The sequence below is a fragment of the Paraburkholderia unamae genome, from assembly GCF_003096875.1.
GTDB lineage: Bacteria > Pseudomonadota > Gammaproteobacteria > Burkholderiales > Burkholderiaceae > Paraburkholderia > Paraburkholderia unamae.
In genome coordinates, this window is record NZ_QEOB01000001.1 from 801337 (window position 1) to 858732 (window position 57396).

Consider the following 57396-nt stretch of genomic DNA (forward strand, 5'->3'; position numbering starts at 1 on the left):
CATTCGCTGCGCTCGGCGTAGGGCGCGTCGGCGTCGGCGAGCGCAAGCAGCGCGTCGAGCTGCTGTCCGGCGTTGCGCGACGCGCGCCATTTTTTCCAGAGCGTCTTGAGGGAGTGGAACATGAGGCGTGGGTGAGGACGGCGCGGCGGGCGGCCCGGTGCGGCGGGCCGAGGGCGAAAGCAGCCCAGGGGGCTGCCGCGCCGCGCCACGCACCGCCGCCGGCCGCGCCTGGGCGAAACGGGCGGCTCAGCCGCCGGCGGGCTGTTGTGAGGGTTGCTGCACGGGGGCGGCAGCGGCGGGCACGGGCTGCGGGCAGGCAATGCGCGCGACCGGCTTCGCGTGCGCGGCGGACTTCGCGCCGCTCGTCGCCGTGCTCACGCGCGGCGCGGCCGCGAGCGTGCGCACGCCGCTCGCGATCGACTGCGAGAGGTCGGCGACCGCGCGGCGATGGCCGACCACGAGCGCGTCATAGCCGTCGCCCACGGGCTCATTGAGCACGGTGCGGCAGGTCAGGACGGTTTGCGTGTCGAGCGCGCGCACGCTCCACACGGCGTCGATGAGCGCATGCGAGCCCGGCCACGATTCGAAGCGCTGCACGTTCACGCTCACGCGGTACACGGGCACGCCTTCGGGATGCGGCGAGCCGTACACGTCGATGGTGCCGAGCTGCTGCGTGAGATCGCCCGAAAGCGCGCGGCGGATCTCGTCGCCGGGCAGCGAGGCCCAGCGCTCCTGCTCCAGCACGCGCACCTGGCTCGCGTCGGTTTGCACGACGAGCTGCAATTTCGCGACCTGCGGCGGGACGTCTACAGGCGCCAGCGCGATCAGCCACGGGGCGTTGCCCGCGCTCGGCGCGGCGGCGGCCGTCGTGCGCGCGCCGTCGTCGGTCGGGCTGAGCGTGTAGAAGCGGCTGGCGGGCGAGCCGCAACCCGCCAGCGCGGCGGCCATGACCACGGCGCCGAGCGTGGCAAGGGCGGGGACGCGTCGGAACGTCATGGCTTGTCTCCTGGTTTGCCGCGCAGCAGCGATTCGGGATGGCGCTCCAGATAGTCGGAGAGCGCGTTGAGCGATTGCAGCGTGCGCGTGAGCTCCTGCATCGCCTGATGCACGTCGGACTGTAGCGGCGAGTCCTGCTGGAGCGTGGCCTGCGCGGCGCTGAAGGTCTTCTGCGCTTCGTCGAGCGTGCCGCGCATCTGCGGCAGGAGCTGGTCGTTCACCTGCGCGAACAGCTGGTTGGCGCTCTTGAGCGAGTCGTTCAGGTTGTTGCCGATCTTGTCGAACGGAATCTTGTCGAGCTTCTTCGCGATGTCCGCCACCTGAAGCTGCAACTCTTCGAGCGAGTTCGGCACCGTGGGCAGCTCCATCGGATCGTGGCTGAAGTCGACCGTCGCCTGGCTCGCCTTCGGGAAGATGTCGAGTGCGATGTAGAGCTGGCCCGTGATCAGGTTGCCCGTGCGCAACTGGCCGCGCAGGCCGCGCGCGACGAGGCGCTTGAGCAGCTCCTGGCTTTGCGGCGTGTGCGGCGCCGGCGCTTCGCCGCGGATGCGGCGCGACAGGCGCAGCGGATACAGATCCATTGTCACCGGCATGCGGAAGTTGTGCTCCTTCGGGTCGTACTCGATGCCGATGTCGGTCACCTGGCCGAGCACGATGCCGCGGAAGTCGACCGGCGCGCCCACGGAGAGCCCGCGCAACGACTGGTTGAAGTACATCACCACGCGTTGCGGCGCGCCGTCCGGCTCGCGCATCGCATCGGTCTCGTCGGAGGCGAGCGCGAAGGTGGCGTTATCAGGCGCCTGCGGGCCCATCTGTTGTCCGGAAGGCGCCTGGAATGCGAGGCCGCCCACGATGACCGTGGCGAGCGACTGCGTGTTGACCTTGATGCCGCTCGAATCGAGCTGCACGTTCACGCCGCTCGCATGCCACCAGCGCGTGTTGGTGCCCACGTACTGGTCGTACGGCGCGCCCACGAACACCTGCACCGTGACGCCGGTGCCGTCCTTGTCGAGCGAGTAGCCCGTGACCTGGCCCACCTGAATGCGCCGGAAGAAGATGGGCGTGCCGATGTCGAGCGAGCCGAGCGTTGCGCTGTGCAGCGTGTAGCGGTGGCCTTTTTCGTCGATGGTCACGGCGGGCGGCGCCTCCAGCCCGACGAAATCGCTTTGCGATTCCTGCGCGCGGCCGGCGTCCGCGCCGATATACGAGCCCGAAAGCAGCGTGGTGAGGCCCGAAACGCCGCTTGCGCCCACGCGCGGGCGCACGACCCAGAAGCGGCTGTCCTTCACGGCGAATCGTTCGGCGTCCTTCGTGAGCTCGACCGTGACGATCACGTGCGAAAGGTTGGGCGAGAGCTTGATCGCGCGCACCGAGCCGATGTCGACGTCCTTGTACTTGACCTTGGTCTTGCCCGGTTCGAGCCCTTCGGCGCTCGAAAAGCTGATCGTGATGGTCGGGCCGCGCGTGGCGACCGACTTCACGACGAGCGCCACGCCGATCAGCGCGGCGATGAGCGGCACGATCCACACGAGCGAAGGCAGCCAGCGCTTCGGCTTGACGATCTCCGGTTCGGGAAGGTTGGGCGGGAGCGGTCCGCCGCCGTTGGGCGGGGTCGGTCCTTTCGGGTTATTCATGAGGGTGATCCTGAGATTGTTGCGCAGGCTTGTGTTTGTCTTCGTCCACGGGATCCCAGATCAAGCGAGGATCGAACTGCATCGACGCGATCATCGTCAGGATCACGACCGAGCCGAACGCGATGGCGCCGGGCCCCGCCGTGATCACGGCGAGCGACTGGAAGCGTACCAGCGCGACGGTGAGCGTGACAACGAACACGTCAAGCATCGACCAGCGGCCGATGAACTCCACGAGCCGGTAGAGTTTCGAGCGTTCCACGGGGCGCCAGGTCGAGCGCCGCTGGGCGGTGAACGTGAGAAGCGAGAGCACCGAGAGCTTGAGCATCGGCACGAGAATGCTCGCGATAAACACGATGATCGCGAGCGGCCACGAGCCCGAGGTCCAGAAGTAGACCACGCCGCTCATGATGGTGTCGTCCTCGTCGCCGACGAGCGACGCCGTGTGCATGACCGGCAGCAGGTTGGCGGGAATGTAGAGCAGGGCCGCGGCGATCAGCAGCGCCCACGTGCGCATGATGCTGTCGGGGTTGCGCTCGTGCAGCGGCGAGCCGCAGCGATCACAGTGCTGGTGCGTGCCCGCGCGCGGCAGCACGTGCGGTTGCACGTGGCCGCAGGCGTGGCAGGAAATATAGCCGGCGTCGTTCGCGGTCTGGTATTTCATCGGGGCGCCTTGTTGAGCGGGCCGCCGCGCGGCTTCGCCGGTCCCGGCGCGGGCGCGGCGGGGTCACGAATCTCGGGCTCGGCCAACGGGGCGGGCAGAGCGGGCGAGGAGGGTGAAAGCGACGAAGGTGCCGGAGGCGATGGAGGCGATGGCGGGCCGTCCGGCGCGCGATGTGGTGAACCGCCGGCGCCGCCCGCCTGCCCGTTCGGCCCCGCGCCGCCCTCGCGCGGCGCGCGGGCGGCGTCGCGCAGGCCGTCGGCGATGTCCCAGAGCGTGCGCGCATCGAAAGTCACGACCACGGTGAACATGAGCGTGAGCGCGCCGAAGGCGAACAGCGCGGTTTCGGGAATCACGCGCGCGAGGCTCACCATCTTCACGATCGTGATGAGCACGCCGAGCATGAACACTTCGAGCATGCCCCAGGGGCGCACGAACTGGATCGCGCGCAGCACGAGATTGAAGCCTGGCGGGATATAGCCGCGCCTCACCGGCAGCAGCACGTACAGGAGCGCGACCATCTCCGTGAGCGGAAAGAGGATGGTTGCGCAGAACACCATCACCGCGATGATCTCCATGTCCTCGTGCCACAGCACGACGAGCGCGCCGAACAGGCTCGATTCCGTGGTGATGCCGTTCGCATCGAGTTCGATGATCGGAAACGACTGGGCGATGAGGAAGGTGACGAGCGCCGCGACGGTGACGGCGCAGATGCGGTCGAGCTGCGACGCGGCGCTGCTGTAGAGCGTCGCGCCGCAGCGCGAGCAGCGCGCTGTCTGGCGGCCGAGCAGCCGCGGTTTTCGGTAGAGCGCGTCGCAATCGTGACACGCGATCAGTTTGTCCTGGGCCATGCGGGCAGGTGACGCAAAACGACGTGAACAAAGGACGTGCGGCGTCGGCGCGCATGTCACGGGGTGCGGGCGACGCCTCGCGCCATGTTACCAAACGCGCCGGACGCTGCACCGAAACGGTCCGGCAAGCTCCGGCTGGCGCGCGCCCGCGGCAACGAGCGGGCTGCGAAGTGTGCCACGTTTGCGCCGCTCACGTACGCGAGCCCGCCCAGGCGGTGCGCGGTATCTCCAGATGTTTGTTGTCACGCAAATTGGATTATCTTTCGGGCATAGGGGCCGGCTCGCTGCGCAACGTGGCTGCGGCCAGTGCGTGAAATCCAACTGCGCAATTAACGCGAGACGATCATGAATGCATTCACGGGGTGGGGTCTGACCTGGCGGTGGCGCTCGGCCGTGGGCGCCTTTGCGCTCTGGGCGGGCGGCGCCGCGGCGTTGCTTGCGGGCGCGAGCGCCTACGCGCAGCTCGACGCGGCAAAGAGCACGATTGTCGCCGTCTCGCGCCAGATGGGCGTGGCGGTGCAGGGCAGTTTCACGAAGTTCGGCGCGCAGATCGACTTCGACCCGGCGAAGCCGGCCGCCGGCACCGCTCGGATCACGATGGACATGACCAGCTACGATCTGGGCGACGCGACCTACAATGAGTCGGTGCGCGGGCCCGAATGGTTCGACGCGAAGGCGTTCCCGCAGGCCACCTTCGTCTCGACCGCGATCGCGCCGACCGCGCCGAACCAGTACCGCGTGGACGGCAACCTGACAATCAAGGGGCGCACGCAGAAGGTGGCCGTGCCCGTCGTGCTGACGCAGCAAGGCGCGACACAAACCTTCGACGGCACGCTGCCGATCCATCGCCTCGCCTTCGACATCGGCACGGGCGAGTGGAAGGACACCTCGATGGTGGCCGACGAGGTGCTGATCAAGTTTCATATCGTCGTCGCGCACAAGTAGCGGGCAACGCACGCGGCGGCGCCGTTCCTTTGCGTTGCCTCGACTGGAGCCGCCTTTGAACACGTTCGCCTTGACGAAGTTCGCGTTGATGGCCGCAGGAGCCGCCGCGGTGACGTTTGCCGCCCAGCTGGCGCACGCCGCCGACACTTACCAGCTCGATCCGAACCACACCTTTCCGAGCTTCGAGGCCGATCATTTCGGCGGCCTTTCCATCTGGCGCGGCAAGTTCACGAAGACCACGGGCACCGTCACGCTGGATCGCGCGGCGAAAACCGGCACCGTGGACGTGACGATCGATCCGGCCTCCGTGCAGACCGGCAATCCCGAGCTCGACAAGCATCTTGTGAGCGACGAGTTCTTCAACGTCGCGCAATTTCCCACCGCCACCTACAAGGGCACGCGCATCGTTTTCGACGGCGACAAGCCGAAGGAGGTGATCGGCGAGCTCACGCTGCACGGCGTGACCCGGCCGCTCAAGCTCGAAATCGAGTCGTTCAAGTGCGTGCAGCACCCGGTGCTCAAGCGCGAGGTGTGCGGCGTGGAGGCCGAGGCGGAATTCAACCGCGACGACTTCGGCATGGACATGGGCAAGAAGTACGGCTTCAAGATGAAGACCAAGCTGCATATCCAGGCCGAAGGCATCAAGCAGTAGCACGGGCCGCTCGGCGCGGACGAAAAAAAACCGGTTCGCGTGAACCGGTTTTTTCGTTCAGGAGCGCTTACACCTGCGCGCCCGCGTTCGGATCGTTCGGATCGTACTTTTCCTTCTTGTCCTTGATGAGGTCCTCGCGCTTCACGCCGAGCCACATCGCGAGCGCCGCCGCGACGAACACCGACGAGTAGATGCCGAAGAGAATACCCACCGTCAGCGCCAGCGCGAAGTAGTGCAGCGTCGGGCCGCCGAAGAAGAACATCGAGAGCACCATCATTTCCGTACAACCGTGGGTGATGATGGTTCGCGACATCGTGCTCGTGATCGCGTGGTTGATGACTTCGCTCACGCTCATCTTGCGCTCGCGCCGGAAGGTCTCGCGAATCCGGTCGAAGATAACGACCGATTCGTTTACCGAGTAGCCGAGCACCGCGAGCACCGCCGCGAGCACCGAGAGCGAGAACTCCCACTGGAAGAACGCGAAGAAGCCCAGGATGATCACGACGTCGTGCAGGTTCGCGATCACGCCGGCCACGGCGTACTTCCATTCGAAGCGGAACGACAGGTAGATGATGATGCCCGCCACCACGCAGGCGAGCGCCATCAGGCCGTCGGTGGCGAGTTCCTTGCCGACCTGCGGGCCCACGAACTCCACGCGCTGCAACTGCACCTGTGGTTCGGCCGCCTTGAGCGTGGCCATCACCTGGTCGCTCTGCTGGGCCGAGGAGAGGCCTTGCTTGAGCGGCAGGCGGATCAGCACGTCGCGCGAGGTGCCGAAGTTCTGCACCTGGGCGTCGCCGTAGCCGATCTTCGTGAGCGAGTCGCGCAGCGGCTCTAGCGGCACCGCCTGCGGGTACTGCACTTCGATGACCGTGCCGCCCGTGAACTCGATCGACAGATGCAGGCCACGGTGGAAGAGGAAGAACACCGCCGCAATGAAGGTAATGAACGAGATCGCGTTGAAGATCAACGCGTGCTTCATGAACGGGATGTCTTTGCGGATGCGGAAAAATTCCATGGTCTTGACTCCGTATCAGCGGGACGAGCCGGTGTTGTTGCCCGAGCCGCCGGTGCCACCCTGGGCGTCGCGGCGGCGCACGACCGGCTTGGCGCGCGCGGCGCCCTTGGCTTCCTTGGCCGCCTCGCGCTTCTTGCCGCCGGTGGTGGCGGCGGTTACGGCGCGGCCGGTGTCCGTGCCGGCGTCGGCGCCGGCGCCGGCGAGCGCCGGTGCGGCTTCCTCGGGTTCCGGACGCCACACCTGGCCCACTGCGAGCGACTTGAGCTTCTTCTTGCCGCCGTACCAGAGATTCACGAGACCGCGCGAGAAGAACACGGCCGAGAACATCGACGTGAGAATGCCGATACAGTGCACGATCGCGAAGCCGCGCACCGGGCCCGAACCGAACGCGAGCAGCGCGAGACCGGCGATGAGCGTGGTCACGTTCGAGTCGAGAATCGTCGCCCAGGCGTGCGCGTAGCCGTTCTGGATGGCCAGTTGCGGCGGCGCGCCGTGGCGCAGTTCTTCGCGCACGCGCTCGTTGATGAGCACGTTCGCGTCGATTGCCATACCGAGCGCGAGCGCGATAGCCGCGATGCCGGGCAGCGTGAGCGTGGCCTGCATGAGCGAGAGCACGGCCACGAGCAGCAGCAGGTTCACCGAGAGGCCGATCATCGAGATCGCGCCGAATAGCATGTAGTACGCGATCATGAACACGGCGATGGCGGCGAAGCCGTAGATCACCGAGTCGAAACCCTTGCGAATGTTGTCCGCGCCCAGGCTCGGCCCGACTGTGCGTTCTTCGATGATGTCCATCGGCGCGGCGAGCGAACCGGCGCGCAGCAGCAGCGCGAGGTCGGCGGCGGCCTGCGGCGTGGGCTGGCCCGTGATCTGGAAGCGGTCGCCCAGTTCCGACTGGATGGTCGCCACCGTCAGCACTTCGCCCTTGCCCTTTTCGAACAGCACCATCGCCATCGGCTTGCCGATGTTGTCGCGCGAGACGGCGCGCACCGCGCGTCCGCCCGCCGAGTCGAGGCGGATGTTGACCGACGGACGCTGATGCTCGTCAAAGCCGGCCGAGGCGTCGATGATGCGGTCGCCCGTGAAGATCACCTGCTTGCGCAGGAGCACCGGCGCGGCGTTGCCTTGGGTGAACAGCTCGTCGCCCGGCGGCACCGGCGCATTCACGTCCGGATGCAGGCCCATCGGGTCGGCGAGGCGCGCTTCGAGCGTTGCCGTGCGGCCGATGATGTCCTTCGCCTTCGCGGTGTCCTGCACGCCCGGCAGCTCGACCACGATGCGGTCGTCGCCTTGCTGCTGGATCACGGGCTCGGCCACGCCAAGCTCGTTCACGCGGTTATGCAGCGTCTGGATGTTCTGCTTGAGCGCGGCTTGCTGAACCGAGGTTTTCACGGCCGGCGTGAACGTGCCGATGAGCTGTACGCCGCCTTCGGGGTTGTTCTGCGAGGCCCACTGCAATTCGGTGATGCCGCCCGAGCTTGCGAGCACCTTGCGCGCCTGCTCGGCCACGTCGGCGTCGGCGAAATTCACGACCACCGACTGGTTCACGCGGTTCACGCCGCCGTCGCGGATGTTCTTGTCACGCAGGAGCGTGCGCACGTCCGAAGCGTCGGAATCGAGCTTCTTGTTGAGCGCGCCGTTCATATCGACCTGGAGCAGGAAGTGCACGCCGCCGCGCAGGTCGAGGCCGAGATACATCGGCAGCGCGTGCAGGCCCGTGAGCCAGCGCGGCGAGGCGCTTTGCAGGTTCAGCGCGACGATGTACTGCGGGTCGCTCAGGTCGGCGTTGAGCGCTTTGTTGAGCGCGTCTTTCAGGCGCAGCTGCGTGTCCGTGTCGGCGACGCGCACGCGGATGTTCGCGTTCATCGACGAGTTGTCGAACGTGAGGTCGGTCGCCTTGATGTTGTTCGCGGCCAGCGCGGCTTCGACCTGGGCGAGCGTGCCCGAGTCGAGCTTGACGGTCGCCTTGCCGCTCGACACCTGGACGGCGGGCGCTTCGCCGAAGAAATTGGGCAATGTGTACACGAAGCCGATGACGAGCGCCACCAGCATCACGACATATTTCCAGAGGGGATAACGGTTCATTGGTTGACCCAACGGGGGAGGGGGATGGCCTGTGCGTTGCGCGCGCGTCCGGCTGAGCCTTCGGGGCGTTCCTGCATTGACGTTTTCTGGTCAGTGGCTGCGAGGGCGGGCCGGATGCGCGAGGCCGTTCGTGCGAAGGCAACGGCCCTGATGATTCTACGAGGCCTTACAGCGACTTGATCGTGCCCTTCGGCAGGATGGTCGAGACCGACGACTTCTGCACGGTGATTTCCGTGCCGTCGGCGATTTCGACGCCCACGTAGGCTTCGCTGACCTTGGTCACCTTGCCGACGATGCCGCCGCTCGTGATCACTTCGTCGCCCTTGGCCATGGCCGAGAGCATGTTGCGATGTTCTTTCTGACGCTTCATCTGCGGACGGATCATGATGAAGTACAGCACGGCGAACATCAGGATGAGCGGCAGGAAGCTCATGAGGCTCGATTCGGCACCACCTGCTGCACTGCCTTGCGCGAAGGCATTGGAAATGAACGACACGTTGGTCTCTCCGTTTTTACGATCACAAAAAGCGAGCCGGGTATTCTACCACCGGCATTCTCCACGACGATGACGCAAAATAGGCTTTCCGATCAAGCGTTTATCTCGAATCCCACCCCCGCGTTGCATGCGCGTGCGTGAAAAGCGAGGTGGCCGGAGCGCAGCGAATGCCTGGTCTGCGTCATTGTCGAGAAAGGTTATTGTAATATCTGGCGTCGGGCACGCGGCACGCCGTCGTGAGACGCCCTCTCAGTCCACGCCGCGTGCGCGCTGCTCGGCAAAGCGCTGGCGGAACGCCGCGAACGTCTTCGTTTCGATCGCCGAGCGCATCTCGCTCATCAGCTCAAGGTAGTAGTGCAGATTGTGGATCGTGTTGAGCTGCGCGCCGAGAATTTCGCCCACGCGGTGCAGGTGATGCAGGTAGCCGCGCGTGAAGTTGCGGCAGGTGTAGCAGCCGCACTGCTCGTCGAGCGGGCGCAGCGAGTTCTTGTGCGTGGCGTTGCGGATCTTGACGTCGCCAAAGCGCGTGAAGATCCAGCCGTTGCGCGCGTTGCGCGTGGGCATCACGCAGTCGAACATGTCCACGCCCGAGGCCACGCCCGCCACCAGGTCTTCCGGCGTGCCCACGCCCATCAGGTAGTGCGGCTTGTCGGCGGGCAGCTTCGGCGCGATGTGTTCGAGCACGCGCATCATGTCTTCCTTCGGCTCGCCCACCGAAAGGCCGCCGATTGCGTAGCCGTGGAACGGCATCTGCGAAAGGCCGGCGAGCGATTCGTCGCGCAGGTCCTCGAACATGCCGCCCTGCACGATGCCGAACAACGCGTTCGGGTTGCCGAGACGGTTGAACTCGTCGATCGAGCGCTGCGCCCAGCGCATCGACATGCGCATGGAATCGGCGGCTTCCTTGTGCGTGGTGGGCACGCCGTTGGTCGCGTAGGGCGTGCATTCGTCGAACTGCATGACGATGTCCGAATTCAGCACCTTCTGGATCTGCATCGACACTTCGGGTGAGAGGAACAGCTTGTCGCCGTTCACGGGCGAGGCGAAGCGCACGCCGTCTTCGGAGATCTTGCGCAGGTCGCCGAGCGAGAACACCTGGAAGCCGCCCGAATCCGTGAGGATGGGCCGGTTCCAGCCCATGAAGCGGTGCAGGCCGCCGTGCGCCTCGATCGTTTCCAGACCCGGGCGCAGCCACAGGTGGAAGGTGTTGCCGAGGACGATCTGCGCCTTCATCTCTTCCAGCTCGCGCGGCTGCGTGGCCTTCACGGTGCCGTAGGTGCCCACGGGCATGAAGATGGGCGTTTCGACCACGCCGTGATTGAGCGTGACGCGCCCGCGCCGCGCGAGGCCGTCGGTGCCGAGCAGTTCGAATTTGAGGCCGTTTTGCGGGCGTTCGCCCAGATAAGTGCCGTGTTCGGCGCGTGCGTTGTTTTGATGACCGTCGGTCATGCATGGACTCCTGTGCTACCGGAAAACAGTCCGGCGCAAATGGTGATTCGCCGTCGCGCGTTTTTTCGTGTCGCGCGAGGGCCTGGGAAACGTGCGTGTTACTTGTTGAGCGCGTCGTCGGTTTTCGTGAGCAGCATGGCGTCGCCGTAGCTGAAGAATCGATACCGCTCGGCAATGGCGTGACGATACGCCGCACGGATCGTTTCGATGCCCGCGAACGCCGAAACCAGCATCAAGAGCGTCGACTTCGGCAGGTGGAAGTTCGTCACGAGCCGGTCCACCACGCGGAACCGGTAGCCCGGCGTGATGAAAATATCGGTTTCCGCCTGGGTTGCCGCGAGTTCGCGGTTTTCGTTCGCGGCGTCGCGCGCGGCGGCTTCGAGCGCGCGCATCGAGGTCGTGCCCACCGCGATCACCCGGCCGCCGCGCGCACGCGTGGCCGCGATCTTGTCGACGAGCGACTGCGGCAGTTGATACCACTCGCTGTGCATCTTGTGCTCGGCGATATTCTCCACGCGCACGGGCTGGAACGTGCCCGCGCCCACGTGCAGCGTGAGCGTGGCGCGCTCCACGCCTTGTGCGTCGAGTTGCGCGAGCAGAGCGTCGTCGAAGTGCAGGCCCGCCGTGGGCGCGGCCACCGCGCCCGGATTCTGCGCGAACACCGTCTGGTAGCGCGTTTCGTCGCTCGCGTCGGCGTCGTGCGTGATGTAGGGCGGCAGCGGCAGGCGACCGTATTGCTCGATGAGCGTGAGGCAGTCGTCGGGGAAATGCAGTGTGTAGAACTGATCGACGCGCTCGCCGACCGTCACGTCGAACGCGTCGGCCAGGCGCAGCACCGTGCCGGGGCCGGGGCTCTTGCTCGCGCGGATCTGCGCGAGCGCCGTGCGCGCGCCGGTCAGGCGCTCCACCAGCACCTCGATCTTGCCGCCGCTGGCCTTCTGGCCGAAGAAACGCGCCTTCAGCACCTTGGTATCGTTGAAGACGAGCAGGTCGCCCGGCGCGAGGCACGCGGGCAGGTCGGAAAAGCGGCGGTCGGTGAGACGCGCGGGTTCGCCGGGCAACGGCGCGGCGTTGTCGACCTCCAGCAGTCGGCTCGCGCTGCGCTCGGGCAGGGCGGTTTGCGCGATCAGTGCCTCGGGGAGGTCGAAATCGAAATCGGAAAGCTTGAACATACGGCCTGAAATAACGGAAATGCGCCGGAGGCCCGGCGCGCGGCGGCTTTGCGGGGCCGAACCGCCAAGCGGTTGCGCCCCAAAAAGCGGCTGCGATGGCCGCCCACGCGTGATGAGCGGCTATGATTGCGGGACATGCGCGTGTGCGACATGCGTGACATGCGCGATGTGCCCGATGGCCAGGGCCGTCGCGCTGCACGCGCCGCGCCATGCCGGAAAGCCGATATTGTACTTGCGAAGCAGCCCATGCCCCCGTCCGTTAGCCGATTGATGTCCGAAGCCGATTCCGAGAGCGAAGCGCACGACGACGCGCGCACGCCCGAAGACGGCGCCCCGGCGCGGCAACCGGAGGCGGCGCAAGGCGCCGCGCTGCCCGCGCGCAAACGCGCCGCAAAAAAGTCACCGGCGAAATCCGCTGCGAAATCCGCTGCGAAATCCGCTGCGAAATCCGCTGAAAAGGCCGCGGAAAAAGCCGCCGCCAAAGACAAGCCCAAGCTCGCCAAAACCGCCGACCGCCTCGCCAAACTCGGCCTGCACAGCGACATCGACCTCGTGCTGCATCTGCCGATGCGCTACGAGGACGAAACCACGCTCACGCCCATCGGCGAGTTGCTGCCGGGCGGCATCGCGCAAACCGAAGGCGTGGTGTTCGACAACGAGATCGCCTACCGCCCGCGCCGGCAACTGGTCGTGAAGCTCCAGGACCACAACGGCGACGAACTGCACCTGCGCTTCCTGAACTTCTACGGCTCGCAGGTCGCGCAGATGGCGATCGGCAAGCGGCTGCGCGTGCGCGGCGACGTGCGCGGCGGCTTCTTCGGCATGGAGATGGTGCACCCGGCCGTGAAGGTCGTGGAGGGCGACACGCCGCTGCCGCAGGCGCTCACGCCCGTGTATCCGTCCACGGCGGGCGTGAGCCAGGCGTATCTGCGCAAGGCGATCGAGAACGCGCTCTCCCGCGCGCATTTGCCCGAGCTGCTGCCCGAAGCGGTGGCGCGCGAGTTCACGCAAGCGCTGAACCTGCCGCCGCTGATCGACGCGGTGAAGACGCTGCACCACCCGCCCATCGATGCCGACGAGCATGAGTTCATCGACGGCACGCACCCGGCCTGGACGCGCATCAAGTTCGACGAACTGCTCGCGCAGCAACTGTCGCTCAAGCGCGCGCACGAGGAGCGCCGCACGCGCGCCGCGCCCGCGATGGCGCGCCATGTCGCGGGCCGCGCGCAAGCCTCCACGCTGCTCGCGCGTCTGCGCGGCGCACTGCCGTTCACGTTGACGAGCGCGCAGGAGCGCGTGGTGGCGGAGATCGCCCACGACCTCGAACAGCCGCACCCGATGCAGCGCCTGCTGCAAGGCGACGTGGGCAGCGGCAAGACCGTGGTGGCGGCGCTCGCGGCCGCGCAGGCGATCGACGCGGGCTACCAGGCCGCGCTCATGGCGCCCACCGAAATTCTCGCGGAGCAGCACGCGCGCAAGCTGCGCGGCTGGCTCGAACCGCTCGGCGTGCAGGTGGCGTGGCTCGCGGGCAGCCTCAAGGCGAAGGAAAAGCGCGCGGCGCTCGAAGCCGCGGCGCTCGGCACGGCGCAGCTCGTGATCGGCACGCACGCGATCATTCAGGAGGCCGTGGAATTCGCGCGCCTTGGCCTCGTGATCGTCGACGAACAGCATCGCTTCGGCGTAGAGCAGCGGCTTGCCTTGCGCGCGAAGGCGCAGAACGCGAAGTCGGCCGACGAGGCGCACCGCGAGTTCCAGCCGCATCAACTGATGATGTCGGCCACGCCCATTCCGCGCACGCTCGCCATGACCTACTACGCGGACCTCGACGTTTCCACCATCGACGAGTTGCCGCCCGGCCGCACGCCGATCCTCACGAAGCTCGTGTCCGACGCGCGCCGCGAGGAAGTGATCGCGCGCGTGCGCGCGGCGGCGCTCACGGGCCGTCAGGTGTACTGGGTCTGTCCGCTGATCGAAGAAAGCGAGACGCTGCAACTGCAAACGGCGGTAGAGACTTACGAAACCCTCGTGGCCGCGCTGCCCGAACTGACCGTGGGCCTCGTGCACGGGCGTCTCGCGTCCACGGACAAGGCCGCCGTGATGGATGCGTTCTCCCGCAACGACGTGCAGTTGCTCGTGGCGACGACGGTGATCGAAGTGGGCGTGGACGTGCCCAACGCCTCGCTCATGGTGATCGAGCATGCCGAGCGCTTCGGCCTCGCGCAGTTGCACCAGCTGCGCGGTCGCGTGGGGCGGGGCAGCGCAGCTTCGGTGTGTGTGCTGCTCTACACGGGGCCGTTGTCGCTCACGGGCCGCGCGCGGCTGCAAACCATGCGCGAGACCACGGACGGCTTCGAGATCGCCCGCAAGGACCTCGAAATTCGCGGCCCCGGCGAATTCCTCGGCGCGCGCCAGTCGGGCGCGGCCATGCTGCGTTTTGCGAGCCTCGAAAACGACGCCTGGCTCATCGAGCCCGCGCGCGGCGCGGCCGAGCGCCTGTTGCAGGCATTCCCGCACGTCGTCACGCAGCACCTGAACCGCTGGCTGGGCGCGCGCGAACAATATCTGAAAGCGTAATGGACAAAAGCGTAATGGATCATTGCGCGGAACCTGCGCATGCCCACGCCGTCTGACCCTTTACGATGATCGCGCCCCGCATGGGGGTGTTGATTATTGGCGAATCGCCGCCATAGGTGTATAACTACAAACTATTGATTCACCTTTCCTGATTGGTCCCCCAATGACGCTCACTGAACTGAAATACATTGTCGCGGTAGCCCGCGAGCGCCACTTCGGACGGGCCGCGGAAGCCTGCTTCGTGAGCCAGCCGACGCTTTCGGTCGCCATCAAGAAGCTCGAAGACGAACTGAACGTACAGATTTTCGAACGCGGCACGAGCGAAGTGAGCGTGACGCCCATCGGTGAGCAGATCGTGACGCAGGCGCAGCGCGTGCTCGAGCAGACGCTCGCGATCAAGGAAATCGCCAAGCAAGGCAAGGATCCGCTGGTGGGGCCGCTGCGCCTCGGCGTGATCTATACGATCGGACCGTACCTGCTGCCCACGCTCGTCAAGCAGATGATCAAGCGCGTGCCGCAAATGCCGCTCATGCTGCAAGAGAACTACACGCTCAAGCTCATCGAGCTGCTCAAGCAGGGCGAGATCGACGTGGCCATCATGGCGCTGCCGTTCCCGGAAACCGGCCTCACGCTGCGGCCGCTCTACGACGAGCCGTTCGTCGTGGCGCTGCCCTCGGGCCATGCCTGGGAGCAGCGCGAGAAGATCGACCCGGACGATCTCAAGCAGGAAACCATGCTGCTGCTCGGCAGCGGCCACTGCTTCCGCGACCATGTGCTGGGCGTGTGCCCGGAGCTGATGCGCTTCTCGCAGAACGCGGACGGCATCCAGAAGACCTTCGAAGGCTCGTCGCTGGAAACGATCCGCCATATGGTCGCGAGCGGCGTGGGCATTACCGTGCTGCCGCGCATGTCGGTCACGGAAGTGAAGCCACACGCGGGCGGTGTCGATTCCGGCCTGCTCTCGTATGTGCCGTTCGACGAGCCGGTGCCGGACCGCCGCGTGGTGCTCGCGTGGCGCAAGAGCTTCACGCGCCTGCCGGCGATCGAGGCAATCGTCGATGCCATTCACGCCTGCGAGCTCCCAGGCGTCAAGAAGATCGAAGCCGCCGCCGAGGTGGTCTGATGTTCACGGCGCCGCGCGCCTACAGGGTGCGCGGCGCGAGCCTTGCTTCACGCGCGGCATCCGGCTGCGCGCCATTCCCTCCGATTTAGCTTGCGTCCCTAATAACTTGCGCCTATTCGATAGATTGAGTAAATCAAATTATCGAAATAGATAGCGTGAGTTAAAGTCTCTCCAACGGATCACAACCGATACCCGATGGAGGAAGCGATGCAAACCAACGTCCCGACCACGGCAGCACCCGCCGCACTCACTGCACCCAAGGCAAACGCAAGCGCCGCTTCAGGCCTTCGCACCGTAGCGTTCTCGCTGCTGGTCGATCGCGCGCTGTCCGCCTGACGGCCATCGCCGCTTCGCCTCGTTTCACCGCATGCCAGAACTCACAAGCAGACAAGGAATCCAGCACATGACCGACCGCACCCTCACCTCGGCCGCAGGCGCGCCCGTCGTCGACAACCAGAACTCGCTCACCGCCGGTCCGCGCGGTCCCGTCATGCTGCAAGACGTGTGGCTGCTCGAAAAGCTCGCTCACTTCGACCGCGAAGTGATTCCCGAGCGCCGCGTGCACGCCAAGGGCTCGGGCGCGTTCGGCACGCTCAAGGTCACGCACGACATCTCGCGCTTCACCAAGGCCAAAGTGTTCGGCGAAGCCGGCAAGGAAACGCCGCTCTTCATCCGCTTCTCGACCGTGGCGGGCGAGCGCGGCGCGGCCGACGCCGAACGCGACGTGCGCGGCTTCTCGATCAAGTTCTACACGGAAGAGGGCAACTGGGACATCGTCGGCAACAACACGCCGGTGTTCTTCATTCGCGACCCGCTCAAGTTCCCGGACTTCATCCACACGCAAAAGCGCGATCCGCGCACGAACATGCGCAGCAACGTGGCGGCGTGGGACTTCTGGGCGCGGCACCCCGAGTCGCTGCATCAGGTGACGATTCTGATGAGCGATCGCGGCATTCCGAAGAACTATCGCCAGCAGCACGGCTTCGGCTCGCACACGTTCTCGTTCATCAACGCGAACAACGAGCGCTTTTACGTGAAGTTTCACTTCAAGTCGGCGCAGGGCGTGGAGAACTACAGCGACGCCGAAGCGGCGCAGGTGATTGCTCAGGACCGCGAATCGGCACAGCGCGACCTCTTCAGCGAGATCGAGAAGGGTAATTTCCCGAAGTGGCATTTCCGCATTCAGGTGATGCCCGAGGCCGACGCCGCGAAGGTGCCGTACAACCCGTTCGACATCACGAAGGTGTGGCCGCACAAGGATTACCCGTTGATCGACGTGGGCACGATCGAGCTGAACCGCAATCCGCAGAACTATTTCGCCGATGTCGAGCAGGCCGCCTTCTCGCCCGCGAACGTGGTGCCGGGCATTGGCTTCTCGCCGGACCGCCTGTTGCAGGGCCGCTTGTTCTCGTATGGCGACACGCAGCGTTATCGCCTCGGCATCAACCATCACCAGATTCCGGTGAACGCGCCGCGCTGCCCGTTCCACTCGTATCACCGTGACGGCGCGATGCGCACCGACGGCAACCTGGGCGGCACCGTGAACTACGAGCCGAGCCGCTTCGGCGACTTCGCACAGCGTCCGCAGGCGGGCGAGCCTCCGCTCGCGGCGGGTGCGGTCGATCACTACGATCACCGCGAGGACGACGATTACTACAGCCAGCCGGGCGCGCTGTTCCGGTTGTTCGACGCGGGCCAGCGCGAGCGGCTCTTCGCGAACATCGCGCGGCATATCGACGGCGTGCCGCAGGAGATCGTCGAGCGTCAGATCGAGCACTTCCGCCGCGCCGATCCGGCGTATGCGCAAGGCGTGATCGACGCGATCGCGAAGCTTGCGGAGCAGGCGAAGTAAGGAAACGGGGCGTGGCTCGTTGTCGCATCGTTGTACCTGCGAGCCGCCCCGCAATGAGCAGGAACCGTGACGTCAAAGGAGCACGATCATGACCCGAACGATGACGATGACCCGCAAGACCCTGGGCTCCGGCGCAGCCGCCGCGATGGCACAAACACGCGCCGAAGGCACGCAGATCGTGCGCCGCGTGGTGAGCTTCGCGATTCTCGCGAGCGGTTTCGTCGCGATCGCCTCGCAAGTCCTCGCGCATCTGGCGGGTCACTGAGTCTCGCGCACTTTGCGCCAGGCGCCCGGACATCGACGCGGCTCGACCCGGACAGTAGGGCCGGATGAGCCGGTTTTTCGATATTTCCAGGCTACACTGGCAGCCGATCGAGCTCTCGCGCGGCGCCTGTGAGGCGAGTGCGCGACGGCAGCGCATCGACACGCACGCGTAGTCTCATTGCTACACAAGGAGTCGTCATGGCCAAAAAAGCAACCATACAGCATGTGAATATCGGCATCAGCGACAAGGATCGCAAGAAGATCGCGGACGGCCTCTCGCGCCTGCTCGCGGACACCTACACGCTGTATCTGAAGACGCACAACTTCCACTGGAACGTCACGGGGCCGATGTTCAACACGCTCCACCTGATGTTCGAGGGGCAGTACAACGAACTCGCGCTTGCCGTCGACGCGATCGCCGAGCGCATTCGCGCGCTGGGCGTGCACGCACCGGGCAGCTACAAGGAGTTCGCGAAGCTCTCGTCGATTCCGGAAGCCGACGGCGTGCCCGCGGCGGAAGACATGATCCGCCAGCTCGTGGAAGGTCAGGAAGCCGTGGTGCGCACGGCGCGCGCGATCTTCCCGGCAACCGAAGCCGCCAACGACGAGCCGACCGCCGACCTGCTCACGCAACGCATGCAGACGCACGAAAAGACCGCGTGGATGCTGCGCTCGCTACTCGCTTGATCCGCACGCGGCGCGCAGGCGCCGCTCACTGATTGCGACGAGTTGCGACGAGTTTGCGACGCAGGCCCGCCGGATGCCCGGCGGGCCTGCGTTTTTGCGCGGACGCGGGCGCGGCTCGCGGCGAAGCGCCCGCGCCCTGGCCTACAATAGCGGCATTGCTTTTCCCGCCCCGATCATGTTCGCCCGACTCCCGCTCTATTTGCGGCTCGTCCGCATGGACAAGCCGATCGGCAGCCTGCTGCTGCTGTGGCCGACGCTCAACGCGCTGTGGATCGCCTCCGACGGCCATCCCCCGGTCTCGCTGCTGGTCATTTTCACCATCGGCACGGTGCTGATGCGCTCGGCGGGCTGCGCGATCAACGATTACGCCGACCGCGACTTCGACCGCCATGTGAAGCGCACGGCCGAGCGTCCGATCACGTCGGGCCGTATCCGGGCGTGGGAGGCCGTGGCGATTGCGGCGGGGCTCGCGCTCGTGTCGTTCCTGCTCATCTTGCCGCTGAACGGGCTCACCAAGCAGCTTTCGGTCGTGGCGCTGTTCGTGGCGGCCTCGTATCCGTTCACGAAGCGCTTTTTCGCGATTCCGCAGGCGTATCTGGGCATCGCGTTCGGCTTCGGCATTCCCATGGCGTTCGCCGCCGTGCAGGACCACGTGCCGACGCTCGCATGGATTATGCTGGCCGCGAACGTGTTCTGGTCCGTAGCCTACGACACCGAATACGCGATGGTCGATCGCGACGACGACATCAAGATCGGCATTCGCACCTCGGCGCTCACCTTCGGCCGCTTCGACGTGTTCGCGATCATGCTCTGCTATGCGGTCACGCTCGGCATTTACGTGTGGGTGGGCCTGGCGCTGGGCTTCGGCTGGCTCTACTGGCTCGGTTGGGCGGCGGCCGTGGGCTGCGCGATTTACCACTACACGCTGATCAAAGACCGCGAGCGCATGCCGTGCTTCGCGGCGTTCCGCCACAACAACTGGCTGGGCGGCGTGCTGTTCGTGGGGATCGCGGCGCATTACGCCGTCGCGGGGCTCTAAAGCCGCATCGACTTCATATGAAAAAGCGCCGGGTGTGCATGACACACCCGGCGCTTTTTTTATTCGGGACCTGTTGGCTTACTGCTTGCCGAACTCTTCGCCCATTTCCTTCGCGCGCGCATCGGCCGCGAGCACGCCCTTGACGATGGCGGCTTTCACGCCCGAGGCGTCGAACGACGCCAGCGCGGCGGCGGTGGTGCCGCCCTTCGACGTCACGCGCTCGCGCAGCACGGCGGGCGGCTCGTCCGATTGCAGCGCGAGCTGCGCGGCACCCGTGAACGTGGCGATGGCGAGCGCGCGGCCTTGCTGCTCGTCCATGCCGAGCTGGCGCGCCGCTTCTTCCAGCGCTTCGATGAAATAGAACACGTAGGCCGGGCCGCTGCCCGAAATGCCCGTGACCGCGTCGATCTTCGCTTCGTCGTCGAACCAGACGGTTTGACCGACGGCGCCGAGCACGTCCGAGGCGAGCTGGCGGCCCGCCGCGTCCACGCCGCTGCTTGCGACGAGGCCAGTTGCGCCCATGCCGATCAGCGCGGGGGTATTCGGCATCGTGCGCACGACGCGCGCATGGCCGTTCAGCCAGCGCGACAAGTCGTCGATGCGAATGCCGGCCATGATGCTGATGACGACCTGATGCGCGCCCAGGTGCGGCGCGATGCCTTCGGCCACGGCCTTGGCGATTTGCGGCTTCACGGCGATCAGCACCGCGTCGTACGCGGCGAGTGCGGCGTCCGCGGCGGCGCCGGTGCGCACGCCGAACTGCTCGGCGCTGCGCTTGCGGGCGTCCTCGTTCGGATCGATCGCGTAGAGGTTGTCGGCGGGAACGCCCTTGCGGATCAGGCCGCCGATGAGTGCGGCGGCCATGTTGCCGCCGCCGATGAAGGCAATTTTCATGGTGATGGAATCGGTCAGTGAATCAGTGAGAGTAGTCGCGCGCGCCGAAGATCGCGGTGCCGACGCGCACGATCGTCGCGCCTTCCAGCACCGCGGCTTCTAGGTCGGCCGACATGCCCATGGAGAGCGTGTCGAGCGCGAGGCCTTCTGCGCAGAGCGCGTCGAACAGCTCGCGCAACTGGCGGTGCGGCGCGCGTTGCGCCTCGAGCGAGGTTTCCGGCTCTGGGATCGACATGAGCCCGCGCAGGCGCAGGTTGGGCAGGGCCGCGATCTGCCTCGCGACCTGCTGCGCTTCTTGCGGGGTGACGCCGCTCTTGCTGGCTTCGCCGCTCACGTTGACTTGCAGGCAGACGTTGAGCGGCGCCATGCCGGCCGGACGCTGCGCCGACAGGCGTTCGGCAATCTTCAGACGATCGACTGAATGGACCCAGTCGAAACGCTCGGCCACGGGGCGTGTCTTGTTCGATTGGAGCGGCCCGATGAAATGCCATTCGAGACCTGCACGCAGGTCGGCGAGCGCCTCGATCTTGTCCACGCTTTCCTGCACGTAGTTTTCGCCGAACGCGCGCTGGCCGGCGGCGTGGGCGGCGCGCACGTCCTGCGCGGGAAACGTTTTCGAAACCGCGAGCAACTCCACGCTTTGCGGGTCGCGGCCGGCGTTACGGGCGGCGGCGGCGATGCGCTCGCGGACGGCTTCGAGATTGTGGGAGAGATCGGTCATCGTGCTTGAGGCCGGCGCGCTCACGGGTGCACGCCGGTTTTGGATCCAAAACGATCAGAACGACGGCCATTATACGGACTGCGCAAGGCGCGAAAAACTGGCCAGAAAGCGTAGGACCCTTCCTACGCCATTTGGCCGACTGTTTGCGTGGGCGGCGCCTCGTTACGCTGGTTCCGTCCCCGATGCGCTCAGTCGCCCGGTTGCCCTCAGCCCTGCCTAATTCGCCGCCAGCATATGTTCGACCAGTTCAATCCAGTGCGTGACCGGAATTGCCGTGCCGCTTTGCAGGTGCGTGATGCAGCCTATGTTGGCCGAAACGATCAGTTGCGGCTCCAGGGCCTGGAGCCGGTCCACCTTCTGGTTGCGCAGCGCATAGGAAAGGCGCGGCTGCATGATCGAGTAGGTGCCCGCCGAGCCGCAGCAAAGATGGCTGTCAGCGGGCAGCCGCACGTCGAGGCCGAGCGCCGTGAGCAGCTTCTCCACGCCGCCGCGCAACTGCTGGCCGTGTTGAAGCGTGCACGGCGGGTGCCATGCCACCGTCTTGATGCCGCGCCGCCGCGTGGTCGCGACGAGTTGCTCCTCGAATGCGGGCAGCAATTCGGAAAGATCGCGCGTGAGTTCGACCACGCGGCGCGCTTTTTCCACGTAGGCCGGATCGTCGCGCAGCAGGTGCGCGTATTCCTTCACCGTCGCGCCGCAGCCCGAGGCGTTCATCACGATCGCTTCCACGCCTTGCTCGATGTAGGGCCACCAGGCGTCGATGTTCGCGCGCACGTCGGCGAGCGCGTCGTCGGCGTAACCCATGTGCAGGCGGATCGCCCCGCAGCAGCCCGACTGCGGCGCCACGATCGTTTCGATGCCGAGCGCGTCCAGCACGCGCGCAGTGGCGATGTTGATGTTGGGCATCATCGAAGGCTGCACGCAGCCTTGCAGCATCAGCATCTTGCGCGCGTGCGTCGCCGTGGGCCACGCGAGCGGGCGCTGGCGCACCGGCACCTTGTCGCGCAGGCGCTTGGGCAGGAGCGGGCGCACCTGCTGCCCGAGGCGCATGGCGGGCGTGAAAAGCGCACGGCGCGGCAACAGGCCCGCGAGCAGGCGGCGCATGAAGCGCTGGCGCAGCGGCCGCTCCACCATGTGCTCGGCGTGCTTGCGGCCCAACTCCACGAGGCGCCCGTACTGCACGCCCGAAGGGCAGGTGGTCTCGCAACTGCGGCACGTGAGGCAGCGGTCCAGATGCATGAGCGTGCTCTTCGTGACCGGCGCGCCTTCCACCATCTGCTTCATGAGGTAGATGCGCCCGCGCGGGCCATCCAGCTCGTCGCCAAGCAGTTGATAGGTCGGGCAGGTCGCGGTGCAGAAGCCGCAATGCACGCACTTGCGCAGGATCGCGTCGGCTTCGTCGCCGTCGGGAGTGTTGCGAATGAAGTCCGCGAGGTTCGTCTGCATCGCCGCGTGTCGGTGTCGTCAGAAGTCGGAATACAGCCGGCCGCGATTAAAGATGCGGGCCGGGTCGAACGCGGCTTTCAGGCCGCGATGAATCTTCATGAGCGGCGCGGGCAAGGGCGTGAACACGCCCGCGCTGCGGTCGTAGTCGCGCCCGGTGCGAAATATCGTGGCGTGGCCGCCCGCCTGCTTCGCGCTGATGCGCACCGTTTGCGCGTCGGTTTCGGTGATCCACCAGCGCTGCGCGCCGCCCCATTCCATGAGCTGTGCGCCGGGCAGTTGCAGGGGCTCGGCGATGGACGGCAATGCGAGCCGCCACAGCGCCGCGTTCGGTGCGATCGAGGCGAAGAACGGATCGGTCTGCTCGCGCAGGCTTGCCCAGAAGCGCTCGGCTTCCACGGCGTCCACCACTTCGCCGCCCAGGCTCGAGCGCGCCGTTTTCACGGCCGCTTCCGCGCCCGCAAGCCGCACCGCGAGCGTGCCGTTGCGCCAGGCGCTCGCCGTCATCGGCAGCGGGTGGCCGCCCCATTCGTTGAGCTTGCGCACGGCGTCGGTGCCGTTCATGTCGAACTTGAGCGTGGTTTCGGCCTGCGGCACGGGCAGCACCTTCACGGAGAGCTCCAGCAACAGGCCGAGCGTGCCGAGCGATCCCGCCATGAGCCGCGAGACGTCGTAGCCCGCCACGTTCTTCACGACCTGGCCGCCGAAATGCAGCACCTGGCCGTGGCCGTTCATGAGCACCGCGCCCAGGACGAAGTCGCGCGGCGCCCCGGCGCTCGCGCGCCGCGGCCCGGCAATGCCTGCCGCGATGCAACCGCCGAGCGTCGCCTGGGCGCCGAAATGCGGCGGCTCGAAGGCGAGCATCTGGCCGTGCGCCGCGAGCGCTGTCTCGATTTCCGCGAGCGGCGTGCCGACGCGCGCCGTGATCACGAGTTCGGCCGGGTCATAGGCAATGATGCCGCGGTGGGCGCGCGTGTCGAGAATCTCGCCTTCGAGCGTCTGGCCGTACCAGTCCTTGGTGCCCCCGCCGCGAATGCGCAGCGCGCGGCCTTCGGCGCTCGCGGTGCGGATGCGTTCGGACCAGTCCGAGACGATGTCGTCCTCTTCCATGTCGTGATGGTCGCGCTCGTTCGTTATATGGTTCGTTCGATTGTACTGAGCGAACCTCGCCTGACAACCCGGAGCGGACCCGCATGCGGGTCACGCGAAACGCATAAGCGGCGCGGTGGCTGGCGCGTGCTTGTGCGTCTGTTGGTGCCTCTGTTAGTCCGTCTGTCAGAAGCGCGGCAACTCGGGGTGCGGCAACAGATTCCCGCGCACGTGCATGCGCCCGTACTCGGCGCAGCGCGCGCGCGTGGGAATGCCCTTGTCGGGGTTGAGCAGCCCGGCCGGGTCGAACGCGTGCTTCACCGCGTGAAACGCGTCGCGCTCCTCGGGCGAGAACTGCACGCACATCGAATTGATCTTCTCGATGCCCACGCCATGCTCGCCCGTGACCGTGCCGCCCAGCTCGACGCAGGTTTCGAGAATGTCCGAGCCGAAGGCCTCGGCGCGATGCCACTCGTCGAGGTCGTTGCCGTTGAAGAGAATGAGCGGGTGCATGTTGCCGTCGCCCGCATGGAAAACATTGATGCAGCGCAATCCATACTGCTTTTCCATCTCGTGGATGCGCGCGAGCAGCGGCCCGATCGCGCGGCGCGGCACGGTGCCGTCCATGCAGTAGTAGTCGGGCGAGATGCGGCCCGCCGCCGGAAACGCGTTTTTGCGGCCCGACCAGAAGCGCAGGCGTTCTTCCTCGGTGCGCGAAATCTGGATGCGCGTCGCGCCATGCTCGCGCAGCACTACGGTCGTACGCGCGATCTCGTCGGCCACTTCCTCGGGCGTGCCGTCGGCTTCGCACAGCAGGATCGCGGCGGCGTCGAGGTCGTAGCCCGCGTTCACGAACTCTTCCACGGCGCGGGTGGCCGGCTTGTCCATCATTTCGAGGCCCGCCGGGATGATGCCCGAGGCGATGATGCCCGCCACGGCGTCGCCGCCCTTCACCACGTCGTCGAAACTCGCCATGATCACCTGCGCCGTTTGCGGGCGCGGAATCAGCTTCACGGTGACTTCGGTCACGATGGCGAACATGCCCTCGCTGCCGATCATCACCGCGAGCAGATCGAGGCCGGGCGCGTCGGGCGCGAGCGAGCCGAATTCGACGACCTCGCCCTCCATCGTCACCGCGCGCACGCGCAGCACGTTATGCACGGTGAGGCCGTACTTGAGGCAATGCACGCCGCCCGAATTCTCCGAAACGTTGCCGCCTATCGTGCAGGCGATCTGCGAGGAAGGGTCGGGCGCGTAGTAGAGGCCGAAGGGCGCCGCGGCTTCCGACACCGCGAGATTGCGCACACCGGGTTGCACGGTGGCCGTGCGCGCGTAGGGATCGACTTCGAGAATGCGCTTGAAGCGCGCGACGGAAAGCACGATGCCGTGCCGGATCGGCATGGCGCCGCCCGAGAGGCCGGTGCCCGCGCCGCGCGGCACGATCGGCACGTCGAGGCGCCGGCAGATCTGCACGATGCGCTGCACCTGCGACTCGGTTTCCGGCAGCGCCACCGCGAGCGGCAGCCGCCGGTAGGCGGCCAGCCCGTCGCACTCGTAGGCGACGGTGTCTTCTTCACGATGCAGCAGGCAGTGCGCCGGCAGCACTGCCATCAGCGCCTGAACCACTTCGCGCTGGCGTTGCGCGAGTGCTTCCGGGCTCAGGTCGGGCATTTTCCCGTCCGGTGCGTTCATGTCTCCTCCCGCGTGTTTGTCGTGCCGCCGGGCGCATCTTGCGTGCGCTCCGGCGGCGCATGGGCGGCGCTACGCGCCTGGCGCGTCTCAGGCCGCCCAGCTGAAGATCTTGCCCGGATTCATCAGATTGTGCGGATCGAGTGCATGCTTGATCGCGCGCATCGTGTCGATGGTGTCCGCGCCGTGCTCCTCCACGAGGAAACCCATCTTGTGCAGCCCCACGCCGTGCTCGCCGGTGCAGGTGCCGTCCATGGCGATCGCGCGCTGCACGATGCGGTGGTTCAGGCGCTCGGCTTCCTCGATCTCCTCGGGCTTGTCCGGGTCGATCAGGATCGCCACGTGGAAGTTGCCGTCGCCCACATGGCCGACGATCGGGCAGGGCAGCGGCGAGGCCTTGAGGTCGGTTTCCGTCTCGATCACGCATTCGGCAAGGCGCGAGATCGGCACGCACACGTCGGTTGTGACCGCGCGGCAGCCGGGCTTCAGTTGCAACATCGCGAAGTAAGCGTTGTGGCGCGCGTTCCAGAGGCGGCTGCGGTCTTCAGGGCGCGTGGCCCATTCGAAGCCTTCGCCACCGTGCTGCGCGGCGATCTCCTGAACGATCTGCGCCTGTTCCGCAACACCGGCCTCGGTGCCGTGAAATTCGAAGAAGAGCGTGTGCTTCTCGCGCAGCGTGAGGTTCGAATGCTTGTTGATCGCGCGCACCGCGAGCGAGTCGATGAACTCCACGCGCGCGACCGGCACGCCCATCTGGATCGTTTCGATCACCGTGCGCACGGCCTCGGCCATCGAGGGGAACGCGCACACCGCCGCCGAAACCGCCTCGGGCTGCGGGTAGAGCCGCACCGTGATTTCGGTGATGATGCCAAGCGTGCCCTCCGAGCCAACGAACAGGCGCGTGAGATCGTAGCCCGCCGACGACTTGCGCGCGCGCGTGCCGGTCTTGATCACGCGGCCGTCGGCGAGCACGGCGGTGAGGCCGAGCACGTTCTCGCGCATCGTGCCGTAGCGCACGGCGTTGGTGCCGGAGGCGCGTGTGGCCGACATGCCGCCAATGCTCGCGTCCGCGCCCGGGTCGATCGGGAAGAACAGGCCCGTGTCGCGCAGCGCTTCGTTGAGCTGCTTGCGGGAGATGCCCGGCTCCACCGTCACGGTGAGGTCTTCGGCGTTGATCGAGAGCACGCGGTTCATCTGCGAGAGGTCGATCGACACGCCGCCCTGCACGGCCAGCAAGTGGCCTTCGAGCGACGAGCCGTTGCCGTAAGGAATGATCGGCACGCCATGGCGGGCGCACAGCTTGACGATGGTCTGGATTTCCTCGGTGCTCTGCGCGAACACCACGGCGTCGGGCAGTTGCGGGTCGAAGGGCGACTCGTCGCGGCCGTGATGGGCGCGCACGGCTTCGGAGACGGAGACGCGTTCGCCGAACGCGCTGCGCAATTCATCGAGGAGAACGGTGGGGAACGGGCGGCGTGCGGTAGCCGGCGGCGCGGGGTGATTCACGCGGGTGTCTCCTTCGTATGGACGTGATTTCTGGCTCGGTTCATTTTACGCTGAACGTTCGCGCCCGCGCGGCGCGCCCCCATGCTGCGCTGCACGAAACCTATAATGGCGCGCCATGCGCAAGCCGCGCCAATCCACCGCCTCGGAGGGGTACATCATGGGCAATCGCCTGAGCAAGATCGCGACACGCACCGGCGACGACGGTTCGACCGGACTCGGCGACGGCAGCCGCGTGCGCAAAGACGACGCGCGCATCGCCGCGATCGGCGACGTCGACGAGCTGAATTCGCAGATCGGCGTGCTGCTGTGCGAGACGCTTCCCGACGACGTGCGCGAAGCGCTCGTCGCGATCCAGCACGATCTGTTCGATCTGGGCGGCGAGCTTTGCATACCGGGCCACACGCTCGTCACCGACGAGCACCTCGCGCGCCTCGACGCCTGGCTCGCGCACTACAACGCGACGCTGCCGCCGCTCAAGGAGTTCATCCTGCCGGGCGGCTCTCGCGCCGCCGCGCTGGCACACGTCTGCCGCACCGTTTGCCGGCGCGCCGAGCGCATGGTCGTCGCGCTGGGCGCCGCGCCGAACTCGGGAGCGCCGCTCGCCGACACGCCGCGCCGCTACGTGAACCGGCTGTCCGATTTGCTGTTCGTGCTCGCGCGCGTGCTCAACCGCGCGGCGGGCGGCAGCGACGTGCTCTGGCGGCACGATCGGGGCGCGGGCAAGGGCGCATAAAGAGGGTTCGAACTAAGGCCCGCGATTCGACGCAAGCCGTCATGCGTGCGACGGGGTGAAACACGCTTTCCCGCGTCGTAAAAGACCTGTGCGAGCCCCTGCGGCGGCTACCCGCCGCGGCCTCGCGCGCGGCGCAATCCGGAAAATGCAGGGGTGCGACAAAATGCCTGGGTCGGCCTGTCGCGTTAAAGATGTATCTTGTGTGCATGTTTAACAAGGAGAAGCCGCAAATGACTGCGCTCACCGCTGACCAGATCGCCCGCGTCAAGGCCACTGCGCCCGTTTTCGCCGAGCACGGCGCCACGATCACCAAGCATTTCTACCAGCGCATGTTTGCCGCGCATCCCGAGCTCAAGAACATCTTCAACCAGACGCACCAGCAAAGCGGCAGCCAGCCCGAAACCCTCGCGCGCGCCGTCTACGCCTATGCGGCGAACATCGACAACCTCGGCGCGCTGGGCGGCGCGGTCACGCATATCGCGCACAAGCACGCGAGCCTGAACATCCGTCCCGAGCACTATCCGATCGTCGGCCGCCATCTGCTCGGCGCCGTTGTGGACGTGCTCGGCGACGCCGTCGACTCGCCCACGCTCGAAGCCTGGACCGTCGCCTACGACCAGCTCGCGAACATCATGATCGGCACCGAGGCGAAGCTGTACGAGGGCGCGTCGTGGAGCGGCTTCCGCCCGTTCAAGGTAATGCGCAAGCAAGTTGAAAGCGACGAGATCACCTCGTTCTATCTCGCACCGGCCGACGGTGCGTCGGCTGGCGGTTTCGAGCCGGGCCAGTACGTGAGCGTGACGCGCTTCGTCGACAAGCTCGGCGTGGACCAGCCGCGTCAGTACAGCCTTTCTGACGCGCCCAACGGCAAGTGGCTGCGCATCTCCGTGAAGCGCGAGGCGGGCCGCGGCGACGCGCAGCCGGGCCACGTGTCGAACCTCATGCACGACGGCGTGGAAGAGGGGACGGTAGTGCACGTGAGCGCGCCGATGGGCGAATTCACGCTCGATCGCAAGAAGACCACGCCGGTCGTGCTGATGAGCGGCGGCGTGGGCATCACGCCGATGAAGTCGATGCTTGCCACGCTGCTCGCCGGGCGCAGCGAGCGCAAGGTGACGTTCGTGCACGCCTGCCGCAACACCAAGGTGCATGCATTCCGCGACTTCCTGCGTCACGCTGTTTCGGAGTATCCAAACGTCAAGCGCGCGGTGTTCTACGAAGAAGTGGGCGCGGCCGACCGCAAGGGTGTGGATTACGACTTCGAAGGCCGCATGGACATCGGCCTCATCGAAGCGGACGTGATGCTGCCCGATGCCGACTACTATCTGTGCGGTCCCGTGGCCTTCATGCGCGAGCAGCGCGAGGCGCTGATTGCACGCGGTGTGGATGCCTCGCGCATTCACACGGAGATCTTCGGCTCCGGCATGCTGTAACCGGCCGGGCAACCCCGTCTGAATGAAAACGACGCCGCGCGAATGCGCGGCGTCGTGCGTTTGCGGCCTGATTTATGGCCTGTTATGCGGCCCGTTGCCAGCTTCAGGAAGGCTCCAATCTCGCGCCACCTCACTCACCCGAAGCGCGCCGGTTCACCGCGCGATACCCCGACGGCGAAATCGACAGCCGCCGCCGGAAGATGCGCGCGAGCCGTTCGCCGCGCGGCACGCCGCAGCGCTGCGCGATCTCGTCGATCGGCAGATTGGTTTGCGCGAGCAGCAGGCAGCTTGCGTCGAGCCGCGTGCGCAGCAGGTACTCGGAGGGCGTGAGGCCCGTCTGCGTCTTGAAGTGGCGCAGGAAATTGCGCATGCTCATTTGCGCGACGCGCGCCGCGTCGGCGACCGAGATCGGCTGGTGATAGTTCTCGCGCAGCCAGTGCGCGGCCGAATTGATCTTGCCGTTGGCGCTGTCCGACTCGCCGTCGTCGAGCATGGGGCCAAGCCGCTCCCACGAACCCGGCATCGAGTCCTCGGACACGCGCTGCGCGAGCGCCACGCCGTGATTGCGCTTGACGACCTTGAGCGCGGCGACGAGCGCCTCCGAAGGCGCGATGACCGAAGCGCCCGCGTTGCGCGCTTCGAGCGCGCGGCGCAGTCGCTGCGCCGAGGTCGCCGTGTTGCCGCTGCCGCGCAGGAAGGGAACGTCGGCGGCGGCGAGCACGGCGCGGCCTTCGCCGAGCGCACGCAGGATGCGCACCTTCGGCGCGAGCGCTTGCAGCCGCGCGATGAGCCGCACGTTGTCGCGCGCTTCGGCCGCGCCCCGGCCGCCCGCGATGAAAAGCGTGTCGAAGCCGCTGCGCAGCGGCCCGTGCAGGCTTTCGGTCCATACGCGCAGGCCGCAGCCGCTGGCCACGTTGCCGCCAGCCTCGGAAAGCAAGACGAGCGAGTAGGCGGGGAGTGTGTCGGCGCAGGCGTCGTTTGCAAGACGAAACACGTCGGCGAGCAAGGTCACGTCCCCGAGCGGGAAGCCCTCGAAAACCAGGATGCCGATGCGTTTGGCCACGTGTCCGAACTTGAAATGAGCGCCGCGCGGCTGGAAGGCGGCTTGCCGGCAGACCACCCGATCGATGTGCATGGCCGGTTCCTCGCGCAGAAAGGATTCGCAGGAGTACGTTGCGTTTTTGCGTCGCGCGCCCGGGCTTGGCTCGTGTGCGCGTTCACATCACGCTCTCGGGATTCATGATAGGCCGGTCCGCCGCCACCGCACGCCACAGTCTGAAAATGCCGAGAAGTTGGCAGAATGGCTCGATATCCGCTGGGTAAGCTGGCTTCGCGTCCATGATCGCCGCACCTCCGGGCGCGCCACCGAACCGCTGCGAGACACGAGACGATCATGATAAAAGTGCGCAAGGCTGTTTTTTCCGGTTGCGGGTCTCGGCACGCGTTTCCTGCCGGCCACCAAGGCAAGCCCCAAGGAAATGTTGCCGGTCGTGGACAAGCCGCTCATTCAATATGCGGTCGAAGAGGCCGTGGCCGCGGGCGTGACCGAACTGATCTTCGTGACGGGGCGCGGCAAGCGCGCCATCGAAGACCATTTCGACAAGTCCTATGAGATCGAGCGCGAGCTTCAGGCGCGCGGCAAGGCGGCGCTGCTCGAAACCGTGCAGGGCATCAAGCCCGCGCATGTCGAATGCATATTCGTGCGCCAGCCCGAGCCGCTCGGTCTCGGGCATGCGGTGCTGTGCGCGCAGAAGATCATCGGCGACGAGCCGTTCGCGGTTCTACTCGCCGACGACCTCATCGATGCCGACACGCCCGTGCTCGCGCAGATGCTGGAGCGCTTCGACCACTACCATTGTTCCCTCGTCGCGGTGGAGGACATCGAGCGCAAGCATTCGCGCTCGTATGGCGTCGTGACGGGTCGCCCCTGGGACGAGCACGTGTTCCGCATGTCGCGCATCGTGGAGAAGCCCGAGCCCGACGACGCGCCGTCCACGCTCGGTGTCGTGGGACGCTACGTGTTGATGCCGGGCATCTTCGATCATTTGCGCGCCTTGCGTCCCGCGCCGCGCGAAGAGTGGCAGTTGAGCGACGCGATCCAGTCGATGCTCGCGGCCGAGCAGGTGCTCGCGTATCGCTACACGGGATGCCGCTTCGATTGCGGCAGCAAGCTCGGCTATCTCCAGGCGACGGTGGATTACGCGCTGCGCCATCCCGAACTGCGCGACGCATTCGGTGCGTGGCTGCGCGAGCGGGCCGCGCCCGTTGCCAACCTCGCGGCTGTCGATGCCGACGACGCTGGCACGGCGGCCACCGCATCAATTGCGCAGACGGCTGTGGTGGAATGAACGCGCGGTAGCGCATCCTTCCTGAGGCGCGAGCCGCATCGTTCGCGCCCGTCCCGCGCCGGTCAAACCCTATCGAAAGTACTCCTTCGTATTCTTGTGCACGTCATCGCGCACGAGCAACTCTTCCGGCCACAGCCACGCATACTGGCTGTGCTGGTCGAAACGACCCACGGGCACCGTGCTGTCCAGCATGAACGCGTAGGCGAGCACGACATAGTGCGTGCCGATGCCGTTCTCGGCCGCGAAGTTGTCCGGATAGTGATGCTCGTACACGCCGACGAAGCGCGCCGACGAGCGCTGCATGCTCGCAATGCCGAGCTCCGTCTGGACGATGCGCGTGAACGCGGCGTCGAGCCGCTCGTCCTTGCGGATGCGGCCGCCCGGTACGAACCAGGTGCCGCGCGCCGGGCGATTGCGCCGCTGGCCAAGCAGCACGCGGCCATCGGCGTCGGCGACGATCAGGTCGATCGCTACGAGCGGTGCGAGCCGCACCACCTCGAGGAATTCGGTAGGCGACAGCATGGAGGAGCGTATCCGTGGGGTCTCGGTCGTGTCGATGCGATGGTCCGGGTGCAGCCGCTGTGAGCAGGGCGCGTTCATCAGCAGCGCGTTCAACAGCAGTCTAGGCGGCCCAATTTCGCGTTGCACTGTCCGCAGCCGCCTAAGTCTCGCTATCGTGGGCCAAGATTGGGGCGCTCGCGCGGCGCTCAGGGCTTCGGAGCGACGTATCCCGCGGGCGTGATCGCATTCGAGCGCATGACGTCCGCGTTGTCCGACACGACATAGACGGGCGACTCGGTCAGGCGCAGCGGCAGCATGCCGTCGTTGTAGGTCATCGTCGTGGGGTTGCCCATCATGTCGAAGACGCTGACCTGGCCCGAGCGCCCGCGTGCGTCCACCTGGAGCGTGTAGTTCGTGGCGCGCATCGAGTCGAAGCCGGCTTTCGCGCTCCAGCGCGCGTTGTCGTGGCTCCACAGCGCCGTGATCACCTTGCCGCCGCTTTTGCCATTGCTTTTGTCATTGTTCGGCCGCGCGAACGCATAGGCGTAGACGCCCGCGGGCGTGCCGCGCAGCGGTCCGAGCGTATACGTGCCGTCGACGAGCCGCGTCATCGTGGCGACCGCGAGCGCGGCCGGCTTCGGGCTGATGTTCGACGCGCCATACATGCCCTTGGGATGATCGAGCTCGAAGAATACGCCGTAGCCCGCCGTGGTCTCCGGCATATCCGCGCCATAGAAAATGAAGGTCGTGTCCGCGCCCTCGCCGAGCATGATCAGATGCGCGCGCGCGACAACCGCGCCCTGCGCGTAGAGCGTTTGCGCATCGGGATAGTCAGGCGCGTAGTTTTTGCCGATGTCGTAGCTGATGCCCGTTTCGGTTACGAAGAGCGGTGCGCCCGGCTTGAGCACGTCGCGCATCGTCGCGCGCAGTTCGCGCATGGCCTCGGGCAGCGAGAGCGTGCCTTTGTCGGGCGTGCCGTAGAGCCGCTCGGGTGGATGCGAGGGACTCGTGCCGAAGTCGTAGTAGCCGTGGATCGTCACACCGTCCAGATACCTGGCAATGCCAAGCGGTGCGAACTGCTTCAACCACTTCGTGTTGCCCTGGACGCCCGCGTAGGTGGGCCCCATGACGACCGCCGACGGGTCGGTCGAGTGAATGCCTTCGTAAATCGTCTTGTAGAGATCGACGAAATGCGCATCGGTGTCTTTCCAGGGCAGCCCGCCGTCCGCGTCGGGTTCCCAGGTGACCTGATAGTAATTGCGCGCCTGGCGCGGGAAGGTTTTCGCTCGGATGCGTGCGGACTCCGTGCCCACGCGCGCCATGTAATCGCGTAACTGACCCAGCGAGTTCGGCGCGAAGCTGTGCGTTTCCTGGCCGTTCGGGCTCGCCCATGCGGGAATGCCGTCGAGCTGGATCAAGCGCATGATGTCGCCGGGCTTGAACTGGAGATCGAGTTCCGAGCTGGCGGGATCGAACGTGTTGGGACCTTTCGGTTCCATGACGTACCAGCCGCGTTTGTCGTTGGCCCACGCGAGGCCCAGATCCGTATAGAGCGGACGCAGGCCGTCGCCGCCGCAGCAGTGCTGTCCCGGCGCGATATAGGCGGAGCCTTGGCCGCCGAAGCGGTGCAGGTCCTGGCGCGAGAAGGTGGGCGCGGGCAGTGCGCTGCTCACGTCGGGCAGCACGCCGAAGGTCGCGATGCCGGCGGGCCGCGTGCCGCGCTGGGGCAAACCCGCTGACGACTGCGATGCCAGTGAAGCCGAAAACGCGAAGTACCCCGCCTGCGGCATCGTGCAGGTGAGTGACGTGACGCGTGGCCCCGCCGCCACCGCGAAACTGCCGCTTGCCTGCGTGCGGCTCCACGTGTCGGAGATGTCCCATCGCACCTTGTCGTCGCGCGTGGCGCGCGTCGTGACGTCGATACGGATGCTCTTGCCGCGAGGAAAGAGTTGCGTGCCGTCGCTGCCGGGTGTGTCGGCCGCAATGAGTTCGTCGCCCGCCGCCGCGGCGCGGCCGCTGCTGCTGCTGCATACGGGCGCATCGGCGGCGTGGCAGGTGAATGACGCCAATAAACCCGCGAGCGCGAGCGCCGCGCGGGTGTGCTTCATGAGTGTTGACGCAACGTCGGAGCGCTCAGTCATAGGGCTTTCCTCACAACCTGAAAGGCTAAGACTAGTTGCTTGCACGCGTCACTTGACGCCAGGGTCCAGTTATTTTTCGCAATTTCTCCACAAGCCTTCGCGCATGACTTGTGCAGTGCTCGCTTAGCGCTTTCATATAAATTGCCTGTTTGTGAATTTTTTTATTGTGCGACGCACCCAGGAATTAATGGGTTTAAAATGCGCTTCACATCGGCTGAATCGGTGCTCAATGCCTCTTAAACATCATTTAATCAGACGAATAGGCAGGCGGTTTTTTATCGCCTGATTAGCCTCCATCCCGTGCGCACGCATCGATCGGCAGGCATTGAGGAATTGGTAGTAACAAAGGCGAAAATACCGCTCTATCAGCATTTCAGCCATTTTTGCCAGGTTGATGTAATCGAACGAATTGCCTTTCACGCAGTTTGCTCCTTGTCTCATGCAGTTGTGCGCATGCTTCTAATCGGTCCGCGACCGGACTAAATGCGCCAATGTCTCGCCAGTTTCGGTCAGTCGTCGTTGCAGGAATTTTTATCTGCCTATGATGCACTGCACACGGAATGCTATCGAAATGCTATTACCGGGACTTTTCGCTTCGGACGGGGGACTGTTTAGGGGAAAAGCATGGCGTACGCAAGTCTGGATTTGCCGTCGTACAGTCGCCCGCATCTGGTTACCGCGGGCATCAGTCGAGAGGTGCGTCACATCGCGATTCTGCTGTTCGATGGTTGTTCGCTTCTCGGCGCCGGGATTGTGGCGGAAGTGTTTCATGTCGCTAATGAACTCTCGACCGACACCGCCCGTACTTCGCCTTACGATGTAAGCATCCTTTCCGCCGATGGCGGCAACGTCACCTGTTCGTCGTCGGTGCGGGTATGGACCGACGGGCTCGACGCGCGTCACTATGTGGGCTTCGACGCGCTGTTCGTGGCGGGCGGCAAGGGCGCCTTCACGGCCGCCAACGACGAGCGCCTCATTGCGTGGCTGCGTCACGTGCATGCGAACACCGGCACCATTCGTCCGATCGGCGAAGGCCGTTCGTTGCTCGAGGCGGCGAGCCTGTGCAGTCAGCGCACACAGCACGAGTTCGGTTCGTACGCGATGCAGAACGGTCGCGACGAAACCGGCGGCGACGCCGGCGACCGGCTCGAGTCGATGAAAAGCGCCCTCACGCTCGTCAAGCGCGATCTGGGTGTGGATGTTGCGCGCGCGGTAACGGAGCGGCTCATGCCCGATTCGGGCGGCAACCTCATGCCTTTCCTTGGCGACGCACTCGGCAGTGCACCGGCCGACAAGGTCAGGGCGGCGGCGCGCTGGCTACAGGAGAACTGCCAGCGAGCCATTTCGATTGCGGACGCGGCGCAGGTGGCGGCCATGAGCGAACGCAATTTTCTACGCCGCTTCAAGCTCGAAATGGGCATCACGCCATCGGATTACTTGTTGCATGCGCGTCTTGCGATCACGTGCAGCCTGCTCACCGATTCGGAATTGCCGGTCGACAAGATCGCGCGGCGCACCGGCATGGGCAATGGCGACCGTCTCGCCAAGATCTTTCGCAAGCGCATGATGATTTCGCCCACCGAATACCGCGAACAAAGCCGTCGCGAAGCGGGCGTCTAGATGTCGTGACGCGCGCACGCAACGCCGATGTCGTAACGCAGCGGTAACAACGGTCGCACTTCGTTACAAAGGGGATCGCACTTCGGGGATCGCACATCGCGAGCCGAGCCGATCCTGCCCGATATGCAGGAGTCCGAATATGATTGAAAGGTCATCGATCCAGCAGGGTCAGGCCCGTGCCGAGAGCGAGCGCAGCGCGCCCGAAGGCGCGGCGGCGTGTACGCGCATCGTGCCCATCGTGCTGGCAGGCGGCTCGGGCACACGGTTGTGGCCGATGTCGCGCGAACATTTTCCTAAACAGCTAATTGGCGTGGTGGGCAGCGACACGCTGCTGCAAGCGACCGTGCATCGTCTCGACGGCTTTTCGCCCGAGTGGCAGGTCGCGAGCGCACCGATCGTCGTATGTGGCGAAGAACATCGCTTCGTGATCGTCGATCAACTGCGTGCTTGCGGCATGGACGCGCGGCTCGTGGTCGAGCCCGCGCGGCGCGATACCGCGCCGGCGCTCACGCTTGGCGCGGCGCTAGCGTGCGCCAACGGCGACGACGCGATCCTTGTCGTGATGCCCTCGGACCACGCCATCGCCGATGTCGGGGCGCTACAGCGCGCTCTCGAATGCGCCGCGCGCCACGCGCAGCGCGGCGCCATCGTCACGCTGGGCGTGCCGCCGCGCTCGCCTGAAACAGGATTCGGTTATATCCGCGTGGGCGAGGCGCTCGAAGACGGCGCGCGCCGCATCGACGGCTTCGTCGAGAAACCGGCGCCCGAGCTTGCCATGCAGTACGTCACGCAAGGCGGCTACTGGTGGAACAGCGGCATCTTCGTGATGCGCGCGAGCGTGTGGCTCGACGCACTGCGCGCGCTGCAACCCGACATGCACGAGGCGTGTCTTGCCGCCTTCGTGGACGGCCAGCATGACGGCGCCGTGTTCCGGCCTGCCGTGGCGGCGTTCAAAGGCGCACCCGCCGACTCGATCGATTACGCGGTGATGGAGCGCCTGTCGGCCAGCGAAGGCTGGACGCCCGAGGGCGTGGTGGTCGCGCTCGACGCGGGCTGGTCGGACCTCGGCTCGTGGGACGCCGTATGGGCCGCGATGGACAAGGACGAAGACGGCAATGTGGGGCGCGGGCGCGTGCTGTTCGAAGGGGCGGTCGCGACCTACGCGCACTCCGACGGGCGGCTCGTGGCCTGCGTGGGCACCTCGAACCTCGTGGTCGTCGAAACCGCCGACGCCGTGCTCGTGGCCGACCGCTCGAAAGTGCAGGACGTGAAGGGGCTCGTCGCGCGTATCAAGGCGCAGCGCGCACCGGAGGCCGATTCGCACCGCAAGGTGCAGCGCCCATGGGGCTTTTACGATTCGATCGATCAGGGCGAGCGCTTCCAGGTCAAGCGCATCGTGGTCACGCCGGGTGCGCGCCTGTCGCTGCAACTGCATCACCATCGCGCCGAACACTGGACGGTGGTGCGCGGCACCGCGCTCGTCACGCGTGGTGAGGAATCCTTCCTGATGAGCGAGAACGAGTCGACTTACATTCCGCTTGGCGTGCGGCATCGGCTCGAAAACCCCGGCAAGGTGCCGCTCGAAATCATCGAGGTGCAGTCGGGAGCGTATCTGGGCGAGGACGATATCGTCCGCTTCGACGATACCTACGGCCGCTGCGGTTGAGCGATCCGCCACGAGCGACAGGGAGAAAGCATGCGCGAGCTTCAGAATCTGATGGCCAGAGTGCTCGACGTGGCTGCCGTGATGATCGGCGCGAGCGTGGCATCGGAGATCCGCTTCGAAGATGTCGTGCCGCGCGGCGTGAACGAAGCGTTCGTGCTGCTTGCGGCCGCGTTCGCGCTCGTGATCTTTCCGGCGTTCGAACTCTATCAGTCGTGGCGCGGCCGCTCCAAGGCGCTGCTCGCGGGGCAGGTGTCGCTTGCGTGGCTCGTGGTGCAGGCCTGCGCGCTGATCTCGATGTACTCGACGATGCATCACGTGGACGCCGTCTCGCGCCTGTGGTTTGCCTACTGGACCGCGGTGGCGGGCGGCCTGCTCATCACGTGGCGCATCCTGGCGCACGGCGTGCTCTCGCACGTGCGGCGCGCCGGCCTGAACCTGCATCAAGTCGCCATCGCGGGCTCCGCCTCGCAGTGCGACGAGATCGTGCGCCGTATCGCAGCGGAGCCCGGCTCGGGCTTTCGCGCGGGTGCCCTCTACAACACGATGCCGCAAACGTCGCCTGCGAGCGCGAGCGAGACCACCGTTTGCGACACCGTCGAAGGGTTCGCGCACTATATCCGCGAGCACGACGTGCACGAGTTGTGGCTTGCGCTTTCGCTTGCGGAGGAGCGCACCGTGGTGCGGCTCGTGACCGAATTTCGCAACGACCTCGTGAATATCCGCTTCATTCCGGACGTGCGCTCGCTGGCCCTCTTCGACACCAGTAGCGTGATCGAGCTGCTCGGCGTACCGGCGATCAACCTCGTGGCCTCGCCGCTACCCGCGAGCGCGCAGTTCAAGAAAGCGGTGTTCGATCGCGTGTTTGCCAGCCTTGCGCTCGTGAGTCTCATGCCGCTGCTGATTGGCATTGCGATCGCGGTGAAGCTGTCGTCGCCGGGACCGGTGTTCTTCAAGCAACGGCGCAAGGGCGCGGACGGCCGCGTGTTCACGATCTACAAGTTCCGCACGATGCGCGTGCACAAGGAAGCGCCCGGCACCGTGAGTCAGGCCACGCGGCACGACCCGCGCGTGACGCGCATTGGCGCGTTCCTGCGCCGCACGAGTCTCGACGAACTGCCGCAGTTCTACAACGTGTTACGCGGCGACATGTCAGTGGTCGGACCCCGCCCGCATGCGCTTGAACACGACGATCTTTATCAGCGCGTGGTGACCGGTTACATCCACCGCTATCGCATCAAGCCCGGCATTACCGGCTGGGCGCAGGTCAATGGTTTTCGCGGCGAGACCGATCGCCTCGAGAAGATGGAGATGCGCGTAGCGCACGACCTCTATTACCTCGGCCACTGGTCGTTCTGGCTCGACATGCGCATTATCGCGGCCACGATCATTCACGGGCTGGTTGGCCGCAACGCTTACTGAGCGCGGCGGCACGAACCCGATGGGCGCGCACTCGCGCGAGCATCACCAGGTTTCGGGAGAAGCAAGATGGCGATGAACTATGACGGCGCTTACTACGGCGCGGCTGGCGCCGACGAGCGATATCTGGGCGACTATCTGCAAACGATGGTTGCGAACTGGCGTGCGATCGCTATCGTGACGCTGGCCGTCACGCTGCTCGGCACGGCGTATGCGTTCCTCGCCACGCCGACGTATCGCGCCGACGTGCTGTTCCACCTAGTCGACAAGGGCGACGGCAGCAAGAAGGACAGCAGCTTGCCGCCGCTCACGGGCATGTTCGACGAGAAGTCGTCTGCGAACGGCGTGATCGAAATGCTCAAGTCGCGCAACGTGACCGAAGAGACGGTGCGGCGGCTGCACCTCGACATCGGGGCGCGCCCGCGCACCATGCCCGTGATCGGCGGCATGCTCTCCGGCATTCTCGGCGCGCCGTGGGCGCAGCATCTGCCGTCGTTTCTGCGCCCAACGGGCTACGCGTGGTCCGGCGGCGACATCAAGGTGTCGCGCTTCGACACGCCCGAGGCGTTTTACGAGCGCGACTTCACGCTCGTGGCGGGCGACGAGCCCGGCACCTTCACGCTGCGCGACCCCGACGGCATTCCGCTCCTGCAAGGCCGCGTGGGCGAAGACGTGAAGGCCAACACGGCGGTCGGGCCGATCTCGCTGCACGTGGACAGCCTGAGCGGCGCGCCCGGCACGCCATTCCTCGTCACGCGCGCCTCGACGCTCACCACCGTCGACCGGCTCGAACATGCGCTCGACATCCAGGAAGTGGGGCTGCAATCGGGCGTGATCCGCGCGAGCCTCGAAGGCCATAACAGCAAGCTCACGGCCTCGATCCTCAACAACGTCGCGCAGGAATTCATCAAGCAGGACGTGGCGAGCCGCTCGGCCGAAGCCGAACACATGCTTGCCTTCCTCGACGAGCAACTGCCGCAACTGCGCTCGCAGGTGGACGCGGCCGAGCAGAAGTACAACAAGTTCCGTAACGAGCACGGCACCGTCGATCTCGGCGAAGAAAGCCGGCTGCTGCTCCAGCAGGTGAGCGACAACAAGATCCGGCTCGAAGACCTGCGCCAGCAACGCGCGGAACTTGCGCAGCGCTTCACCGAGCATCACCCGGCTGTCCAGGCGCTCGACGCGCAGATCGGCACGCTGCAAAGCGCGCAGTCGCAACTCACGCGCAATGTGGCGCAACTGCCGGACACCGAGCAGACCGCCGTGCGGCTCTTGCGCGACGTGCACGTGAGCACCGAGCTTTATACGAGCCTCCTGAACAGCGCGCAGCAACTGCGGGTCGCGCGGGCAGGGCAGGTGGGCGACGTGCGCGTGGTGGACTTCGCCGAAGCGCCCGATGATCCGGTGCGCCCGAAGAAGCTGCTCGTGATCGTGCTCGCCATCGGCGCGGGCCTCGTGCTGGGCGTGCTTGTCGCGTTCGTGCGCAAGTCGCTGTACGGCGGCGTGGAACGCCCCGACGAACTCGAAGCCGCGCTCGGCGTGCCGGTTTTCGCCGTGGTGCCGCGCAGCCCGCAGCAATTGCGCCTCCAGCATCACGTCGCGTCGCGCCGCCGCGGGCTGCACGTGCTGGCGCAGCAGAATCCGCAGGATATCGCCGTGGAGGGCGTGCGCAGCCTGCGCACCTCGCTCCAGCTCACGCTCAACGACGCGCGCAACAACATCGTGATGCTCACGGGCTCGCGGCCCGACATCGGCAAGTCGTTCCTCTCGGTCAATCTGGCCGCGCTGGTCGCTTCGGTGAACAAGCGCGTGCTGATTGTCGATGGCGACATGCGGCGCGGCGACGTGCACTCGCACTTCGGCATCGCGCACCAGCCGGGGCTATCGGACGTGCTGCTCGGCGCGGAGCTCGACACGGCGATCCAGCACGAAGTGTTGCCGGGCCTTGACGTGCTTGCCAAAGGTTCGTTGCACTCGCATCCATCCGAGCTTCTCATGAGCGCGCGCTTCGAAGCGCTGCTCGACGAACTGAAGTCGAGATACGACCTCGTGATCGTCGATACGCCGCCGGTGCTCGCCGTGACCGATTCGACGGTGATCGGGCGCTATGCGGGCACGACGCTGCTCGCGATTCGCCACGGTCGCCACCCGATTTCGGAGCTGGAGGAAACGGTCAAGCGCCTGCGTATCGGCGGCGTGAACCTGCGCGGCGTGCTGCTCACCGACGTGCCGAAGACGGGCGCGTTCATCGGCGGCGGTTATCGCGGCGGTTACTACGGTTACGAAAGCGTTGCAGGTTAGGTAGCAGCGGGTCCGCGGTTGGCTGGGGGGCCGCCGCGGATGATGGACCCTCCGAATCCCATATCGCTCACGCGAGGAGAGAACGATGGCGATGGCTCGTAAGGTTGCGTTGATCACCGGCATCACCGGTCAGGACGGTTCGTATCTGGCAGAACTGCTTTTGAACAAAGGCTACGAGGTGCATGGCATCAAGCGGCGCTCGTCGCTTTTCAACACGGACCGCATCGATCACCTGTATCGCGACGTGCACGACCCGGAACCCGGCATCCAGCTTCATCACGGCGAGCTGACCGATTCCACGGCCCTCTTGCGCGTGATACAGCGCGTCGCGCCCGATGAAATCTACAACCTCGCCGCCCAAAGCCACGTGGCGGTGTCGTTCGAGGAACCCGAGTACACGGCGAATGCAGACGGCCTCGGCACGCTGCGCATTCTGGAGGCGATCCGCATTCTCGGCCTCACCCAGAAAACGCGCTTCTACCAGGCCTCGACCTCCGAGCTTTACGGGCTCGTGCAGGAAGTGCCGCAGCGCGAGACCACGCCGTTCTACCCGCGCAGTCCGTATGCGGTCGCGAAGCTGTTCGCGTACTGGACCACGGTCAACTATCGCGAGGCGCACGGCATCTTCGCGTGCAACGGCATTCTCTTCAATCACGAGTCGCCGCAGCGCGGCGAGACCTTCGTCACGCGCAAGATCACGCGCGCCATCGCGCGCATCGCCGTCGGGTTGCAGAAGGTGCTCTATCTCGGCAACCTTTCGGCCATGCGCGACTGGGGCCACGCACGCGACTACGTCGACATGCAGTGGCGCATGCTCCAGCAGCCCGAGCCGGAAGACTATGTGATTGCAACGGGCGTGCAGTACAGCGTGCGCGACTTCGTGCGCGCGGCGGCGTCGGAACTCGGCATCACCGTGCGCTTCGAGGGTAACGGCGTGGACGAGGTCGGCATTGTCGATCATGTGGACGCGCGCGACATGCGGCTCGAACCGGGCGACGTGATCGTGCGCGTCGACCCGCGCTACTTCCGCCCGACCGAAGTGGAAACGCTGCTCGGCGACGCCTCGAAAGCGCAGGAGAAACTCGGCTGGAAACCGGTCACTTCGTTCCACTCGCTCGTCAAGGAGATGGTGCGGGCCGACTACCAGATCGCCCGGCGCGACGCGCTCGTCACGCTGGCCGGCTTCCGGGCTCTCGAACATCACGAGTGACGCGCACATGGACAAGCATTCCCGAATCTTCGTGGCCGGCCATCGCGGCATGGTGGGTTCCGCGCTCGTGCGCGCCTTGCAGGCGCACGGCTACTGGAACCTCGTCACGCGCACGCGCGCGGAGCTGGACCTCACCGATCAGGCCGCCGTCGATGCGTTCTTCGAAGGCGAGAGCATCGACGCGGTGCTGCTCGCGGCGGCGCGCGTGGGCGGCATTCTCGCGAACTCCACTCAGCCCGCCCAATTCGCCTGGGACAACCTGGCGATCGAGACGAATGTGATCCGCGCGTCGTATAACGCGGGCGTGGAGCGGCTGGTGTTCTTCGGCTCTTCGTGCATCTATCCGCGCGAATGCCCGCAGCCGATTCGCGAGAACTATCTGCTCACCGCGCCGCTGGAGCCGACCAACGAGGCCTACGCGATCGCGAAGATCGCGGGCCTGAAGCTGTGCGAAGCGTACAACCGCCAGTACGGCACGCATTTCGTTTCGCTGATGCCGACCAATCTCTACGGCCCCAACGACAACTACGACCTCGGCAGCAGCCACGTGCTGCCCGCGCTGATCCGCAAGGCGCACGAGGCGCGCGTGAGCGGCCAGCGCACGCTGACCGTGTGGGGGTCGGGCAAACCGCGCCGCGAGTTCCTGCATGTCGACGACCTCGCGGACGCAACCCTCTTCGTGCTGGAGCACGAGACCGGCGACGGCGTCTACAACGTGGGCGTGGGCGAGGATCTGTCGATCCACGACCTCGCACAGCGCGTGTGCGACGTGGTGGGCTTCGAAGGCGAACTGGTGTTCGACGCGACCAAGCCCGACGGCACGCCGCGCAAGCTGCTCGACGTCTCGCGCCTGGGCGGGCTGGGCTGGCACGCGCATATCGGCCTCGACGAAGGGCTCGCGCGCACTTACGACGACTATCTCCAAACGCAGACGGCGCCGGCGTACGAGTCGGGCATGCGGGCCTGAATCGACGGGCGTCTGGTTGGTGGTGGGCGTCGTGCGCGGACCGGATGCACGACGCCCGCTTTTTTTCGCTCGGGCGCGCGAGCCGAAACGAAGCGGCAGTCACGCAGGAAAGCGACGCAATGAGAATCCTGATCTACGGACTGAACTATGCGCCCGAAGTCACGGGCGTGGGCAAGTACACGGCCGAAATGGCGGAGCTGCTCGCGGCGCACGGGCACGAAGTGCGCGTGGTGTGTGCGCCGCCGTATTATCCACAGTGGCGTGTGCATGACGGCTATCGCGCGTGGCGCTACCGGCGCGACGTGCGCCAGGGCGTGAACATCTGGCGCGCGCCGTTGTGGGTGCCGGCGCAGCAGGGCGGACTGAAGCGCATCGTGCACCTGGCAAGCTTCGCGCTCGCCTCGCTGCCGCTGCTCATGCGGCTTGCCGTGTGGCGCCCGCAGGTCGTCATGCTGATCGCGCCCACGCTGCTGTGCGCGCCGGGCGCGCTCATGCTGGCGCGTGCCGTGGGCGCGGGAAGCTGGCTGCACATTCAGGACTTCGAAGTGGATGCGGCGTTCGATCTCGGGCTGCTGCAAGGCGGGCGCGCTTCGCGCATCGCGCGCGCGGCCGAACGCTTGCTGCTGCGCCGCTTCGACGTGGTTTCGTCGATTTCGCCGCGCATGGTCGAGCGCGTGAGCGCCAAGGGCGTGGAGGCTTCGCGCGCCGTGTGCCTGCCGAACTGGGTGGACACCAACGCGATTTTCCCGCTTCCCTATCCGAGCGCGTTCCGGCGGCGTCTTGGCATCGCGCCGGGCAACACCGTCGTGCTCTACTCGGGCAACATGGGCGCGAAGCAGGGCATCGACATTCTCGCCGATGTCGCAACGGCGCTCGCCGCGCGGCCCGACATCAGCTTTGTGTTTTGCGGCGACGGCGCGGCCAGGCGCGAGTTGCAGGAGCGTTGTGCTGCGCTGCCGAACTGCCATGTGCTGCCAGTGCAGCCCGTGGCCATGCTCAACGAACTGCTCAACGTCGCCGACATCCACGTGCTGCCGCAACGCAACGACGCGGCCGACCTCGTGATGCCTTCCAAGCTCACCGGCATGCTCGCGAGCGGCCGTGCGGTTGTGGCGATGGCGCGGCCCGGCACGAGCCTCTACGAGGTGGTGTCGGACCATGGCGTGGTGGTGCCGCCCGAGGACGGCGAGGCGCTCGCGGCCGCGATCGTCAAGCTCGCGGGCGACCCCGGCCGGCGCGCGACGCTCGGGCGCGCAGCGCGACGCTACGCGCAGCGCATGCTGTCACCGCAGGCCACCTTCAGGGCGCTCGAAGAAAGGCTGGGAGCGCTCGCGGGCGAGGTGCCCGCGCCGCCGTCTGCCGGAGCGCCGCGCGCCGCCGCGCGTGGCGCAAACGGGGCGCGTGGCGCGGCCGCCGCGCACAAGCCCGGCACGGGCGGATCGACGTTGCAGGAGGTCGAGCAGTCCGACGTTTGACGGGGTGTGAGACGACGTGCCGCGTCGCTTACCAGGGCGACTTGTAAAGCTGCGCGTTGGACTGACCCGACGATCCGTACGGACTGGCATACGGATTGCCATAGAGCTGGGCCGTCGGCGAGGTCTCCTTGGCGCCGTAGTCATACCCGGAGAATGCGGAATGGCCCCTCGCGCCGCCGCCGGTCTTCGACACCGCGTTGCCCGCGCGCGACATGCCGTTGGCCGCGATCCGGCTGCGGCTCGAAGCGCCCCGGCCGCCGCTTGCGGCCGCCTGGCCGCCATCGCGGCCACCCGAGGCGCTCGCCTCGCTCGCGGCGTAATCGCCAGGTGTCACGACGTGCATGTGCTTTTCGTTCGTGAGCGCGTCTTCGGCGTCGCTCGGCGAGGCGCCGTTGCTGGTGTACGGGCTCACGCTGTACGGATTGTCCGATGTTCTCGGGCCGCCGAGCATGCGTTGTTCATCGGATTTTTGACGGCTCACCGAGGACGACAGGGTGTCGCCTTGACCGCTCGTCGTTTCAGACGAGCCGGACGAGGCCGCGCCCGGCGCGAGTTGCGCAAGCGCGGCGCATGGCCAGGCGGCGCACGCGGCTTGCAGCGCGACGGCGAGCACATAAGGGGCGGCGTTGCGGAGCGTGCCGTGCACGCCCCCCGGAGCCTGACGACGAGAAAGATTGGGCATGGCGTCTATCCTGCGCGCCGCCAACAATGCGGCGTCATGCCTTCATGTTGCCCACACCGCGCCCGGCCGCCGCGCCAAAACCCCGGCAGTGTCGGCCACGCGCGCGAGCGGGCATGACGGCCGCCCGATAATGAAACGGCAAGCCGCAAACAGAAACCGACCCGGATGGGCAAGGAGCGTTCATGGCGGAAACGGTCGAAGGTATCGGGAGCATGGGCATCGGTGCTCGCGATGAGGGCGCGGGCGAGCCGTCGCCTGCGGGCGTCGCGCAGCCGCATGCGTCGCCGTCCACACAGGCGGAAATTCGCGTGATCGACTTGAGCCGCGCGGGCAAAGGCAACTACGTCGCGCGCCGCGGCAAGCTCGTGCAGGCCGTGTGGTACGTGGTCGAGACCTGCGTGCTCGACAACCGTCTGCTGCCGCTCTCGGCGCTGCGCGTGGGGCTCTTGCGCCTCTTTGGCGCGAAGGTCGGCGCGGGCTGCCGCCTCGTGCATCCCATGCGCGTGAAGGCGCCGTGGAATCTCGAGATGGGCGAGAACTGCTGGATCGGCGTGGACGTGTGGATCTACAACCAGGCGCCCATTCGCATCGGCTCGAACGTGTGCATTTCGCAGGGCGCATTTCTCAGCGCGGGCTCGCACGACCTGCGCACGAACATGGACCTGCACGTGGCCCCGATCGTGATCGAGGACGGCGCGTGGGTCTCGTCGAAATGCGTCGTGCAGATGGGCGTGACCATCGGGCGCTCGGCCGTCGTCACGCCGCTCTCGGTCGTGCATCGCTCGCTCGAAGCGGGCGGCGTGTATGGCGGCAATCCGTGCCGCTTCATTCGCTGGCGCTTTCAGGAAGGCAAGTCGTAACGCTGCGCGACCGGATCACCCCGGATCGCTTCCAGACGGAACGCGAGCAGGCCCGCAGGCCTGCTCACATCAACCCCCATCCGGCTCCAGACTAGTATCCCCCGTAGCCCACCGCCCGGCCTGCCGCCGCCGCCTGCGTGCTCGGCAGGATCAGGTTGACCACGCGGCTCCACTTCACGAGCGCGGAGGCGTCGACGAACACCACGTCGTTCGGCTTCAGATCGAACTCGTCGGCCGTGGCCATCGCTTCCGGTGTGGAAGCGTCGAGGTGGAAGACCGTTCGATGTCCTTCTTTTTGCCCGCGCACCACGTACACCTGCGAGGCGTCGCCCGAGCCCTGGCTGATGCCGCCCGCGTTACCCAGCGCGTCGTTCAGCGACAGATGCCCGTTGTCGAACGGAAGCGGACCGGGATGGCCGACTTCGCCCAGCACGAACACCCGGCTTTCGTTGGCCGAATACACGCGCACGAGATCGCCGTTTTGCAGCAGGATCTTGTCCGGGTTCACGCCCTTCTTGATCATGTCGGGGATGTTCACCAGGATCGTCTTGTCGCCGCGCGTCACGCTAACCCGCGAGCGGTCGCCCGCCGCCGTGAAGCCGCCCGCGCGGTTGATCGCCTCGGGCAGCGACATCGTCATGTCGTTGAGCACCATGAGGCCCGGCGTGCGCACCTCGCCGTCCACATACACGCGGCGGCTGCGATACGACTCGATGCGCAGCGTCACCTGCGGCTTGTTCAGGTAGTAGGCGAGCTTGCTCGCCACGAGGTTGCGCGCTTCCATCTCGGTGAGCCCGGCCACGTGAATCGGGCCCACGTAGGCCACCTGGATCGCGCCCGACGAGTCGACGGTATAGCCCGAGTGCACCTGGCTTGCGCTTTGATCCTGCTGCCCGTTGCCGCCGCCGCCGCCGCCCGAGGGCAGGTTCATCTCGGGGTGATCCCACACGACGATGCTCAGCACGTCGCCGGGCCCGAGCGTGTAGGGCTTGGGCGTGCCGAACAGCGTTTCGACGTTGGTCGGGATCGTGGTCGGCCGCTCCGCCGCCTCCTTCGCGACCAGCTCGTTGTTGATCTCGACGAGCGCGCCGGCCGGCGGCTGATCGTCCTTGCCGCCGGTGCGCGCGGCGCCGGTGGCGGCCTTTGCCTGGGTGACGCTCGAAGGCGCCGTCATGCCGGGCGACAGCCCGCAGCCCGCGATCAGGGCCGTGATCGCCGCGAGCGCCGCCATGGCGGCCCATGCGCGGCCTGCCGTCGCCCTGCGATGAGCGCGTGTGCTGCTGCATGCCTCGCTGCACGAGAGGCCCTCGTGCGTGCGTTGCGTCGCGGTTGCGTCGTTGGCCTGCGCGCTCGAACCAACCGGTGTGTTGTTTAACATAGTCTTGCCCCCTCACTATCAGGATTCGCACATCGCCACGAAAGTGCAACGCCGGGCTTATCGTTCGTATGGTTTTGACGCTTCAGCCGCGTTGCTTCGTCACCCCTGCCAATCCCAGCCAATCCGCTATCTGATTCATTGCGCCGCCCGCGGATTCAACCTCGGGCCGGGCGCTGCGACATTCAGTTCTGTGCCGACGCCGCGTGTTCTGTGTGCTCTGCGCGATCCGTGCGCTCCGCCTGCTCCACATCCGGATCGACGCGTGCCATGACGTTGATGGGACGCCCCGCGCGCAGCCGCGCGCCGGCGTGCGACGGATGCTCCTGCAACAAGCCGAGCAGCGCGCGCACCATGCGATCCATCGCGAAGCGCGCGTCGAAGGTGTGCCGCGCCTGGGCGCGCATCGCGTCGCGCGCGCGCTCGTCCAGTGCGCGCCATGCCGCGAAAAGCCGCCGCGTGCCCGCCACCGTGTCCGGTGCGACGAAGCCCGCTTGATCCGCTTCGACTTCGCGCCACACGCCGACCTTGTCGGAGACCAGCACGGGCAGACCGCACGCGAGCGCCTCCGCCACCGACACGCCGAAGTTCTCCTGGTGCGAGGGCAGCACGAACACATCGCTTGCAAAAAACGCGCCCCACTTGAGGTTGCCTTGCAGCATGCCCGGCCAGCTGATGCGGTGCGCGATGCCGTGCGATTGCGCGATCGCCTGCAAGGCCGGCTGCCAGTTGCCTTTGTCGGGGCCCGCCATCAGCAGGTGCGCGTCGGGCGTCTCGCGGGCATGTTCGGCGAACGCGTGAATCAGCATGTCGCAGCCCTTCTTCGGATGCAGACGGCCGAGAAACAGCACGATGCGCTTGTTCTGCAAATGCGGCGATGCTTGCAGAAAGGCGTCACGCAACGTGCGCGCGTCGTCTTGCGGCCCATTGGTGCCGAACGGCACGACGCGCTCGTTTGCGCGATAGAGCCAGAACGATTCGCGCGCGAGCAGGCGTTCCTCGTCGGTCGTGAAGACCACGGCGGCGGCGTCGCGCAGCACGCGATAATCGGCCCACGGCCAGTACGCCCACTTCTTCATATGCTTGACGGGATAGGTGGTGCGGAACCACGGGTCGAGCATGCCGTGCGTGTAGACGTAGTAGGGCACCTGCGCGTGACGCAGCGCGCGCCAGGCGCCGAAGCCGTGGTACTGCCAGAGTCCGTGCACGATCGCGGCGTCGAAGCGCCCGGCGTTCGCGCGCAGCCACGGCACGTAGCCGGCGCTGTAGCCGTAGTGCCCGCGACCGGGCCCGAGGGCATGCAGCGAAAGCGGAAAATCGCGCACGTAAGGCGCGTCGATCGGATCGAGCGAGGCCACTTCGATCTGATGGCCGAGCGCGCCCATGGCGAGGCCGCTCTGGCGCACGCCTTCGATCGGGCCGCCCGAGCGGGGGTCGACGGTGGACACGAGGTGCAGGATGTTCATCGGGGCTCCGGAGTCGCATAGGTATTGAGCGGCACCGGCGCCGCCGGGGGCGCCGTTGGTCTGAAAGCGGGTTCGGCGTGTTCGCGCCGGTAAGCCGGGTGCATGCGCTGCTGACGGCGCACGAGGTCGATGCGGTGATGCAGTTGCGAGTACAGCGCGACGATCAGGCCGAGCGCGATGCCGTACACGAGCCCCGAGAAGCGCGTGCCGAGCGGATTGCCGCCGATCGATGCGCCCGGCAACGCGGCGAGCATGAGAATCGCCATGCTCATTGGCATGAGCAGCGGGTGGCGCGGCGCGATGCGGCGCCAGCGCCGGAAGGCCCGGCCGGCGACCACGAGCGCGACGATCACCGCGAGCGGCATGCAGGCGCCGAACAGGATGCCTTCCGCGTAGAGCTGATACACCCAGAAGTTGTGGCCCGCCACCCAGTCGCTGGTGTTGAAATAATCAGACTTGCTGAACGTCTGGTTCACGTACTGAAAATAGAGCGGCGAATAGCGGTACTCGTGGCCAAAGCCCTTGCCGAACAGCAGCGATTCCGCCGACGCGGTGACCTGGTCGTACTGGTCGCGCATCTCCGCGATACGCGTGACGGTGGTCGGGTCGCGATCGGAGTCCGAGTTCTGTGCGGCGTTCACGCGCTGGGTCCAGTGGTTCGTGATGGACGGGAAGAGCCACGCCGTGCCCACGCCGAGCGCCACGACGAACGAAAGCGCCACGCCCGCGCGGAAGAACGACTTGATCAGATGGCTCAGCGACGGTGAGGCGAGCCACGCGGCGAACACGGCGAGCAGCACGGTGGCGAGCAGCAGGCTGCGCGTGACGCTCAGCAACTCGACCACCAGCGTGGCGAGGAAGACGAGCACCATCGTCATGTTGAAGCGCCGCGCGACGATGAACTGGTGCAGCAGCATGCCTTGCAGCGCCAGCAAGGTCGGCGAGACGATCCGGAAGCGGATATCGGAAAGCGGTCCGCCGACGGCGAGCAGACCGAAGCAAAACGTGAATAGCAGGCCCAGCACGTTCGCATAGTAGAGCGCGCGCTGCATCTGCATGACGCGTATGGGGTGCCACGGGCGGCACATCGCCAGGTAGCCGAGCACGAACAGCAAAAACGGCAGGATCACGCGCAGGTACTGGCCAACGGGGTTGTGCTGGAGCATCTGGGCGATCACACTGCCCACGAGGCTCAATACGAGCGCGCCCGTTACGAACGAGCGCAGGCGAGCCGGACGCGCGAAGCGCGGGCCGATCATCGCGAGGATGGCCGACCCGGCGAGCGCCGGAAATACGGCCAGCCATTGTGCGCTGTGCCCGAAGCCGGAGTCGGGCGCCTTGTAGTCGAAGGCGAGAGGCACAAGACACACCCAGATCCACAAAACGGCATGTTTGTTTCGCATCGGCATTCCTCCCGGTGCGGTGCATGGGGTCGCATGACGAATGCGTCGTGCGGACGCGCGGCATGCGAAGGCTCAAGTCAATATAAAACGGCGCAAGAGGCTTGCGCATGCGCGTGGCGGGAAGCGGCTGGGTTGTGGCGGCCGGAAAAATATTCTGATCCGGTACGTGGTTTGCCGTACACGCGTGGCCGAGAACGCCGGGAAGTTGGCGCACGCTGCACGGCGGCTGTGCGCATGATGGGGTCAGCAGGAGTAAGTTTTCAGCGTCTGCCTTGCTGGGGATTTCGGCACGGACTGAGCGAGGAAAGCGTCATGAAGCTGATGCACGGTGTGAGGTTGTCGACGCGTGGGCGATCCGTCGAGCTCGACTTCGTGCGTGGCATCGCAATCTTCGTCGTGATGGGCTATCACTTTCACACCGTGCGCACCGGCCATGCGTGGGTCGGCATTCTCGAGTACCCGCTGAAAAGCTTCGGCCACGAAGGCGTGAACCTGTTTTTCACGCTGAGCGGTTTTCTCGTGGGCGGGCTGCTGTTGCGCCAGTATGCGCAGTCGGGCCGGATCGGCGCGCGGCGCTTCATCGTGCGACGCATCTTCAAGATCTGGCCGGCGTACTACGCGCTGATCCTCTTTCATGCAATTGCCGGCCGCCACCCGCGCGACACGTTTCTCTGGCAAAACCTCACGCACATGCAGAATTACTTCGGCACCTCCATTGCGCAAACCTGGAGCCTTGCCGTCGAAGAGCACTTTTATCTGTTTCTGCCCGCGCTCCTCATCCTGCTCGCGCATTTCAAGCTGCGCGCGAACGCGCTCATCGTCGTGATGGCCACGCTGTGCCTGATCGTGCTCGGCGCGCGTTGTGCGGCGGTCGCGAGCGGCGACCTGGAGGGCGCATTCAATTACACGCAGTACCGCATGGACAGCCTGCTCATCGGCGTCATGCTCGCGACCGTCTACTGGATGAAGCCCGAAATCTGGCAAACCGTCGCCGCGAAGAAACGCTGGCTCCTTGGCGCGGTGGCGCTGCTGCTTGCCTGGCTTGCATTCGCCACGCCCCACGTCGCGCTCGACGAGAGCGTGGGCTACACGATCCAGGCGCTGGGCTTCTGCGCCTTCATCGTGCTCGTGCTCGAACATTCGGGGCGCGTGCGCTCGACGTGGCTGTATCGCGGGCTTGCGTGGCTGGGCGTGTATTCGTACGGGATCTACCTCTGGCATTCGCTCGCGCTCGCGCCCGGCGACTACCTGATCCACAAGGCGAGCGCGCTCGGCGTGCCCTCGCTCGTGGCCTGGCCCGTGGTGCTCGCGGCACAGTTTGTCATCGCCATCGTGCTGGGCTATCTGACCACACGCGCCGTGGAATTCCCGTTCCTGCGCCTGCGCGACGCGTTGTTCCCCGACATGCGCGGGGCCGTGGTTGCTGAACGCCAGGAGGGTTCCGCCGTGGAAGGCAAGGTCGAAGGGATTGCGTGAGCCGCTTGCAGTGCACGCAAGATCGGTCGATCAACGCTTTGGTTTGCTAAATATTTGCCGGATTGCCGGGGTGAAGCGCTCAAGCCATCGCAGCTTGCAGCGTGCGCTTGAACTGGTCGAGCGTGTTGCGCGAGAGCAGGTGCTCGCCGCTCGCCTGCATGACCGGCGCGCCTTCGTTCCAGCGCCGGGCGAGCGCTTCGAGCGCACGCGAGATCGTGGCGGGTTCGAGATCGTCGATCAGCGGGCCCATGGCGCCGTCGCGGCAATACCAGCCGATCAAACCGTCGGCGCTCGCCACCACCGGCTTGCCGAAGCGGTACGCCTGCACGAGCACTCCGCTCATCCCGTAGTGCTGCTTGTAGCCGAGCCAGACGGCGTCGCACGCGGAAAAGAGATCGCGCTCCATGTCCTCGGAAACGAACTGGTCGAAGATCACGGGCGCATGAGTGAGTTGCGGCGCGTGCTCGTTGATGAACGCGCGCGTGTACTCCTCCTGCTCGCCGGCGATCACGAGGCAGGGCGCGTCGTGTTTGTGCGCGAGCGCGGGCAATAACTCGCGAATGCCCTTGCGCTCGCTGATCGCGCCATAAACCAGCAGATAACGCGAGTGCGCGTCGAGGCCGAGACGCGCGCGCGCGAGCTGCGGGTCCACGCCCTCGATTTCCGGAAACGGATCGGCCACGTAGTCGAGCGGCGCGGCGTGTCGCGGTTTCGTGCCTGCGAACCAGTCGGGCAAGGTCGGGTCGATCGTGAAGAGCGTTCGCAACCCGCGTGCGCGCATGGCGCGCCGGAACAGCGCCGACTTGGCCAGATCGACGAGCGGCCGGCGCGGCGTGCGCAAGCCAAAATTCGCGTGATGAAACGTCATGCCCATGACGATGGCGATCCAGGGCGTGTCGCCGAACGGCGAGCCCAGCCCGCCGAGCGTGTAGAAGAAGTAATCGGCGTAGGGCGCGACGACCAGGCGCACGCGTTCCGTGCGGCTCACCTGTTCGAGCGCGCGCGCGTAGAACGCGCGAAAGCGCATGTACACGCTCATCGCGTATTGCGGGCCGGGAGGCACCGTATGCAGATCGAGCGGCACGAGCCGCACATCGGGCCGCGCCGCGCTCACCACGCGCTGCGCAAACGGGTGCGTCGCGAACTCGGTATCGGTGATGATGAGGCAGCGATGTCCCGCCTCCACGCAGGCCTGCGAAATCCACTCGACGTAGCGCCAGCGGTGGCCGGTGAGGTTCGGTTCGATGATCGCGATCCAGCCGTCGTCCGTCGACGACGCGGCAACAGGGCTTGCGCCGCCGTCGTTGGCATCGGGCATGTCCGGTGCGTCCGGCGAGTTGGGATCGGCGCTGCGGTATCTGGCGATCGACACGGTGTCCATGCAGGAGGCCTGACGAATAGAAAGTGTTTCGAACACCATAGCAGCGTGGGGCGCGCAGCACGCGCCAAATCGAAGCGTGGTCTGGCCGAAAATGCCTGGGGTGCGGGCGCGTGTTGCGTTGCCGGGCGCGGCCGGACGCGCCACGGCCCGGGCGTCCGAATCCACCTGGCTGATGGCGCTCGGTGACATTCGAGCCGCGGTAACGTCCAGAACTCGGGGTCCAAAAAGCGTTCTCGAACATGGGAGAGGCACATTGCGCGCGATGCGGCTGCCGGCGTTGCCGGTGAAGGCGGGTTTCGGTCCGGGAGCGGCGACCTGGGTATTGCTGCAACAGGTCGTCGTGCGGGGCCTCGTGGCCGTCAAGTTCCTCGTGATCGGGCGCATTCTCGGGCCTTCCGCGATCGGTCTCGCGAGCGTCGCGCTGCTCGCGGTGGCGATTGCCGAAGCGCTCTCCGACACAGGGCTCGCGCAGGCCGTGATCCAGGGCCCCGCGCCGCCCTCGCGCGCCGAAGCGGGTGCCGTGTGGACCACGCTCGCCACGCGCGGCTTGCTGATCGGGCTGCTGCTGGTTGCGAGCGCGCCGCTCATGGACGCGCAGTTCCACCTGGGCGGCGCCATCGGGCTCGTGCAGCTCGCGGCGTTGCTGCCGCTGCTGCGCGGGCTTGCCTCGCCCGCGTATTTCATCGCGCAGCGCGAGCGGCACTTCCAGCACATCGCGGCCATCGAGATCTCGTCGGCGTGCATCGACTGCGGCCTCGGCATCGCGCTCGCGCTGGCGGGCGCGGGGCCGTATTCGCTGCTGCTCGGCATGATGGTCGGCGAGGCCGTGAAGAGCATCGTCACGTGGATCGCGCTCTCGCCGCGCCCGCCGGTGCGGCTGCGGTGGTCGGGCATCGGCCACTACGTCGGCTTTAGCCGCTGGATCTGGGCGAGCAGCGTCATCATCCTCATCACCAACCAGTTCGACAAGGTTGTGGTCGGCAAGCTGCTCGGGCCCACGCAACTGGGCGCGTGGCAGATGTCGTCGAAGCTCGCGCAGATGCTGCTCGCCGATGCCGCGCTCGCGATGTCGCAGTACCTGTTCCCCACCTTCGCCGCGCATCATCGCGGCGGCGCGCAAGCGGCCGCGCGTCTGTTCCGCTGGTATCTCGCCGCGGCGGCGCTCGGTCTCGCGTGCGTGGTGATCGTGCTGCGCTTTGCCGCCGAGCCGCTCTTTTCGCTCGTGCTTGGCGCGGCGTGGCTCTCCGCCGTGCCGCTCTTTCGCATCTTCGTCATCAACATGGCGATCAGCGCGCTGAATTCCGTGCTGGCTTCGTATCTGCGCGCCGTGGGCGACGCGCGCGCGGTCACGGTCGCTTCGCTGCTTCAGGTCGGGGCGCTGATCGTGTCGGTGCCGCCCGCCATGCACCTGTGGAACGTCACCGGCATCGCCTGGGCGATGACGTTCGGGCTGGCTTCCTGCGCGAGCTGGATGCTGTATCGCGTGTCGCGCCAGGGGCGCGCGGCAGGCGCGATGGCCGAGTGAGGCGCTGCTGGCTCGATACGCTCAGGAGGCGATTACGTGCTCACGCACGCAAGGCCGCTTCGACGATCTCGGCGAGCTGATGGCCGAGCGTGGGCGAGTTGAGCTGGCAATACACGGCGTGCGCGGCGGCCGCCGCCGCGCGCATTTCAGCGGGCGGCATGGCCCAGATGCGCCGCAACGTGGCCGCGAGCGCCGGCGCGCCGCCGTCGCGGCCGAAGAAAAAGCCGGTGCGGCCGTCCTCGACATAGCCCGGCTCCGGTCCCATGTGCAGCGGCAGCCGGTCGTGCACGATGGGCGGCAGGCTCAGTGCGAACATGTGCACGACGCTCAGTCCCGCCGAACCGGGATAGCAGCCCACGCGGCAGCGCCGGCTGATCGTGGCGATGGCGTCGTCGTCGAAGAGCGCGCCGTACCAGATCACATCGGTGCGGTCGGCGTATTTGCGTTTGAGTCGCTCGCCGTGCTCGCCGTCGCCGATCACGTGCAGCGCGATATCGTTGCCTTCGTCATGCAACTGGCCGACCACGTCGATCAGCGGTTCGATCTCCGAGCCTTCGCGCAGCCTGCCGATGAAGAGGACGCCGTTCTCGCTGCCGGTTTTCGCTTCGGGTTCGATGCCGCTTGAGACGGTGAGCGAGTTGTTCGCCACCACGAGCTTCGCAATCGGGCAGCCGATGTCGACGAGCGAGCGGCGCGACGCCTCGGTATAGCAGACGTAGCGCACGGCGAGCGCGACCGCGAGCCGGTAGCAGACCGTGCGCATGAAGCCCGCGGACTTGTGCCGGTAGAGCCCCTGGCCGTGAATCAGCACGGGCACGCGCATCATGCGCCCGGCAAGGAGCGCGAGCCACAGCGAAAGATAGCGGACGTCTGCAAAGATCAGGACTGCGTCGGGACGTTCGAGAACGATGCGGCCCAGCACCTGGCTTTGCATACGGATGCGTCGCGAGGGCAGGCCCGCGATACGCGTTTCGACGAACTCGTCGCAGTCGGGCTTCTCGCGCGAAAAGCCGTTGGTCTCCACGCCCTTGGAGCAGGCGAACACCTTCACGGAGAAAAGCCGGTTGAGCGACTCGATGACTTCGATGCGATAGCGCGCAATCAACGGCTGCACGTAAAAGACCACGGGTCGCCTGGTCTGTGCGAGCCGCGTGAGCCCCGCGTCGCATTCGCCTTCGCATGGCGGCGTGCCGGAGGTGACGGTCTCCTTTTCCACTGCCTGGCTCCGACGTGTCGACGCGGTCATGTTGAGGCGATTCTTCCGGGTGATGGTTGATTCGGTCAAATTTGCGCGAATCTCATCTAGCAGTTTTAGGCGAGCGGCTGCAAAAGAGGAATCCAAAAATTGCTATTGGACGAAAGCGGAAAACGCTACCGCGCTATGGGCGATGCGTAATCGATAAAAGCACGATAATGACGCGATAAAAACGCGCAAAACATGCGGTAAAAGGCGAGATAAAGGCGTAATGAAAGGCGCGTAAAAAGCGTGACTCCAACGCGATAAAAAGCGTGCGGTAAATACGCGATCAATACACAACGCGCAGTGCGTGCAGTGCGCGATGCAACGTCGTTCGCAAACTGTTGGAATCAGTCGTTCAATAGAACGTTTCGGACAACTTGAATCGGCGCGTCGCGGGCGTATGAGGGTCCCGTGCTAACCTCGGCGTGAGTCGAAGTGACCACCGGACTGCGGAGAAACCGATGACGACGCGCGCAACCGATGATCTCCCGCTTTCCTGCGCCGCTGTGCATGATGCGAAGGCGCGCATGCGCGTCACGGCGGTGATCGCGACGAAAGGGCGGCCATCGGCGACGGCCTGGGTCGTGCGTCTGCTCGCGCGGCAAACGGTGCGGCCGGACCAGATCATTCTCTCCGCAAGCAACGCGGACGATATCGGCCCGTACGACGCCAACGGTCTGCGCGTGGATGAAATCATCGGCACCGCGGGGTCGAGCGTGCAACGCAATCGCGCGCTCGATGCGCTCGCACCACAAACCGATGTCGTGATCTTCCTGGACGACGACTTCGCGCCCGAGCGGCACTGGATCGAACTCTGCGTGCAGCTATTCGAAAGCGACCCGACGCTCGTGGGCTTTTCCGGCCGCACGCTGCGCGACGGCGCCAACACGCAGCCGATTCCGTGGGAAGAGGCGGTCGCGCTCGTGGACGGCGCGCAAGCCGAAGTGCTGCGGCGTCCGCCGCTGCGGCCCTGCGTGGAGCTGTATGGCTGCAACATGGCATGCCGCGCGCAGGCCATTGCGGATCTGCGCTTTGACGAGCGTCTCGTGCTTTACGGCTGGCTGGAGGACAAGGACTTCTCGCGGCGGCTTGCGCGCCGTGGCGGGGTCGTGTACTGCGACTATCTGCTGGGCGTCCATCTCGGCTTGCGAGGCGGGCGCGTGTCGGGCCGCCGCTTCGGTTACTCGCAGGTGGTCAACGCGATGTACCTGTGCAACAAAGGCGTAATGTCGCGCAAGGAAGCGACCAGCAACATCCTGCGCGCGCTGAGCATGAACTGCATGAAATCGGTGCGCCCGGAGGCGCACCTCGACCGGCGAGGCAGGCTCATCGGCAACGTG

At 66.2% G+C, this 57396-nt stretch carries 48 protein-coding genes and 1 pseudogene (2 of these 49 cut by a window edge); 23 read left to right on the plus strand and 26 right to left on the minus strand.

The genetic code is table 11. The annotated features are described in order from the left end of the window. From C7402_RS03565 to C7402_RS03585, 5 genes are all read right to left on the minus strand, one after another. Positions 1-122, minus strand: partial view of a site-specific recombinase gene (locus C7402_RS03565; RefSeq protein WP_116609613.1) — the beginning only. The gene continues 1975 nt to the left of window position 1, outside the view; 122 of the gene's 2097 nt are visible here — the first part of the coding sequence; it begins with the start codon at positions 120-122; its stop codon lies off the left edge, out of view. Between the two features lie 124 nt (positions 123-246). Next, positions 247-996, minus strand: a complete 750-nt coding sequence (locus C7402_RS03570; protein WP_112171904.1) for a PqiC family protein — start codon at positions 994-996, stop codon at positions 247-249. After that, on the minus strand, positions 993-2630 hold the full coding sequence (locus C7402_RS03575) for a PqiB family protein (RefSeq protein WP_112171903.1): 1638 nt from the start codon (positions 2628-2630) through the stop codon (positions 993-995). The genes C7402_RS03570 and C7402_RS03575 overlap by 4 nt, the downstream gene beginning before the upstream one ends. Beyond that, the gene (locus C7402_RS03580) at positions 2623-3291 is read right to left on the minus strand and encodes a paraquat-inducible protein A (protein WP_116609614.1); all 669 of its coding nucleotides are present in this window, start codon (positions 3289-3291) and stop codon (positions 2623-2625) included. Before C7402_RS03580 ends, C7402_RS03575 begins: the two co-directional genes overlap by 8 nt. Beyond that, a complete protein-coding gene (locus C7402_RS03585) occupies positions 3288-4139 on the minus strand; it encodes a paraquat-inducible protein A (protein ID WP_116609615.1) in 852 nt (283 codons plus the stop codon). Before C7402_RS03585 ends, C7402_RS03580 begins: the two co-directional genes overlap by 4 nt. A 345-nt stretch (positions 4140-4484) precedes the next feature. Between C7402_RS03585 and C7402_RS03590 the strand changes: the two genes are divergently transcribed. Both C7402_RS03590 and C7402_RS03595 read left to right on the plus strand, forming a co-directional pair. Further along, positions 4485-5084, plus strand: coding sequence for a YceI family protein (locus C7402_RS03590; RefSeq protein WP_116609616.1), 600 nt, complete (start codon positions 4485-4487; stop codon positions 5082-5084). An 88-nt stretch (positions 5085-5172) separates the two neighbouring features. After that, positions 5173-5736, plus strand: a complete 564-nt coding sequence (locus tag C7402_RS03595) for a YceI family protein (RefSeq protein ID WP_112172117.1) — start codon at positions 5173-5175, stop codon at positions 5734-5736. Between the two features lie 67 nt (positions 5737-5803). Here the strand turns inward: C7402_RS03595 and secF are convergent, their stop codons facing one another. From secF to queA, 5 genes are all read right to left on the minus strand, one after another. Further along, a complete protein-coding gene (gene secF / locus C7402_RS03600; protein ID WP_112171899.1) occupies positions 5804-6754 on the minus strand; it encodes a protein translocase subunit SecF in 951 nt (316 codons plus the stop codon). Between the two features lie 15 nt (positions 6755-6769). Beyond that, on the minus strand, positions 6770-8839 hold the full coding sequence (gene secD, locus C7402_RS03605; RefSeq protein WP_116609617.1) for a protein translocase subunit SecD: 2070 nt from the start codon (positions 8837-8839) through the stop codon (positions 6770-6772). 166 nt (positions 8840-9005) lie between these two features. Beyond that, complete coding sequence (gene yajC, locus C7402_RS03610) at positions 9006-9335, minus strand: preprotein translocase subunit YajC (protein WP_028201984.1); 330 nt, start codon at positions 9333-9335, stop codon at positions 9006-9008. Between the two features lie 249 nt (positions 9336-9584). Then, complete coding sequence (gene tgt / locus C7402_RS03615; RefSeq protein WP_112171897.1) at positions 9585-10784, minus strand: tRNA guanosine(34) transglycosylase Tgt; 1200 nt, start codon at positions 10782-10784, stop codon at positions 9585-9587. Positions 10785-10882: 98 nt separating this feature from the next. Further along, complete coding sequence (gene queA / locus C7402_RS03620) at positions 10883-11956, minus strand: tRNA preQ1(34) S-adenosylmethionine ribosyltransferase-isomerase QueA (RefSeq protein ID WP_112171896.1); 1074 nt, start codon at positions 11954-11956, stop codon at positions 10883-10885. Positions 11957-12202: 246 nt separating this feature from the next. Here queA and recG point away from each other — a divergent pair, with 246 nt between their 5' ends. From recG to ubiA, 7 genes are all read left to right on the plus strand, one after another. Continuing rightward, the gene (gene recG / locus C7402_RS03625; protein WP_425273761.1) at positions 12203-14530 is read left to right on the plus strand and encodes an ATP-dependent DNA helicase RecG; all 2328 of its coding nucleotides are present in this window, start codon (positions 12203-12205) and stop codon (positions 14528-14530) included. A gap of 163 nt (positions 14531-14693) precedes the next feature. After that, the gene (locus C7402_RS03630) at positions 14694-15653 is read left to right on the plus strand and encodes a LysR substrate-binding domain-containing protein (RefSeq protein WP_112171894.1); all 960 of its coding nucleotides are present in this window, start codon (positions 14694-14696) and stop codon (positions 15651-15653) included. Positions 15654-15860: 207 nt separating this feature from the next. After that, a complete protein-coding gene (locus C7402_RS47960; protein ID WP_258397053.1) occupies positions 15861-15989 on the plus strand; it encodes a hypothetical protein in 129 nt (42 codons plus the stop codon). A gap of 67 nt (positions 15990-16056) precedes the next feature. Continuing rightward, positions 16057-17505, plus strand: coding sequence for a catalase (locus C7402_RS03635; RefSeq protein ID WP_116609619.1), 1449 nt, complete (start codon positions 16057-16059; stop codon positions 17503-17505). 88 nt (positions 17506-17593) lie between these two features. Further along, positions 17594-17770 (plus strand): hypothetical protein, encoded by a 177-nt coding sequence (locus C7402_RS46730; RefSeq protein WP_165841769.1) that lies wholly within the window; start codon positions 17594-17596, stop codon positions 17768-17770. 197 nt (positions 17771-17967) lie between these two features. Next, positions 17968-18456, plus strand: a complete 489-nt coding sequence (locus C7402_RS03640; RefSeq protein ID WP_112171892.1) for a Dps family protein — start codon at positions 17968-17970, stop codon at positions 18454-18456. Between the two features lie 175 nt (positions 18457-18631). Next, on the plus strand, positions 18632-19495 hold the full coding sequence (ubiA, locus tag C7402_RS03645; RefSeq protein WP_116609682.1) for a 4-hydroxybenzoate octaprenyltransferase: 864 nt from the start codon (positions 18632-18634) through the stop codon (positions 19493-19495). 78 nt (positions 19496-19573) lie between these two features. Here the strand turns inward: ubiA and proC are convergent, their stop codons facing one another. The 6 genes from proC to C7402_RS03675 form a co-directional block, all read right to left on the minus strand. Further along, on the minus strand, positions 19574-20389 hold the full coding sequence (gene proC, locus C7402_RS03650) for a pyrroline-5-carboxylate reductase (protein ID WP_112171891.1): 816 nt from the start codon (positions 20387-20389) through the stop codon (positions 19574-19576). Between the two features lie 22 nt (positions 20390-20411). Then, complete coding sequence (locus C7402_RS03655) at positions 20412-21110, minus strand: YggS family pyridoxal phosphate-dependent enzyme (RefSeq protein ID WP_112171890.1); 699 nt, start codon at positions 21108-21110, stop codon at positions 20412-20414. A 216-nt stretch (positions 21111-21326) separates the two neighbouring features. Next, the gene (glcF, locus tag C7402_RS03660; protein ID WP_116609620.1) at positions 21327-22556 is read right to left on the minus strand and encodes a glycolate oxidase subunit GlcF; all 1230 of its coding nucleotides are present in this window, start codon (positions 22554-22556) and stop codon (positions 21327-21329) included. An 18-nt stretch (positions 22557-22574) separates the two neighbouring features. Continuing rightward, the gene (gene glcE / locus C7402_RS03665) at positions 22575-23663 is read right to left on the minus strand and encodes a glycolate oxidase subunit GlcE (protein WP_116609621.1); all 1089 of its coding nucleotides are present in this window, start codon (positions 23661-23663) and stop codon (positions 22575-22577) included. A gap of 165 nt (positions 23664-23828) precedes the next feature. Next, entirely contained in the window at positions 23829-25313 is a 1485-nt protein-coding gene (locus tag C7402_RS03670) for an FAD-linked oxidase C-terminal domain-containing protein (protein WP_372460341.1), read from the minus strand. 108 nt (positions 25314-25421) lie between these two features. Then, the gene (locus C7402_RS03675) at positions 25422-26837 is read right to left on the minus strand and encodes an FAD-binding oxidoreductase (protein WP_116609622.1); all 1416 of its coding nucleotides are present in this window, start codon (positions 26835-26837) and stop codon (positions 25422-25424) included. Positions 26838-26994: 157 nt separating this feature from the next. On the opposite strand from C7402_RS03675, the gene C7402_RS03680 reads away from it, so the two are divergent. Beyond that, complete coding sequence (locus C7402_RS03680; RefSeq protein WP_116609683.1) at positions 26995-27570, plus strand: cob(I)yrinic acid a,c-diamide adenosyltransferase; 576 nt, start codon at positions 26995-26997, stop codon at positions 27568-27570. A 230-nt stretch (positions 27571-27800) separates the two neighbouring features. Next, a complete protein-coding gene (gene hmpA, locus C7402_RS03685) occupies positions 27801-29003 on the plus strand; it encodes an NO-inducible flavohemoprotein (protein WP_116609623.1) in 1203 nt (400 codons plus the stop codon). A gap of 130 nt (positions 29004-29133) precedes the next feature. Here hmpA and C7402_RS03690 read toward each other — a convergent pair whose 3' ends face one another. After that, the gene (locus tag C7402_RS03690; protein WP_112171884.1) at positions 29134-30138 is read right to left on the minus strand and encodes a GlxA family transcriptional regulator; all 1005 of its coding nucleotides are present in this window, start codon (positions 30136-30138) and stop codon (positions 29134-29136) included. A gap of 258 nt (positions 30139-30396) precedes the next feature. Here C7402_RS03690 and galU point away from each other — a divergent pair. Then, a pseudogene (gene galU, locus C7402_RS03695) lies at positions 30397-31351 on the plus strand (UTP--glucose-1-phosphate uridylyltransferase GalU). 69 nt (positions 31352-31420) lie between these two features. On the opposite strand, the gene C7402_RS03700 reads toward galU, so the two are convergent. From C7402_RS03700 to C7402_RS46735, 3 genes are all read right to left on the minus strand, one after another. Next, a complete protein-coding gene (locus C7402_RS03700; protein ID WP_112172114.1) occupies positions 31421-31873 on the minus strand; it encodes a GDP-mannose mannosyl hydrolase in 453 nt (150 codons plus the stop codon). Positions 31874-32058: 185 nt separating this feature from the next. Then, positions 32059-33993: a hypothetical protein gene (locus tag C7402_RS03705; RefSeq protein WP_133254409.1), complete on the minus strand. Its 1935-nt coding sequence runs from the start codon at positions 33991-33993 to the stop codon at positions 32059-32061. Between the two features lie 243 nt (positions 33994-34236). Then, on the minus strand, positions 34237-34413 hold the full coding sequence (locus C7402_RS46735) for a hypothetical protein (RefSeq protein ID WP_165841770.1): 177 nt from the start codon (positions 34411-34413) through the stop codon (positions 34237-34239). 204 nt (positions 34414-34617) lie between these two features. Between C7402_RS46735 and C7402_RS03710 the strand changes: the two genes are divergently transcribed. The 7 genes from C7402_RS03710 to C7402_RS03740 all read left to right on the plus strand — a co-directional run bounded on the left by C7402_RS03710 (position 34618) and on the right by C7402_RS03740 (position 44648). Continuing rightward, complete coding sequence (locus C7402_RS03710; protein WP_112171881.1) at positions 34618-35613, plus strand: GlxA family transcriptional regulator; 996 nt, start codon at positions 34618-34620, stop codon at positions 35611-35613. Between the two features lie 139 nt (positions 35614-35752). Continuing rightward, positions 35753-37279, plus strand: coding sequence for a mannose-1-phosphate guanylyltransferase/mannose-6-phosphate isomerase (locus C7402_RS03715; RefSeq protein ID WP_112171880.1), 1527 nt, complete (start codon positions 35753-35755; stop codon positions 37277-37279). A gap of 30 nt (positions 37280-37309) precedes the next feature. Further along, a complete protein-coding gene (locus C7402_RS03720) occupies positions 37310-38698 on the plus strand; it encodes an undecaprenyl-phosphate glucose phosphotransferase (RefSeq protein ID WP_116609626.1) in 1389 nt (462 codons plus the stop codon). Positions 38699-38764: 66 nt separating this feature from the next. Continuing rightward, positions 38765-40996, plus strand: a complete 2232-nt coding sequence (locus C7402_RS03725; protein WP_112171878.1) for a polysaccharide biosynthesis tyrosine autokinase — start codon at positions 38765-38767, stop codon at positions 40994-40996. A gap of 91 nt (positions 40997-41087) precedes the next feature. Beyond that, positions 41088-42206, plus strand: coding sequence for a GDP-mannose 4,6-dehydratase (gene gmd, locus C7402_RS03730; RefSeq protein WP_112172113.1), 1119 nt, complete (start codon positions 41088-41090; stop codon positions 42204-42206). Positions 42207-42213: 7 nt separating this feature from the next. Next, positions 42214-43173: a GDP-L-fucose synthase family protein gene (locus C7402_RS03735; protein ID WP_112171877.1), complete on the plus strand. Its 960-nt coding sequence runs from the start codon at positions 42214-42216 to the stop codon at positions 43171-43173. A 119-nt stretch (positions 43174-43292) separates the two neighbouring features. Continuing rightward, on the plus strand, positions 43293-44648 hold the full coding sequence (locus C7402_RS03740; protein ID WP_116609684.1) for a glycosyltransferase WbuB: 1356 nt from the start codon (positions 43293-43295) through the stop codon (positions 44646-44648). Between the two features lie 28 nt (positions 44649-44676). Here the strand turns inward: C7402_RS03740 and C7402_RS46740 are convergent, their stop codons facing one another. Further along, on the minus strand, positions 44677-45330 hold the full coding sequence (locus C7402_RS46740; RefSeq protein WP_165841771.1) for a hypothetical protein: 654 nt from the start codon (positions 45328-45330) through the stop codon (positions 44677-44679). 182 nt (positions 45331-45512) lie between these two features. Between C7402_RS46740 and C7402_RS03755 the strand changes: the two genes are divergently transcribed. Further along, positions 45513-46190 (plus strand): DapH/DapD/GlmU-related protein, encoded by a 678-nt coding sequence (locus C7402_RS03755; RefSeq protein ID WP_224038997.1) that lies wholly within the window; start codon positions 45513-45515, stop codon positions 46188-46190. 91 nt (positions 46191-46281) lie between these two features. Here the strand turns inward: C7402_RS03755 and C7402_RS03760 are convergent, their stop codons facing one another. The 3 genes from C7402_RS03760 to C7402_RS03770 all read right to left on the minus strand — a co-directional run bounded on the left by C7402_RS03760 (position 46282) and on the right by C7402_RS03770 (position 50434). Continuing rightward, positions 46282-47421: a polysaccharide biosynthesis/export family protein gene (locus C7402_RS03760; RefSeq protein ID WP_116609628.1), complete on the minus strand. Its 1140-nt coding sequence runs from the start codon at positions 47419-47421 to the stop codon at positions 46282-46284. Positions 47422-47750: 329 nt separating this feature from the next. Next, positions 47751-49031, minus strand: coding sequence for a glycosyltransferase (locus C7402_RS03765; protein WP_181565579.1), 1281 nt, complete (start codon positions 49029-49031; stop codon positions 47751-47753). Then, a complete protein-coding gene (locus C7402_RS03770; RefSeq protein ID WP_116609629.1) occupies positions 49028-50434 on the minus strand; it encodes a hypothetical protein in 1407 nt (468 codons plus the stop codon). The genes C7402_RS03765 and C7402_RS03770 overlap by 4 nt, the downstream gene beginning before the upstream one ends. Positions 50435-50746: 312 nt before the next feature. On the opposite strand from C7402_RS03770, the gene C7402_RS03775 reads away from it, so the two are divergent. Beyond that, complete coding sequence (locus C7402_RS03775) at positions 50747-51910, plus strand: acyltransferase family protein (RefSeq protein WP_116609630.1); 1164 nt, start codon at positions 50747-50749, stop codon at positions 51908-51910. A gap of 79 nt (positions 51911-51989) precedes the next feature. Here the strand turns inward: C7402_RS03775 and C7402_RS03780 are convergent, their stop codons facing one another. After that, positions 51990-53291 (minus strand): glycosyltransferase, encoded by a 1302-nt coding sequence (locus C7402_RS03780; protein WP_372460339.1) that lies wholly within the window; start codon positions 53289-53291, stop codon positions 51990-51992. Positions 53292-53544: 253 nt separating this feature from the next. On the opposite strand from C7402_RS03780, the gene C7402_RS03785 reads away from it, so the two are divergent. Further along, entirely contained in the window at positions 53545-54816 is a 1272-nt protein-coding gene (locus C7402_RS03785; RefSeq protein WP_116609631.1) for an oligosaccharide flippase family protein, read from the plus strand. Positions 54817-54856: 40 nt separating this feature from the next. Here the strand turns inward: C7402_RS03785 and C7402_RS03790 are convergent, their stop codons facing one another. Further along, entirely contained in the window at positions 54857-56032 is a 1176-nt protein-coding gene (locus C7402_RS03790) for a glycosyltransferase (protein WP_244314726.1), read from the minus strand. A 485-nt stretch (positions 56033-56517) separates the two neighbouring features. On the opposite strand from C7402_RS03790, the gene C7402_RS03795 reads away from it, so the two are divergent. After that, positions 56518-57396, plus strand: partial view of a glycosyltransferase family 2 protein gene (locus tag C7402_RS03795; protein WP_244314727.1) — the 5' portion only. The gene runs 60 nt beyond the window's last position; the window shows 879 of its 939 coding nt (coding positions 1-879); it begins with the start codon at positions 56518-56520; its stop codon lies off the right edge, out of view.

Coding starts and splice junctions, on each gene's coding strand:
- C7402_RS03570 (WP_112171904.1), bottom strand. CDS start 996: ATGACGTTCCGACGCGTCCCCGCCCTTGCCACGCTCGGCGCCGTGGTC.
- C7402_RS03575 (WP_112171903.1), bottom strand. CDS start 2,630: ATGAATAACCCGAAAGGACCGACCCCGCCCAACGGCGGCGGACCGCTC.
- C7402_RS03580 (WP_116609614.1), bottom strand. CDS start 3,291: ATGAAATACCAGACCGCGAACGACGCCGGCTATATTTCCTGCCACGCC.
- C7402_RS03585 (WP_116609615.1), bottom strand. CDS start 4,139: ATGGCCCAGGACAAACTGATCGCGTGTCACGATTGCGACGCGCTCTAC.
- C7402_RS03590 (WP_116609616.1), top strand. CDS start 4,485: ATGAATGCATTCACGGGGTGGGGTCTGACCTGGCGGTGGCGCTCGGCC.
- C7402_RS03595 (WP_112172117.1), top strand. CDS start 5,173: ATGGCCGCAGGAGCCGCCGCGGTGACGTTTGCCGCCCAGCTGGCGCAC.
- secF (WP_112171899.1), bottom strand. CDS start 6,754: ATGGAATTTTTCCGCATCCGCAAAGACATCCCGTTCATGAAGCACGCG.
- secD (WP_116609617.1), bottom strand. CDS start 8,839: ATGAACCGTTATCCCCTCTGGAAATATGTCGTGATGCTGGTGGCGCTC.
- tgt (WP_112171897.1), bottom strand. CDS start 10,784: ATGACCGACGGTCATCAAAACAACGCACGCGCCGAACACGGCACTTAT.
- queA (WP_112171896.1), bottom strand. CDS start 11,956: ATGTTCAAGCTTTCCGATTTCGATTTCGACCTCCCCGAGGCACTGATC.
- recG (WP_425273761.1), top strand. CDS start 12,203: ATGCCCCCGTCCGTTAGCCGATTGATGTCCGAAGCCGATTCCGAGAGC.
- C7402_RS03630 (WP_112171894.1), top strand. CDS start 14,694: ATGACGCTCACTGAACTGAAATACATTGTCGCGGTAGCCCGCGAGCGC.
- C7402_RS47960 (WP_258397053.1), top strand. CDS start 15,861: ATGCAAACCAACGTCCCGACCACGGCAGCACCCGCCGCACTCACTGCA.
- C7402_RS03635 (WP_116609619.1), top strand. CDS start 16,057: ATGACCGACCGCACCCTCACCTCGGCCGCAGGCGCGCCCGTCGTCGAC.
- C7402_RS46730 (WP_165841769.1), top strand. CDS start 17,594: ATGACCCGAACGATGACGATGACCCGCAAGACCCTGGGCTCCGGCGCA.
- C7402_RS03640 (WP_112171892.1), top strand. CDS start 17,968: ATGGCCAAAAAAGCAACCATACAGCATGTGAATATCGGCATCAGCGAC.
- ubiA (WP_116609682.1), top strand. CDS start 18,632: ATGTTCGCCCGACTCCCGCTCTATTTGCGGCTCGTCCGCATGGACAAG.
- proC (WP_112171891.1), bottom strand. CDS start 20,389: ATGAAAATTGCCTTCATCGGCGGCGGCAACATGGCCGCCGCACTCATC.
- C7402_RS03655 (WP_112171890.1), bottom strand. CDS start 21,110: ATGACCGATCTCTCCCACAATCTCGAAGCCGTCCGCGAGCGCATCGCC.
- glcF (WP_116609620.1), bottom strand. CDS start 22,556: ATGCAGACGAACCTCGCGGACTTCATTCGCAACACTCCCGACGGCGAC.
- glcE (WP_116609621.1), bottom strand. CDS start 23,663: ATGGAAGAGGACGACATCGTCTCGGACTGGTCCGAACGCATCCGCACC.
- C7402_RS03670 (WP_372460341.1), bottom strand. CDS start 25,313: ATGCCCGACCTGAGCCCGGAAGCACTCGCGCAACGCCAGCGCGAAGTG.
- C7402_RS03680 (WP_116609683.1), top strand. CDS start 26,995: ATGGGCAATCGCCTGAGCAAGATCGCGACACGCACCGGCGACGACGGT.
- hmpA (WP_116609623.1), top strand. CDS start 27,801: ATGACTGCGCTCACCGCTGACCAGATCGCCCGCGTCAAGGCCACTGCG.
- C7402_RS03690 (WP_112171884.1), bottom strand. CDS start 30,138: ATGCACATCGATCGGGTGGTCTGCCGGCAAGCCGCCTTCCAGCCGCGC.
- C7402_RS03700 (WP_112172114.1), bottom strand. CDS start 31,873: ATGCTGTCGCCTACCGAATTCCTCGAGGTGGTGCGGCTCGCACCGCTC.
- C7402_RS03705 (WP_133254409.1), bottom strand. CDS start 33,993: ATGACTGAGCGCTCCGACGTTGCGTCAACACTCATGAAGCACACCCGC.
- C7402_RS03710 (WP_112171881.1), top strand. CDS start 34,618: ATGGCGTACGCAAGTCTGGATTTGCCGTCGTACAGTCGCCCGCATCTG.
- C7402_RS03715 (WP_112171880.1), top strand. CDS start 35,753: ATGATTGAAAGGTCATCGATCCAGCAGGGTCAGGCCCGTGCCGAGAGC.
- C7402_RS03720 (WP_116609626.1), top strand. CDS start 37,310: ATGCGCGAGCTTCAGAATCTGATGGCCAGAGTGCTCGACGTGGCTGCC.
- C7402_RS03725 (WP_112171878.1), top strand. CDS start 38,765: ATGGCGATGAACTATGACGGCGCTTACTACGGCGCGGCTGGCGCCGAC.
- gmd (WP_112172113.1), top strand. CDS start 41,088: ATGGCTCGTAAGGTTGCGTTGATCACCGGCATCACCGGTCAGGACGGT.
- C7402_RS03735 (WP_112171877.1), top strand. CDS start 42,214: ATGGACAAGCATTCCCGAATCTTCGTGGCCGGCCATCGCGGCATGGTG.
- C7402_RS03740 (WP_116609684.1), top strand. CDS start 43,293: ATGAGAATCCTGATCTACGGACTGAACTATGCGCCCGAAGTCACGGGC.
- C7402_RS46740 (WP_165841771.1), bottom strand. CDS start 45,330: ATGCCCAATCTTTCTCGTCGTCAGGCTCCGGGGGGCGTGCACGGCACG.
- C7402_RS03755 (WP_224038997.1), top strand. CDS start 45,513: ATGGCGGAAACGGTCGAAGGTATCGGGAGCATGGGCATCGGTGCTCGC.
- C7402_RS03760 (WP_116609628.1), bottom strand. CDS start 47,421: ATGGCGGCGCTCGCGGCGATCACGGCCCTGATCGCGGGCTGCGGGCTG.
- C7402_RS03765 (WP_181565579.1), bottom strand. CDS start 49,031: ATGAACATCCTGCACCTCGTGTCCACCGTCGACCCCCGCTCGGGCGGC.
- C7402_RS03770 (WP_116609629.1), bottom strand. CDS start 50,434: ATGCGAAACAAACATGCCGTTTTGTGGATCTGGGTGTGTCTTGTGCCT.
- C7402_RS03775 (WP_116609630.1), top strand. CDS start 50,747: ATGAAGCTGATGCACGGTGTGAGGTTGTCGACGCGTGGGCGATCCGTC.
- C7402_RS03780 (WP_372460339.1), bottom strand. CDS start 53,291: ATGGACACCGTGTCGATCGCCAGATACCGCAGCGCCGATCCCAACTCG.